Genomic DNA, 56333 nt, shown 5'->3' with positions numbered 1-56333 from the left:
CTCCGGCACTACCTCGACTGGTCGGAGGCGCAGATCGCGGACGCGCTCGGGATCTCGCCCGGTGCGGTCAAGACGCACGCGCACCGGGGTGGTCAGGCCCTGCGTGAGCTCCTCGGTGACTGGTGGGACCGGGAATGACGAGCGACGACACCCGCATGGCGCGCCTCTTCAGCCAGGTGGCGCAGGGCGTGGACCCCGGAGATCGCCTCGAGGAGCTCCTGGCCGAGGCCCGGGACAGGAGCGGGCGGTCGTCGCGGCGACGCCTGGCGGCCGTCGGAGTCGTCCTGGTCGTTGCCTCGGTGCTGGCGGCGTTCGCCGTCGCCCGGGGGGACTCGACGCGTACGTCGCCGCAACCAGCCGCACCCGCGCTGCCGGTGCCCTCGACCGCCTCGGACCCCGACGCGACCGGGCCGGGAACCGCGGTGACCGTCTACTACCTCAGCGACACCCCCGACGGGCCCCGCCTCTTCCGCGAGGTCCGCGTCGTCGACGGCAGTCCGCTCGACGGCGCGGTCCGGGCGGCCGCGGGCCGCGACGAGCGCGGGCGCAAGCAGTACCCGGTGGACACCGACTACCGCTCCGTCTGGCCGCCCCTGACCACGGCCTCGGCGCGCCTCGCGGCGGACGGAGTGATCGAGGTGAGCCTCGGAGGTGACCCGCAGCGCGACCTCCGCAGCCGGGGCTACCTGCCCGCGCAGGAGGCCGGGCTCGCGGTGGAGGCACTCGTCCGGACCGCGCAGGACGCGGCGGGCCAGCGGCTCCCGGTGCGGCTGCTGCTGTTCGACCGGCCCACCGACCAGATCCTCGGCGTGTCGACGGCCGAGCCCCTCGACGCCGCCCCCGATCGCGGCGTGCTGGCCGACGTGTCGCTGACCGACCCCGCGGAGAACCTCCTCGTCGACCAGGACGAGGCCCTTGTCGTCCGTGGACTCGGCCGGACGGCCGGCGGCGCCGTCACAGTGGGGCTCGTGCCCGTCACCGGCGACGAACCCGTGGTCGAGCGAACCGCCAGGTCCGAAGAAGGCGGCGACGGCCTTCGTCCCTTCGTGGTCACCTTCGACCTCACCGGCATCGCTCCGGGCGATTACGACGTCGTCGCCCGCGCCCCGGACCCGTCCGGCAGCGGACTGCCCCACACCGACACCCGCACGATCACCGTCGTCGACTGAGGGATCAGGCCCAGCGGTCGGTGCGCGACAGCAGGGCCGCGACGGCGACCACGCCGGCGGTCGAGGTGCGCAGCACCTCGGCACCCAGCCGTACGGCCTGCGCCCCCGCGGCGGCGAGGGCGTCGAGCTCCTCGGGCGAGATCCCGCCCTCCGGACCGACGACGACCACGATCCGCCCCGTGGTGGGGACGACGACGGCGCTGAGCGGGTCGGTCCCGTCCTCATGGAGCACGACGGCAAGGTCGGCCTCGGCGACGATGGCTGCGAGGTCGGCGGTCGACGCCAGAGGCATGACGGTCGGCAGCCACGAGCGGCGCGACTGCTTGGCGGCCTCGCGGGCGGTGGCCTGCCACTTGGCGTGGGACTTCGCGGCGCGCTCGCCCTTCCAGACCGCGACGGAGCGCGAGGCGGCCCACGGCACGACGCGGTCGACGCCGACCTCGGTCAGCACCTCGACGGCGAGCTCGCCGCGGTCGCCCTTGGGCAGCGCCTGGACGACGGTGATCGCAGGCTCGGGGCGGTCGTCGTGAGTCACCGACCCGACCGAGACGGCGAACACCCGCTTGCCGGTCGACGCGACCGACCCCGTGACCGAGGTGCCCCGGCCGTCGGTCAGGACGACCTGCTCGCCCTCACGCAGGCGGCGTACGGCGACCGCGTGGTGCGCCTCGTCGCCCGTGACCTCCACGAGCGAGCCGGGCGTCGCGCCGGCCAGTGACTCGACGAGGTGGACCGGCAGGGACACGCGTCAGCCCTGGAAGGCGTCGCGGAGCCGACCGAACATGCCGCGGGTCGGCGCCTCGTTCTGGCCGTCCGGCGACTCCTCGCCGCGGATCGCGGCCAGCTCGCGCAGCAGCTCCTCCTGGCGCGGGTCGAGCCGCGTCGGGGTGTCGACCTTGATGCTGACCACCAGGTCGCCGCGACCACCACGCAGGCTCGGCACGCCGAAGCCGCGGATCACCTGCTCGCTGCCCGACTGGGTGCCGGGGCGGACGTCGAGGTCGTACGTCGTGACCGGCTTCTCGTCGTCCTTGCCGTCGGACTCGGACGGCTTCAGGTCCGCCTCGAGGAGCGGCAGCGTGAGGTGGGTGCCGAGAGCGGCGGCCGTCATCGGCAGGGAGACCGTCGTGTGGAGGTCGTTGCCGTGGCGGGTGAAGGTCGGGTGCGGCTCGACGTGGATCTCGACGTAGAGGTCACCGGCGGGGCCGCCGCCCGGGCCGACCTCACCCTGGCCGGACAGCTGCACGCGGGTGCCGTGGTCGACGCCCGCGGGGATCTTCACGGTCAGGGTGCGGCGCGAGCGGACGCGGCCGTCGCCCGAGCACTCGCGGCAGGGGTCGGGGATGATCGAGCCGTAGCCGCGGCAGGCCGCGCACGGGCGCAGCGTGCGGATCTCGCCGAGGAACGAGCGCTGCACGACGGCGACCTCGCCTTGTCCGTGGCAGGTCTCGCAGGCGATCGGCGACGTCCCGGGGGCCGTGCCCTCGCCGTGGCAGGCCTCGCAGGTCAGCGCGGTGTCGACCTTGAGGTCGCGGGTGACCCCGAAGGCCGCGTCGGCCAGCGCCACGTCGAGGCGGATGAGGGCGTCCTGGCCGCGCCGGGCCCGCGAGCGAGGACCGCGGGAGCCGGTGCCGGCAGCAGCGCCGCCGCCGAAGAACGCGTCCATGATGTCGGTGAACGAGAAGCCCTGGCCGGCGCCGCCGAAGCCCTGGCTGAAGGCGTCGCCGCCCCGGTCGTAGGCCGCCCGCTTCTGCGGGTCGCTGAGCACCTCGTAGGCGCGCGAGACGTCCTTGAAGCGCTCCTGCGTCTCGGGATCCGGGTTGACGTCGGGGTGCAGCTGGCGGGCCAGCTTGCGGTAGGCCTTCTTGACGTCGTCGGCGCTCGCGTCGCGGGAGACGCCGAGGATCTCGTAGGGGTCCTGGGTCACTGGTTTCCTTCATCGAGGATCCGGGACACGTAGCGCGCGACGGCACGCACGGCGGCCATGGATCCGGGGTAGTCCATGCGGGTCGGTCCGACCACGCCGAGGGAGCCGAGGTGGGCGTCCATCGGTCCGTAGCCGGTGGCCACGACGCTGGTCGCGGCGAGCTCGGAGTAGGGGCCTTCGTGGCCGATGCGGACGGTGACGGCGTCGGCGCCCGACTCCCCCAGCAGCTTGAGCAGCACGACGTGCTCCTCCAAGGCCTCGAGGAGCGGGCGGACGGCGGTGTCGAAGTCGCCGTAGCGGGCGAGGTTGGCGGTGCCGCTCACGGCGACGCGCTCATCGCTGCGGTGGTCGGACATCGCCTCGGCCAGCACGGTCACGATCGAGCGGGTGCTGTCGGCCTGCTCGGGGCGTACGGCGTCGGGCAGGTCGCCCAGCGCAGCCGCGGCCGCCGCGATCTGCACCCCGGCCGTGGCGCGGTTGACCGCGACCCGGAGCTCGGCGAGCTCGGCGTCGGCAAGCGCCGTCTCCAGCTCGACGAGGCGCTGCTCGACCCGGCCGGTGCTGAGGATCAGGATCAGCATCAGCCGCGTCGGCGTGAGCGCGACGAGCTCCACGTGGCGGACGGTCGAGCGGGAGAGCGTGGGGTACTGCACGATCGCGACCTGGCGCGTCAGCTGGCTCAGCAGCCGCACCGACTTCTGCACGACGTCGTCGAGGTCGACGGCACCGTCGAGGAGCGTGGAGATCGCACGACGCTCGGCCGTGCTCATCGGCTTGAGGGTGGCGAGCTTGTCGACGAAGAGCCGGTAGCCCTTGTCGGTCGGCACCCGGCCGGCGCTGGTGTGGGGCTGGTGGATGTAGCCCTCCTCCTCCAGCGCCGCCATGTCGTTGCGGACCGTCGCCGGCGAGACGCCGAGGCCGTGCCGCTCGACGAGGGCCTTGGAGCCGACCGGCTCCTCGGTCGCGACGTAGTCCTCGACGATCGCGCGCAGCACGTCGAGCTTGCGGTCGTCGACCACGGGACCTCCTCGCCGGCACTCGTGTCTGGCACTCGTCTGATGGGAGTGCCAACTCTACTAGCAGCCCGTAGGGTCCGACGCATGCCCGACACCACGTCCTGGTTCACCGAGGTCGCGCCACGGGTCTGGGTGGCGCACTACGACTGGATGCACGTCAACATCACCCTGGTCGGCGGCTCCGACGGGCTGCTGATGGTCGACACGCACGGCTCGGCGGAGGCCGCGCGGGTCGTCGCCGACGACGTGCGCCGCCTGGGCGCGGGCCCGCTCACCGGGATCGTCAACACCCACGAGCACTGGGACCACCACTTCGGCAACGCGACCATGGTCGAGCAGTTCGGCGAGATGCCGATCCACGCCACCGAGTGGGCGCGCGACCACATCGAGGTGTCGGCCGGCCACACGTTCGCGCACTACGAGCAGGCCACCGACCACCCGCGCCGCGAGGAGGTCCTCGCGACCACCCTGCACCTGCCGACCCACACCTTCTCCTCCGCCGTCCAGCTCGACCTCGGCGACCGCGCGGTCGAGCTGATCCACCCCGGGCGCGGCCACACCGCGGGCGACCTCGTCGTCCGGGTGCCCGACGCCGACGTCCTGCTCGGCGGCGACCTCATCGAGGAGTCCGACCCGCCGTTCATCGGCGACGACTCCTGGCCACTGGAGTGGCCGACGACCCTGGACCTCGTGATCAGCCTGATGTCGGACGCGACGGTCGTGGTGCCGGGTCACGGCACGGTCGTCGACAAGGACTTCGTGCAGGACCAGCGGGCCGAGATGGGCGTGATCGCCGAGACCATCCGCGACCTCGCCTCCCGCGGCGTACCGCAGTCGCAGGCACTCGCCGAGGGCGAGTGGCCGTGGGACCCCGCCCTGCTGGAGAGCGCTGTGCGGCTGGGCTACGAGCACCTCCCCCGCAGCCAGAAGCGGCTCCCGCTGGTCTGACCCCCACCCCTCCGGGGCTGGCCCGCCTGCTGGGCGCCCGGTAGGACTGGTTCATGAGCGAGAACGCCCCGGATTCCGACAACGACCAGTCGACCGACACCCCGAAGTCCTCGAGCGGCACCAGCGAGGCAGACGCCGACCACACCGGCGGTACGGCCTCGCCCGACGGGGCCACGCTCGGCGGGATCTCCGACGACCAGCTCCCCGACGACCTCCAGCCCGGCGAGGACAATCCGCTGGCGGAGCCGCTCGATCCCGACGCGGAGGAGACCAAGGACCGCGACGAGCTCGAGATGGACGCCACCCAGGAGGACCTGGGGAACCCGCCGGTCGAGTCGTCGAGCGATTCGGACTCGGACTCGGACCCGGACCCGGGTGAGGAAGTGGACGACGAGTCCGACCAGTCCGACGGCCCCGCCGCGGGCTGAGTCACCGAGCACTGGCCCGTGAGTCTCCCAGGGACTCACGGGCCAGAACGGCCGTCCCGGGCCGGCGACACGCCCGGGATGCACCGTGAGTCTCCCCGCGACTCAGGGGCCAGTGCGCAGCACTGGCGCAGGTCAGCGGGCTAGCGCGTCAGCGCGAGGAACGCGATGAACACCGCGTAGCCACCGACGAAGACGAGTGCGATGCCGATGGCGATCACCAGCTCGTAGGACGGGAGCAGGCGGCCGAAGCGGAACCGGTTGTCGTCGGCGTACTCCTCGTAGTGGTTGTGCGAGTCCCGCCAGTTGAGCCAGGCGGCGCTGCGCTCCCACCGGCTCATCTGCTCGCCCGGCTGGTCCCGGCTGGTGAGCTCCTCGGAGACGAAGCCGCTGCGACCGCCGAACGACCTGGCGATCGCGGACTGCTGCGTGGGCCGGTTGCGCGCCATCAGCGGCCCTGGGTCCGGGCGAGCCACACGATGAAGCCGACGAAGCTGGCGGCCACGACCAGGATGATCGCGGCCGAGATGCCGAGGTCGATCCACATCGGCAGCCGCACCGGGCGGAAGACGCCGTCCTCCTCGCCCTGCTCCCGCGTCAGGAGGGCCCGGACCCGCCCCCAGCGGGTCGGGCGCCGCGCGGGTCGGACCGCGGTGACGTGCTGGATGTGCTGGACGTGCTGGTGTGACGTGGTCGCGCGCGTGGTCACGGCGTGGCCTCCCCCGAGATCGTGTGTGGGTGCCTACCGTAGTGCGGTGCCTCTCGATCGCTACGGAACCGACGTCCTTTCGGGTGATTGGAAAGCCCCGCGCAAAGGTCGCGCCGTGGAGGTGCCGACGGAGATCGGCATGGTCGTCGAGGAGGTCACCACCGACTGGTGCGGCGAGGTCGTCGCCGTCGACCGCGACATCGACACGCTCACGCTCGAGGACCGCCGCGGCAAGCGGCGTACGTTCCCGCTCGGCCCCGGCTTCCTGATCGAGGGCAAGCCGGTCATCCTCACCCGCCCGGTCCGGTCGGGCGCGCCCGCGGCCCCCACGCGTACGGCGTCCGGGTCGGTCGCCGTGCAGGGCGCCAAGGCCCGGGTCGCCCGGGCCAGCCGGATCTTCGTCGAGGGCCGTCACGACGCCGAGCTGGTCGAGAAGGTGTGGGGCGACGACCTGCGGATCGAGGGCGTCGTCGTGGAGTACCTCGGCGGTGTCGACGACCTCGCCGACCACCTGCGCGACTTCCGTCCCGGCCCCGACCGCCGTGTCGGCGTCCTCGTCGATCACCTCGTCCCGGGGTCGAAGGAGGCGCGGATCGCGCAGGGCATCGCCCGCTCCCCCGTCGGCAAGCACGTGCTGGTCGTCGGTCACCCGTTCATCGACGTCTGGCAGGCCGTGAAGCCCGACCGGCTCGGCATCGCGACGTGGCCCTCGGTCCCGCGCGGCATCGACTGGAAGACCGGCACCTGCCAGCAGCTCGGCTGGCCGCACCGCGACCAGGCCGACATCGCCCGCGCCTGGAAGCACATCCTCGGCCGCGTCACGTCCTACGCCGACCTCGAGCCCGCCCTCCTCGGCCGGGTGGAAGAGCTCATCGACTTCACGACCCAGCCGTAGCACCAGCAGCTGTCGGCGCATCCCCGGCCGCGGGCAGGATCACCGTCATCGTCGTCCCGGAGTCGAGCTCGCTCTCCACCTCGAGGCGGCCACCGCAGCGGCTGAGGATGCGCCGGACGATGGCCAGGCCCAGGCCCGTGCCGGCACGCCGGACCGCGTCCGGGTTGGTCGAGCGGAAGAACTCCTCGCTCAGGCGCAGCTGGTCCTCGGCGGAGATCCCAATGCCGTCGTCGGCGCAGGAGAAGACCACGTGACCGTCGTGCGCCGCCAGTGACACTCGCACGGTTCCTCCGGCCCGGGCGTACTTCACCGCGTTGCTGATCAGGTTCGCCATCAGGCGACGCAGCTCCTCCCGGTCACCGGCAACCGTCATCCCGCTCCCCCGCGTGGTGCGGTGGAGCGTGACCCCGCCGAGCGCGGCGAGCGCGGCCTCGTCGAGCATGACCTCGTCGAGCAGGCCGCCGAGCTCGACCACCTCGTCGACCGGCGGTGTGTCCGCGCTCTCCAGGCGGCTGAGCATGAGCAGGTTGTCCACGAGCGAGACGAGGCGCGAGGTGCTGCGGTCGAGCACGTCGAGGGACGTGTTCGCGTCGGGACCGAGCGTGCCGTCGTCGTGCAGCAGGTCCACGTGCCCGAGGATGGCGGCCAAGGGCGTCTTCAGCTCGTGCGAGATCGTCGCCACCAGCTGGCGACGGTGGTCGTCGACGCGCCGCAGCTGCTCGACCAGCTGCACCTCGCGCTCGTACGCGCGGGCGCTGAGCAGCGCCCGGCCCAGGTCGTGACCCACGGCGACGGCCCCGTGGCCCTCGCCGATGGTCCAGCGGTCCGCCGCCGAGTCACGGACCACGACCAGGACGCCGATCGGCTCGCCTCCCGATCCCACGGGCACCAGCAACAGCTCGTGCGCCGCGTGGTCCACGAGGTGACCGGCCAGGTCTCGATGATGGGCCCGGTCCAGCTCGTCGTCCCCCCAGACCCGGTCCCGGTCCACGACGACCAACGTCTCCCGGTCCCACGCTCGTCGGCTGGCCTCCTCCACGGCGGTACGCACCTCGTCGGCCCACTCGGCGACGATCCCCGGCCCCGGCGCGAACACGTCGCCGTCGAGAAGGAGGACCTCGACGGACAGGGCGCGGAACCCGACCACCAGGTCGGGATGGACCAGGGTGATCAGGTCGGTGCTGCCCGCGTGTCCGGACGAGGCACGCACCACGGCGCGGGAGAGCTCGTCGAGCCGGGAGCGCCTCGTGAGCTCCTCGCGGTCGACGATCGCGAGGATGGCCAGCAACGACACCTCCAGGCTCTCGGCGATCTCCTGCAGCTCCCCGGCCGGGGGCCGTCGACCGGTGACCGGATCGTCGAGGTGCAGGAGCGCACGCGTGCTGCCCGTCTGATCGACCACGTGCCCCACCAGCATGTCCAGCGGACGCCAGGCATCGGGGTCGGACGACTCGGGTATCTCCGGCACGTAGCCGTAGCCACCCACCGCCACCTGGAGGTCGGGGTCCATGTCCTCCTCCGGCAGGAACACGAACCTGCCGTAGCGGGTCCCGAGCTCCAGGACCTGCTCCACGTGGACGCGCGAGAAGCTGGTGCCCGTACCGACGGCCTCGTAGTCCGACCGGCCGGTGAAGGCGACGAGCTCGAGGAGTCCGTCACCCCGCAGCACCTCGACCCCAGCGACCCGGAACCCGTGGCGACGCCGCGCGTCCACGGCGATGCGGCGCAGCAGGTTCCACGCCTCAGCGCCGCCCCAGCTGCTCGGACGTCCGTGCTCGTCCGGCGTCGTCATGCCGTCGTCACTGACCATGCTGCTCCCCGTTGTTGCCCGGGGAAAGCGTGCCATCCGCTTCGCAGATTGGCACGGCTTCACCCAGATCCCGTGGAGCCTCTCGGGAACCTGGGGGCGGCGACCGCGACCGCTCAGTCGACGAGGTCGCGCACGATCGCGTCGGCGAGCAGCCGGCCGCGCAGCGTGAGGACCAGTCGCTCGGCGACGAGGTCGACGAGCCCGTCGGCGACCAGGCGCGCGATCTGCGAGCGGCCGTGGGCGTCGAGCGCGGTGACCGGCAGCCCCTCGACGAGCCGGATCTCGAGCAGGATCCGCTCGACCTTCTGGTCGCGGTAGCCGAGGACCTCGCGGGCCAGCGCGGGTGAGACGCCGCGCGCCAGCCTCTCGGCGTACGCCGCCGGGTGCTTGACGTTCCACCACCGCGTCCCGCCGACGTGCGAGTGGGCGCCGGGCCCGACGCCCCACCAGTGGCCACCGGTCCAGTAGAGCTGGTTGTGCCGGCACCAGTGGTCGGGCGAGCTCGCCCAGTTGGAGACCTCGTACCACCCGAGGCCCGCGGCCGAGAACCGCTCGTCGGCCAGCAGGTACTTGTCGGCGAGGTCGTCCTCGTCGGGCATCGGCAGCTCGCCGCGCGCGACCTGGCGCCCCATCGCGGTGCCCTCCTCGACGATGAGGGAGTACGCCGAGACGTGGTCGGGCTCGCAGGCCAGCGCCGTGTCCACCGACGTCTCCCAGTCGGCGATCGACTCGCCGGGCGTGCCGTAGATGAGGTCGAGGCTGACGTCGTCGAAGCCGGCCTGCCGCGCCCAGTCGACGACCGCTGGCACGCGCATCGGGTCGTGGGTGCGGTCGAGCGTGCGCAGCACGTGGTCGACGGCCGACTGCATGCCGAAGCTGATCCGGTTGAAGCCGGCCGTGCGCAGCTCCTCGAGGTCCCACGCGGCGACGCTGTCGGGGTTGGCCTCGGTGGTGATCTCGACGTCGTCGGCCAGTCCGAACTCGGCCGCCGCGCTGGCCAGGACCGCCCCGAGGTCGGCCGGCTTCAGCAGGGTCGGCGTCCCTCCGCCGAAGAAGATCGTGTCGATGGTGACGTCGCGGTGGCCCAGCACGTGGCGGGCGAAGCGGATCTCACCGATCGCCGCCTCTGCGTACGACGACCGGCTGGCGCCGACCTCGTCGCCGAGCTCGTGAGCGGTGTAGGTGTTGAAGTCGCAGTAGCCGCAGCGCACGCTGCAGAACGGCACGTGCACGTAGAGGCCGAACGGCTTGCGGCCGAACTCCGCCCACGACTCGTCGGGGAGCAGGCCGTCCTCGGGCGCGACGTCGCCGTCGGGTTGAGCGGGGGGCACGGTCGTCATCCAACCACGCAGACGCGCCGCGGGGGCCAGTGGTCACCCACCGGCCCCCGCGCGTGTCCTACGTGGTGCGTCAGGCGTACATCTCGTCGATCAGCGCCTTGTGGTTCTCCTCCACGACGTTGCGCTTGACCTTCATCGAGGGGGTGAGCTCACCGGACTCGATGGTGAGGTCGTGGTCGAGGAGCTTCCACTTCTTGATGGTCTCCCAGCGGTTGAGCTTGGCGTTGAGCTCGTCGACGTAGTTGCTGACCATCGTGTGCACCGCGTCGCTCTGGACGACCTCGGTGTAGGACTTGCCCTCCATGCCGTTCTCGGCGGCCCAGCCGGCCATCGCGTCGGGGTCGAGGGTGATCAGCGCGACGACGTAGTTGCGCTCGTTGCCGAAGACCATGAACTGGCCGGCGTAGGGGCAGATCGCCTTGAACTTCGACTCGATCGCCGGCGGGGCGATGTACTTGCCGCCGGAGGTCTTGAAGAGCTCCTTGATGCGACCGGTGATGGTCAGGTAGCCGTCGGCGTCGAGCGAGCCCTTGTCGCCGGTGTGCAGCCAGCCGTCGGAGGTCAGCGTCTTGGCCGTCTCCTCCGGGAGGTTGTGGTAGCCCTCCATGACGTGCGGGCCGCGCAGCATGACCTCGTCGCCCTCACCGATCTTGACCTCGCTGCCGGGCAGCGCGGGGCCGACGGTGCCGATGCGGTTGCGGTCGGGGTGGTTGACCGTGCCGCCGGCGGAGTTCTCCGTCATGCCGTAGCCCTCGAGGATCACGATGCCGGCGGCGTTGAACCACTCGGCGATCTCCCGGTTGAGGGCGGCGGAGCCGGAGATGAAGAAGCGCACGCGTCCGCCGAAGCGCTCGCGCACCTTGCTGAAGACGAGCTTGTCGAAGAGGCCGTGCTGGACCTTGAGCGGCAGCGGGACCGACTTGCCCTCGCGCTTGAGCCGGTCGACCTCGAGGCCGACCGCGAACGCCTTGTGGAAGATCTTCTCCTTGGCGCCGCCCTCGGCCGCCTGCATCGTCTGGATCCGGCCGTAGGCCTTCTCGAAGATGCGCGGTGCGGCGCCCATGAACGTCGGCTTCACCGCGGCGCAGTTGTCGACGATCTTCTCCACGCGACCGTCGACCGCGGACGCGAAGCCGCAGGCGAGCTGGGTGGAGAGGAGCACCTTGCCGAACGAGTGGGCCATCGGCAGCCAGAGGAACTGGAGGTCGGACTCGTCGAGGATCTTCTGCGCCTTGATGGCCTCGCCCTCGTAGACCCAGGACTTGTGGCGCAGGCGGACGCCCTTGGGGCGGCCGGTCGTGCCGGAGGTGTAGATCAGGGTCGCGAGCTGGTCGGGGCTGACCGCCTCGGACGCCGTCTTGACGACCTCGGGGTCGTCCGCGAGCTTGGCGGCACCCAGCTCGGCGAGGTCGTCGAGCGTGATGACCCAGTCGCCGTCGGCCTTGCCGTCGAAGGTGACGACCTTGGTGATGTGCGGGAGCTCGGCGCGGTGGTCGGTGAGCTTCTTGATCTGGTCGTCGTCCTCGGCGAAGACCACACGGCTCTCCGAGTCGCCGAGGATGTAGGCCACGTCCTCCGCGTTGGTGCTCGGGTAGACGGTGGTGGTGGCGCCGGCGGCGCACATCACCGCGAGGTCGGCCAGGATCCACTCGTAGCGGGTGCCGGAGGCGATGCCGACGCGCTGCTCGGGCTCGATGCCCAGCGCGATCAGGCCGGCGGCGAGGGCCTCGACCTTGTCGCCGACCTGCTTCCAGGTGACGGACTCCCAGGCCTCCCCACGCGGGAACCGGAAGGCCTCGGCGTCCGGCGTCTTGGCGACGCGGCCGAAGAACTGGACGGCCACGTTGGCCGGCATGGTGTCGAGGAAGGCCGTGTCGATGGTGGTCGGCATCTGTTACCTACTCATTCGTCGGAGCGTGGCGCGACAGCGCCACACAGCGGGGGGATGCGGCTGACTTGGGCTGTAACCTAGATCACTTGCGTTACCGGGTGGTAGCAATCTCGGCGTTTTGTCCCGAATCCGCCCGCAGGATGCGACTTTCGGAGCAACGGGGCGGCCGGTTCAGTCCTGCACGGCCTTCACGATCGCGATGCAGCGGGTGATCCAGTCCCGCTCGTCGGCGTCGAGGTCCCGACCGGCGCGCCGGGCGTCCTGCACCGACCAGCCGGCATTCACCACCATGCGTACGACGACCCAGTCCCGCGCCCGGTCCTCGTCGAGCCCGGCCGTGTCGACGAGCGCGTGGAACCTCCGCCGCAGGCCGTCGCGCACCGACCCGACCGCGCCCGGACCGCTGAGCTCGTCCATCCGGTTCCACAGCATCGGCGCAGGCTCGTAGTGCGCGTCGCCCGCCATCGGCTTGGGGTCGATGGCCACCCACTCCCCTGCGGCGTCGGCCATCACGTTGGCGTAGTGCAGGTCGCCGTGGACCACCACCATCGGGCGCTCGTCGGCGAGCAGGTCGGGCCCGAGGCTCAGCGCCTGCTCGACGTAGCGCCGCGGGACCGGGATGTCGCGGCCGAGCTCGTCGAGCTCGCGGAGCGATCGCTCCACGTACGACGACACGGAGGCGAGCTGCGGGAGTGCGGGGATGTGGAGGCGACCGTAGAGACCGCCCACGACCTCGCAGGCCTCGACGTCCCAGATGTCGGCGAGGTCGGGGCCGGGCAGCCAGTCGAGGAGCATCGCGCGGCGGCGCGGGTCGGCGCGGCGCAGCCTGACGGCGCCACGAGCCGACCAGTGCTGGAGCGCCAGCGCCTCGTGCAGCGACTCGTCGTCGCCGTCGAAGGTCACCTTCAGGGCACCGGGTACGCCGTCGGCGTCGACGACCGGGACGACGAGCGAGCAGTAGCCGTGGAGCGAGGGTCCCGTCTGCTGGAGGTGCCACTCGTCGACGAGGTCGGCACTCTTGCGCGGCAGCCGATCGAGCCAGGCCGCCCAGTCGGCGCCCAGGTCGGCCCGGGACAGGAGTCCCTTAGGGATGGTGACAGGCACTCCTTGACCCTAGGGTGAGGGTCGTGAGCGAGCGGCAGCAGTCGTGGATCCCGGAGCCGGTGCAGCGGGGGCGGGTGGTGGTCCTCAGTGACAACCCCATCGCCCGGTGCATCGCGGCGATCGCGTCGACGGTCGGGCGCACCGTGCTGGTCGAGTCCGCGGACGACGGCGGACCGGGGCTCCACCTGCAGCCGGGCGACGCGGTGGTGCTGTGCGACCACGACGCCCCGGACGCTCCGGCGGTGCTGCGGGCCGCCCTCGCGTCGGAGGCGGCCTACGTCGCGATGATGGCGAGCCGGAGCCGGGCTGCCGGGCTCGTCGAGGAGCTGGTCGCGGAGGGCGTCGACGTCAGCAAGCTGCACGTCCCCGCCGGTCACGACCTCGGGGGCAAGGCGCCCGGCGAGATCGCGTTGTCAGTGGTCGCCGAGATCGTCGCCGAGTCCTACGGCCGCTCGGGCGGAGCGATGCGCGGCTGAGTCACCGCGCCAGCAGTGCCTGCTCGACCTCTTCCAGCGCCTGGCGTGCGTAGCCCTGCCACATCCGCCCGAACGCGGGCATGACCAGCGCGCCCACGCGCGTCGGCGTGACGATCCACTGCCACGACACCTCGACGCCGTTGCCCGCCGGGGCGAAGGACCACGTGCCCTGCGCGCTGCCCACGAGCGGCTTCAGCGGCCCGGAGCCCGGTGCGATGTCGTAGCCGAAGCCGACACCCGGCGTGAGGCTGGTGAGCGTCTCGCGCATCGTGCCGCCGTCGGCCAGGACGATCGTGCGGGTCTGGCCCACCGTCCCCCACGCGCCGTCCTGGTCGCGGACCTCCTTGATCGGCGGGAGGGCGAGGTAGCGGCGGCTGAAGATCCGGGGCAGCGGCATCGGGAGCACGGCGGCGTACGCCACGTCGACGGCGACCGGGATGCTGCGGCTCGCGCGCAGGGTGAGGGGCATGCCTCCAGTCAACCCCGGTCAGGGGTGTCCCGGCCATCCCGGTGGCACTAGCGTGCAGAGGGTGGCGCTCTCGTGGGACGACCTGGCCGGTCTGGCGCTGGCGAGGCAGTTCCCGTCCGCGGCCCTCGACGTGCCGTCCGCCGTCGCCGCGATCGGTGCGATGCAGACCCAGACCGCGCGCTCGGCGTTCCTCGGCCTCGCCTCCCGATTCCCCGGCACCACCCGCGACGAGGTCACTGCCGCCTACGAGACCGGAGCCATCGTGCGCGGCAGCACGATCCGCGGGACCGTGCACACGACCACGCCCCGCTCGTTCGCCGACCTCGGCTCCGCCACGGCCGTCGGCCAACGGACGCTCTGGGACCGGATGCTGCGCCTCGAGAGGTCGAGCGTCGACGACCTGTGGTCGGCGACCGAGGCGTACGCCTCGACGTGGCGCACGACCGACGAGCTCCAGGACCACCTCCAGCGGTGGCTCGTGGAGCACGAGGGCGCGGACGAGGTCACCGGACGGCTGGGGCAGGCCGGTCGCTACCTCGCCTTCGGCCACGGCGGCCTGGTGCGGCGTCCGGTCAACGGGGACTGGGCGGGACAGGGCGCGCCGGAGTACGCCCACCTGCCCGGGGTGGGCACGATCGAGGCCGCGATCGAGCTGCACCTGCGCTGCCACGGACCGGCGTCCCGTCACGACCTGGCGTGGTGGTCGGGGATGGGCTTGCGCGTCGTCGACGAGGTGCTCGCGGCGATCGACACCCGGGTCGGGCTCATGACAGCCGACGGACCGGACGACCGGACCTACGTCGACCTGCCGGACGCGGCCGCCCCTCGTGCCATCGACGGTGTGCGGCTACTGCCCGAGTTCGACGCGCTGATGTGCGCCTACGACCCGGCGGGGCGGCTGCGCTTCGCCGAGGCGGCCCACCTCGTGCGGCTCTGGAGCGGGGCCAACGGCCTCGTGCTGCCGCCCCTGCTGGTGGACGGCCGGATCACCGGCTACTGGCGGGCCGCCGGCAGCTCACGCCGGCGGCCGCTCGAGGTCACCTGGTTCGCCCGCACCCGACGGCCCCGCAAGGACGAGCTCGACGAGCCGGTCGCCGCGCTCGAGGCCGGGCTGGGGATCACCGTCTCGTCGGTGACGATCACGCGCGAGCTGGTGTAGCTGCCCGGATCTCGTCGGCGACCATCGCCATCGTCGTCCGCGCGCGCACCGGGTCCTCGGTGAGGAAGTAGTGATCGACGCCCGGCGTGACGTCGTGGACCACACGCACGCCGGCGGCACGCAAGCGGTCGGCGTACGCATCTCCTTCCCCCCGGAGCACGTCGCGCTCCGCCGTGAGGACGACCGCCGGCGGCAGTCCGGCGAGGTCCGGCGCGAGCAGCGGCGAGGCGTAGGGCTCGAGGCGGGTCGCCGGATCGGGGAGGTAGACGCGCCGCACGAGGCGGCGCAGCGCCGGCGAGATCATGCCGGGGTCACCGTCACGCGGCTCTGCCGACAGGTCGAGGGCCGGGATGCCGAGCACCTGGAGCGTCGGCGTGAACGACCCGGAGTCGCGCGCCTGCAGCGCCACGGAGGCGGCCAGCCCGCCGCCGGAGCTGAACCCACCGACCGAGACCGGAGTCCCGTCGGCGGCGAGCGCAGCGGCGACGTCGTGCGCCTGGTGCTGGGCGACCGGGTAGGTCACCCGAGGCGCGACCTCGAAGTCGACGTTGGCCACGACCACCCCGGCGGTCGCCGCGACGTAGCGGCACCACCAGTCGTCCATCGCGGGGTACCTCATCAGGAACGCGCCGCCGTGGAGATGGACGTGGACGGGGAGCGGGCCCGGCGCGGGGCGGTAGAGGTGGACTGCCACCCTGCCGTGCCGCGTCGGCATCCGGACCCGCTCCGGCCTCGGCAGGTCGCCACCCGCGAACCTGAGGTCGTCGCCGTACGACACCGTGAAGCGCGCCGTGGCGCGCATCAGCTCCACCCGCAGGCGGTCGTCGAGTCGCATACCGGTGCTTCGCCGCGAGGGCGCAGCCGGATGGGTCAGGCGCGCTCGAGCGTGATGACCGTGACCGTGCCGCGACCGGCGACCTCGCCGGGGCCGAGGACCAGCGAGCCCGACTGCTCGCCCTTCAGGACGTAGGCCGCCTGGTCGGCGGCGAGCGGGAGGGCCGAGCCGCGGCCGAGCTCGAGGACCGTGACGAACGGCTGCACGACGGCCGGGTCGACGATCACGTTGATGGCCGTCACCGGCCCCTCGGGGACCGATGCGACGACGGGCGCATCACCGGAGAAGGCGAAGGGTCGCTGCGGCTCGACGACGTGGGGCCGGCCGTCGACGTCGAGGTCGAGGACCGGTCCGTCGACCACGGTGAGCAGCCGGTGCTGGCCGGCGAAGGTCGAGAACGGCCCGTCGCGGTCGATCTCGGCCAGGCTGATCCGCCAGGACCCGTCGTCGGCGCGCGCCAGCTCCCGCGTCGTACCGCCGCCGTTGGCCCAGGGCTCGGCCCTGACCGCGTCGCTGCGGACGACGCGGCTCACTTCTTGCCGGACTTCTCCGTCGGCTGCGTGGTCGCGAGCGCGGCGACGAACGCCTCCGGCGGGACCTCGACCGAGCCGATGTTCTTCATCCGCTTCTTGCCGGCCTTCTGCTTCTCGAGCAGCTTGCGCTTGCGGCTGATGTCACCGCCGTAGCACTTGGCGAGGACGTCCTTGCGGATCGCGCGGATCGTCTCGCGGGCGATCACCCGCGCGCCGATGGCCGCCTGGATCGGCACCTCGAACTGCTGGCGCGGGATGAGGTCCTTGAGCTTGCCGGCCATCATCACGCCGTAGGAGTAGGCCGCGTCCTTGTGCACGATCGCGCTGAACGCGTCGACCGGCTCGCCCTGGAGCAGGATGTCGACCTTGACGAGGTCGGCCGCCTGCTCGCCCGAGCGCTCGTAGTCGAGCGAGGCGTAGCCCTTGGTGCGCGACTTGAGCTGGTCGAAGAAGTCGAAGACGATCTCGCCCATCGGCAGCGTGTAGCGCATCTCGACGCGGTCCTCGGAGAGGTAGTCCATCCCCTGCAGGTTGCCGCGCTTGAGCTGGCAGAGCTCCATGATCGTGCCGATGTAGTCGGCCGGCGCGAGGATCGTCGCCTTCACGACGGGCTCCCGCACCTCGGCGACCTTGCCGTCGGGGTACTCGCTCGGGTTGGTCACCACGTGCTCGGTGCCGTCGTCCATGACGACGCCGTAGACCACGTTGGGCGCGGTCGAGATCAGGTCGAGGTCGAACTCGCGCTCGAGGCGGTCGCGGGTGATCTCCATGTGGAGCAGGCCGAGGAAGCCGCAGCGGAAGCCGAAGCCCAGCGCGCCGGAGGTCTCGGGCTCGTAGGTCAGCGCGGCGTCGTTGAGCTGGAGCTTCTCCAGCGCGTCACGCAGCGTCGGGTAGTCGTCGCCGTCGATCGGGTAGAGGCCCGCGTAGACCATCGGGTTGGGGTGCTTGTAGCCGCCGAGCGACTCGGTCGCGCCGTGGTGCTGGGAGGTGACGGTGTCACCGACGCGCGACTGGCGGACGTCCTTCACGCCCGTGATCAGGTAGCCCACCTCGCCCACGCCGAGGTCCGCGGCCTTGACCGGCTCGGGGCTGATGACGCCGACCTCGAGCATCTCGTGCACGGCGTTGGTCGACATCATCTTGATCCGGTCGCGGTGGCTGAGCTTGCCGTCGACGACGCGGACGTAGGTCACCACGCCGCGGTAGGTGTCGTAGACCGAGTCGAAGATCAGCGCGCGGGCCGGGGCGTCGGCGTCGCCCACGGGCGCCGGGGTCTGCTTGACGATCTCGTTGAGCAGGGTCTCCACGCCGACGCCGGTCTTGGCGCTGGTGAGCAGCACCTCCTCGGGCTCGCAGCCGACCAGGCCGGCGAGCTCGGCGGCGTACTTCTCCACGTTGGCGCTCGGCAGGTCGATCTTGTTGAGCACCGGGATGATGTGGAGGTCGGCGCCCATCGCGAGGTAGAGGTTCGCGAGCGTCTGCGCCTCGATCCCCTGCGCGGCGTCGACCAGCAGCACGGCGGCCTCGCACGCCTCGAGGCTGCGCGACACCTCGTAGGTGAAGTCGACGTGGCCGGGGGTGTCGATCATGTTGAGGACGTACTGCCCGGGCTCGGCGCCCTCGGCGTTGTCGGCCGGCACCGTCCACGGCATCCGCACGGCCTGGCTCTTGATCGTGATCCCGCGCTCGCGCTCGATGTCCATCCGGTCGAGGTACTGCGCGCGCGACGACCGCTCGTCCACGACGCCGGTGAGCTGGAGCATGCGGTCGGCGAGGGTCGACTTGCCGTGGTCGATGTGCGCGATGATGCAGAAGTTGCGGATGATCGACGGGTCGGTCGAGCCAGGCTTCGGCGCGTTCTTGAGGCTCACGGACTGCTTTCAGCTGTACGGCGGCGGGGTGGGGTCATTCTTCCACGCGGGCTGGGCCTCACCGAACCGGCGACGGCGCAGGCGGAGCCTGACGCTAGCGTGCAGCGGTGGCCCCTCGGACCGGAACGACCCTTCCCCTGGTCCCGGCGGCAGCCTTCGTCCTCGTGTGGTCCTCGGGCTACATCTCGGGACCGGCCGCCGTCCGTGCGGCCGCCCCGTTCTCGGTGCTGGGCTGGCGCTTCGTGATCGCGGCGGTGCTCGCCGCCGGACTGGCCCTCGCGCTGCGCCGGCCGACGCGGATGGACCGCGCGACGCTCGGCCGGGTCGCGGCCGTCGGCCTGGTCATGAACGCGCTGCAGTTCGGCTTGATGTACGTCGCGTTCGACCTCGGCCTCGGCGCGACCCTCGCCTCGCTGTTCCACGCGCTCAGCCCGGTGCTCACCGCGCTGCTCGCGGCCGCGCTGCTCGGCGAGCGGGTGTCGCTGCTGCAGGTCGGCGGCTTCGTGGTCGGCGTCGCCGGCGTGCTGATCGTCCTCGGCTCCGACCTCGGCCACGCGGGCGGCCCGTGGGCGGTGCTCATCGGCGTGCTGAGCATGCTCACCCTCAGCCTCGGCACGCTCGGCCAGCGCTGGATCGGTGCAACGCCCGACCTGCTGTGGTCGGCGGCCGTCCAGTTCGCGGTCTCCGCTCCCCCGCTGCTGGTCCTCGGATGGACGACGGAGGGGGCGTGGCCGGTGACCGACACCGGCCGGGCGGTCGTCTCGGTGCTCTTCCTGGCGATCCTCAACTCGATCGTCGGGCTCGTCCTGCTGGCGCTCCTGGTCCTGCGCGGCGGCTCGGGAGCCGCGGCGAGCCTGTTCTTCCTGAGCCCGCCCGTCACGGCCGTGCTCGCCTGGCTCGTGCTCGACGAGACGCTCAGCGTGACCCAGCTGGTCGGTCTCGTGGTCGCGGTGGTCGGCGTCGGTGCGGCGACCCGCACCCGTCGTACGCCCGTGCCTCAGGAACCGGTCGGGACCCAGTAGCGGCGCTTGATCCCGCGGACGTCCTCGAGCGACCCACCGCAGGCCTCGATCACCCGGATCGAGCCGGCGTTGTCGTCGTCACAGGTGACGAGGGCGGGGTCGATCCCGAGGTCGTGCGCCCACGGCAGCGCGGCCCGCAGCATCGCCGTGGCGTGGCCCTCGCGCCGCCGCGTGGGGCGTACGTCGTACCCGATGTGGCCACCGACGTCGAGGAGGAAGTCGTTGAGGGTGTGGCGGATCGCGATCCGGCCGAGGTAGTCGTCGCCGTCGACCCACCACAGCGTCGTGCACGGCACGTGCCAGTCGGGGCGCGGGTTGTCGGGCTGCGCGTCGGCCTTCACGGCCTCGACGAAGGTCCCGAACGCGGCCGGGTCCTCCCACCCGGGGGCGTTGGTCACGATCCACGCGGCGGTCTGGCTGTTGTCCGCACCCTCGGCGACGAACTCGTCCATCGCCTCCAGGAAGGACTCGTGGACGGACGTGGTCGGCAGGACGAGCTCGGGCATGGGCGAATCCTGCCAACCGTCGGAGGCCGTCCTCAATCGAGATACCCGAGGACGCCATGCACGTGATCCGGCAGGGATCCCGTTCACCACGTCCTCAGATATCGGCTCGTGACCAGCACGAGGCGTGGTGGAGGATGCCGCCATGTCACCGAGCTCGCGCCTCGCGCCCTACCCCGCCCCGCACGGGAAGACCGCGCGACGGCTCGAGTGGACCTTCCTCCCGCCGCACCTGCGGGCATGGATCGAGCGCCGGTGCGGCTCCCCCGTGGTGTCCGCGATCTCGCAGAACAGCGGATTCACGCCCGGCTTCGCGTCCGTGCTGGTGTGCGAGGACGGCTCGCGCCACTTCGTGAAGGCTGCCTCCGTGAAGGCGCAGCGGTTGTTCGCCGACTCCTACCGCGAGGAGGCCCGCAAGCTCGCCGCCCTCCCGCCGTCCGTGCCCGCGCCGCGCCTGAAGTGGCACCTCGACGACGACTGGGTGGTCCTCGGGATCGAGTACGTCGCCGCCCACACGCCGCAGCGGCCGTGGCGGGCCGACGAGCTGGACGGCCTCCTCGACGCACTGGAGCAGGTGGCCGACGCCGTCACTCCCCCGCCCGCTGGACTGGCGCTGGACACGGCCGAGGCCGACTTCGCGCCGCTGCTCGACGGGTGGCCGACGATCCGCGAACGGCGTACGGACCTCGACGCCGGCCACCTCGCCGAGGCCGAGGCCCTGGCCGGCCGCTTCGCCGACGTCGTCGGCGGCGACACGCTCGTCCACACCGACATCCGCTCCGACAACGTGCTCATCGACTCCGACGGCCGTGCCCTGATCTGCGACTGGAACTGGCCGGTGCGCGGCGCGGCGTGGTTCGACTCCTTCGCGGCCCTGCTGGCCCCGCGCGCCGAGGGCATCGACGTCGACGCGGTGATCGCGTCCCGACGACTGCTCAAGGACGTCGACCCCGAGGCGTTCGACGTCAACCTCGCGCTCTACGTCGGCTACTTCCTCACCCAGTGCGAGCTGCCCGCACCGGCGACCTCGCCGCACATCCGCGACCACCAGCGCTGGCAGGGCGAGGTGTGCTGGGACTGGCTGGCCGAGCGACGGGGCTGGTCGTGACCGCTCCCCGAGCCGTCGGCGTCCGGATCGGGTACGACGCCGTCCCGGCGGCCGTGCGCGACTGGGTCGACGAGACGCTGGGCTCGCCCGTCGTCGCGACCGCCGAGCAGGTGGGCGGAATGTCACCGGGCTGCGCCACGCGGCTGACCTGCGCCGACGGCACCCGCGCCTTCGTCAAGGCCGTCGGCGCCGAGCTCAACGCGGAGACCATGCGCCTCTTCCGGCGCGAGGTCGCGGTCCTCGACCACCTCGGCGAGCACGAGCTGTGGGCCAGCCTGCTGGCGTCGTACGACGACGGGGCGTGGGTGGCGCTCCTGATCGAGGACGTGGAGGGGCGCCACCCCGACTTCACCGACGAGGCGGAGCTCGAGTCGGTGCTCACGGGGGTCGACGGTCTCTCGACGGTGCTGCGCGAGCGTGGCGTGCCGGCCTCGGTCGACCTGATCGACGTGTCGGACGTCTTCGGCAAGTGGGCCACCTCGCTCGACGCGCTCGTCGACGCCGCGCCCGGGACGCCCGTCCCCGACTGGCTGCGCGGCGATCCCCACGGCTGGGCCGACGTGCTGCGCGAGCATGCCGTACGACCGATGCCGGACCCGGTCCACTGGGACATCCGCATCGACAACCTGCTGCGACGCCCGGGCGGGGAGATCGTCTTCCTCGACTGGGGCACCGCGGCGCGCGGGCCCGCCTGGGTCGACGCGCTGCTCGCGCGCCTCGAGCGGGTCGACGAGCCGTGGTTCGACATCGCTGTCAGGTCCTGCCCGGCGTTGGCGGAGGCAGGCGACGAGGTGGTCACCGCCTTCCTCGCCGGCTTCGGGGCCCACATGGCGGTGCGCTCCGTCATCGCCGTCGACGTCAACCTGCCCACGCTCAACGATTTCCGGATCAGCGAGTCGCGGCGCATCCTTGCAGGAGTGACCCGTCGCGCCGATCGATGAGCAGGTGTGCGATTTGGGCGGTCACGCCGCCTGCCGGTAGTGTTTCTCCCTGCGTGTCCGGCACCCGACCCTCTTCCATCACGTTGGGGGGTTGCCAGGCAGCCGACAGCACCAGACTTCCTTTTCCAGACCAGTTCGAGCATCCGAGGATCCACACGTGGCGAACATCAAGTCCCAGATCAAGCGCAACAAGCAGAACGAGAAGGCGCGTCAGCGCAACGCGTCGGTCAAGTCGCGCCTGAAGACGGCCGTCCGCAAGTTCCGCGAGGCCGCTGAGGCCGGCGACAAGGACACCGCCGTGACCGCTGGTCGCGACGCGATGAAGGCGCTCGACAAGGCCGCCTCGAAGGGCGTCATCCACGCCAACCAGGCCGCCAACCGCAAGTCGTCGATCGCCAAGAAGGCCGCGTCGCTCTGACCCGGATCCTTCCCGCTGACACCCGCCCATCGTGGCGGGTGTCTCGCATTTCAGGGGTCGCTCAGCGGCTCTCGCGCAGTCCGGCCACGGTGAGCACGAGCCGCTCGAGCGTGTAGGACGCGTCGTGCGCCTGGCCCTTGATGTCGGCGTCCGCGTGGGCGACGGCCCGCACGGCCGCGGCGATGCCGTCGGGGCTCCACGAGCGTGACTGGTCGCGCACGGTGCGCACCTTCCAGGGAGGTACGCCGAGGTCGCGGGCGAGGTCGGAGTCGCGCGCACCACGCGGCGACCCGAGGTAGCGGGCCAGGCTGCGGGCCGAGGCCGCCATCGCCGAGGTCACCAGCACCGGGGACGTACCGGCGTCGAGTGCCCAGCGGAGCTCCTCCAGGGCGACGGCGCGCTTGCCGGCGAAGGCGGCGTCGGCGACGGTGAACGACTTGGCCTCGGCGCGGCCTCCGAAGTAGCGCTGGACTTTGTCGACGGTGAGCTGCTCGCCGTGGAAGTCGTTGGTGAGCTGGTCGGCGGCCGCCGCGAGCGAGCGGAGGTCGTTGCCGACCGCCTGCACGAGGAAGACCGCGGCATCGGAGTCGATCCGGGCGCCGTGCGAAGCGACCTCGGAGCTGACGAACCCGGCCATCTCGCTGGCCCGCACCTCCTCGGACTTCACCTCGGTGACGGCGGGGAGCTTGCGCAGCTTGGTCAGCACCCCGCTCCCCTTCTGTCCCCCGCCGTGCACCAGGACGAGGGCGACGTCGTCGGCCGGGGCGCCGCAGTAGGCAAGGAGCCCGTCGACCGACTCGTCGGGCAGGTCCTCCAGCCCGCGCACGACCACGCACCGGATCGAGGAGAACAGCGACGGCGCGGACATCTCGCCGAGCGAGGCGAGGGTGAGGTCTCCCGCCGCCGACTCGGCCATCTCGGCCTCCGCGTCGTGCGCTCGTACGGCGTCGCGCACCGACGAGACCGTGCGCGCGGACAGGAACTCCTCCTTGCCCGTCACGAGGACGACGTGGCCGAGGACCTGAGCGGCGGAGGGGGTGCGTGCCATGGTGCGGCAACACTATCCGTGAAGGACGACAGCGGACGGTCCGCGTTGGCTACGGTCTACCCGTGAGGTATGTCCAGGTCGCACTGCTGTGGGGGGTCGCGGCGGCGACCACCCTGCTCTCGCTGTTCGCCGCCTGGCTGGGCCGGGCCGACTGGGGCGACGGAGGCGCGTCGCAGATGCCGGTGGCGGAGGCAGTCGCGTTGGTGGTGCTGGCCGCGGTCGCGCCCGTCGCCGCGTGGTGGCTCGCCCGGAAGGTCCTGTGCTGAGCATCAGTCGCGGGTGACGACACCCAGCCCGCCCTCTCGCGCCACCACGACCACGTCGCCCGAGGTGTCGGTGCGCCACGTACGCAGGCCGGCCGCGTCGAGGGCGGCGAGCAGGTCGGGCGCCGGGTGGCCGTAGTCGTTGTCGGCGCCCACCGACACCAGCGCGACCCGCGCGCCGAGGGACGTCAACCAGTCGAGGTCCTGGTGGCGGCTGCCGTGGTGGGGCACCTTGAGCACGTCGACCCGGAGGCCCGGGAGGTCGCGCGCGAGCGCGGCCTGCGCGGACGGTTCGACGTCGCCGGTCAGGAGGATCCGTACGCCGTCCACCTCGGCGACGAGGACCACGCTCGCGTCGTTGGGCGCGCTCTCCCCCGGGTCGGCGCGCACACCGGGGCGCGGCCAGACGACCTGGAGCGTCACGTCACCCACGGTCCGCGTGCTGCCGTACGACGCCGGGCCGGGGTCGCGGCCGAGCGCGGCCCCGACGTCCCGCACGCCGTCGGCCGGCTCCAGGAGCCCGGTGGCCTCGACCTCTCCCACCTCGCGTCCCGCGAGCACGCCGGCCACACCGTCGACGTGGTCGGCGTGGAAGTGGGTGAGCACCAGCAGCGGCACCTCAGCGATCTCGAGCCGGTCGAGACAGGCGTCCATCGCGGCCGGGTCGGGCCCGGCATCGACGATCACCGCCGCGTGCGGGCCGGCGCGCAGCACCAGCCCGTCCCCCTGTCCGACGTCGCACGCCACGAGCACCCACCCCTCGGGCGGCCAGCCGGGCGACGGTGGCCGCACGAGCATCACCACGACCAGCAACCCCGTGCAGGCGAGCGCCGAGCCGGGATGGCGCAGCACCCGTGGTGCCAGCGGCACGGAGGCGAGGCACCCCAGGGTCAGCAGGACCAGCGCGAGCGGCCCGGTCCCCCACGCCACGGCAGCGCCCGGCACGTCGGCGCCCCACCGGGCGACCGCGATGATCCACTGTGCCGACCACGCCGCGGGCGCGGCGACCACGACTCCGATCGGCGTCCAGGCGAGGCCGAGCAGCCCGCCGCCGAGGCCCAGCACTGTTGCGGGCGCGACCGCCGGCGCGGTCAGCAGGTTGGCGGCGACAGCCACCAGGCTCACCTGTCCCGAGAGGGCGGCGACGACCGGGGTGCACGCCACCTGCGCCGCCAGCGGGATCGACACCGCCTCGGCCACCCATCGCGGCGTCCACCGCATCAGGGCGTCGCGCCAGACGGGCGCGAGGAGCAGGATGCCGGCCGTTGCCAGCACGGACAGCGCGAACCCCGCCGTCACCGCAAGTCGCGGCCACACGAGCAGGAGGGCGAGCACGGCCACGCCGAGCCCGCGGGTGCCGCGCGAGCGACCGTTGCTGCCCATCCCGAGCAGCGCGACGGTGCCCATCGCCGCGGCTCGGACGACGCTGGGCTCGGCGCGCGCGGTGACGACGAACCCCACGATCCCCGCCGCGGCCAGCACCCGCAGCCAGCGACCCCGGACGCCGGCCCACCGGCCGAGGACCAGCACGGCGCCGACCACGAGGGTCAGGTTGGTTCCGCTCACGGCGAGGAGGTGGGTGAGCCCGGTGGTCCGGAAGTCGTCCGAGAGGGCGGGATCCAGTCCGCCGTCGTCACCCACCACGAGCGCCGGCACGAGCTCGCGCGCATCGGCGTCGCGGCCGGCGACGACGGCTCGCACCGAACGGCGTACGGCAGCGGCGGCGTCCCACCACACGCCCGGCTCCGCGACCACCCGCGGCTCGCCGGTCGGTCGGACCAGGGCGGCGACCTCGTCGTCGCCGGGCACCAGCCGGGCCGTCGTCTCGACCGTCGTGCCGAGCGGGACGCGTGGCCAGTCGGCGTCCGCCATCAGCACGACGGGGGCGTCGAGCGACCACGCGCTCCCCCGTCCCTCCAGCCGCGACACGTCGGCCTGCGCCACCTGGAGGTCGCCGTACTGCCCCGCGACGGTGCGTACGTCGCTGGTGACCTCGAGCCGCAGGTCGACGACCGCGCCGTCCTCCGCCAGCGCGGCGAGCGGAGAGGTCGCGACCAGCGTCTGCTGGAGGGCGGCCACGCCCGCCACCGCGACGAGGGCGGCGAGCGGACCCAGCCATCCCGGGGCCACATGCCGGCGCACGACCAGGGCAGTGCCGGCGGCGGCGACCAGCAGCACGAGCCCCAGCGCAGCCCGGCCCGGCAGCAGGAGCACGACGAGCGCGCCGACCCACGCGCCGGCACCGAGGGCGAGCGCGCGCAGGTCCGGCACGGTCAGAGGGTGACGAGCGGCGCGAGGTCCTCGAGCGTCGCCTCGCCGATGCCGTCCACCTCCAACAGCTCGTCGACGGAGGTGAAGCCGCCGTTGTCGGTGCGCCACGCGAGGATCGCCCCGGCGGTCACCGGACCCACTCCGGGGAGCGTCTCCAGGGTGCCCTGGTCCGCGGTGTTGAGGTTGACCAGCGACGTCCCCTCGGGCGGCGAGGTGCCGAGGCCGCCCGCGACGCCCGGGGCAGGAGCGATGCCGACCAGGATCTGCTCGCCGTCCACCACGAGCCGCGCGAGGTTGAGCCCGGTCAGGTCGGTCCCGTTGCGGGCTCCCCCGGCCGCCTCGAGCGCGTCGACCACCCGCGAGCCCGCCGGGAGCACGGCGATGCCGGGACGGCGTACCTTCCCTGCGACGTCGACGACGAGGTCACCGCCCGCGTCAGCGCCGGGTGATGCCTCGGTCGGCACCGGCGCGAGTGGCTCTGCGGCTCGTTCGGGGCTGACCGAGCTGATGGGGGTGGCCGGCACGAGCTCGGCCTGGTCGCGGACCGTCCACCACGCCGCCAGCCCGACCGCGGCAGCCGCGACGACCGCGACCACGGCCAGGTGCACCGGACCGAGCCGCAGCCCGCCGACCGTCAGCCGTCGCGACGCGTGCCGGCCCGGCACGGGCAGCACCACGGGCGCAGGCACGTCGTCGGGGCGGACGCGGACCCGCGTGTGCGTCGACACGCCCGCCTCGTCGTCCTCGGGCTCACCGCGTACGGCCGCCAGCTCCGCGCTCAGCGTCGCCAGCCGGCGCGACACCGCCTCCGCGTGCTCGGACGAGGACTGGGATCGGCGCATCCCTCCACGCTAGGAACGCGCGACCGCCTCCCGACAGGGGTCAGCGGCGATCTGTGGACAGCCGCGGGGACACGCAGACCGCGACCATGCCGGGCCCGACGTGGGCACCGAGCACCGCGCCGAGCTCGCCGCACATGACCTCGCGGCCCTCGAGCCCGTCGGCGAGCCGCTCGGTCAGGGCTGCGGCGAGCTCCTCGGCCCGGGCCGCGTTGGTGAGGTGGGAGACGCAGACGTCGACCGGCTGGTCGCCGGCGGCCTCGACGGCGAGGTCCGCGAGCCGGGCGAGGGCACGCGAGGCCGTACGGACGCGCTCGCGGGGCTGGACGCGGCCGTCGACGATCTCGAGCAGCGGCTTGACCGACAGCGCGCTGCCGAGGATCTTCGCGGCGGCGCCGATGCGGCCGCCGCGGCGGAGGTACTCGAGCGTGTCGACGTAGAACAGCGAGGTCGCGGCCTCGCCCCGCGCGACTGCGGCCTCGGCGGCCTCCTCGGCCGTCCCGCCCGTGTCGAGCACGTCGCAGGCGGTCAGCGCGGCGTAGCCCGTCGCGATGCCGACCTGGCCGGAGTCGACGACGTGCACCGGCATCTCGAGCTCGAGCGCGGCGAGCTGGGCGGACTCGAAGGTGCCGCTCATCTCGCCGGACAGGTGCACCGAGACGATCTCCTCGACGCCCTCGGCCTCGAGCGAGCGGTAGAGCTCGGCGAACAGCGCGGGCGCCGGCCGCGACGTGCTGACCGGTACGAAGTCGCGCAGCGCCTCGGCGACCACCTCGGGCGTCGCGCCGCCGGGACCCTCGTCCAGCACCCGGGCGCCGATCACCACCTGGAGCGGCACGACCCGGATGCCGCGAGCCTGCGCCACCTCGGCGGGCAGGCTCGCGGTCGAGTCCGTGACGACGACCACGCGCGGCATGCGGTGACCCTAGACGACGATGTTCACGAGCTTGGGGGCGCGGACGATCACCTTGCGCACGGGCGCTCCGTCGATCGCCCGCTGCACGCCCTCGTCGGCCAGCGCGGCGGCCTCCAGGTCGACGTCGGACACGTCCGGCGAGACCTCCAGGCGCGCGCGGACCTTGCCCTTGACCTGCACCACGGCGGTGACGGTCTCCTCGACCAGCAGCGCCTCGTCGACCTCTGGCCAGCCGACGCGGGACACGGTGGGCTCGTGGCCCAGTCGCTCCCACATCTCCTCGGCCGTGTAGGGCGCGACCAGCGACAGCAGGATCGTGACGGCCTCGGCCGCCTCGCGCACCGCCGGGTCGGCCGGGCCGACGCCCGAGTCGATGGCCTTGCGGGTCGCGTTGACCAGCTCCATCACCTTGGCGACCATCACGTTGAAGCGGTAGACCTCGACCAGCTCGGCGGCGTCGTGCACCGTGCGCGCAGTCGTACGCCGCAGCGCCTCGTCGCCCGTCGTCACGTCGACCCCCGGGGCGGAGGTGACGTCGCCCGACAGCCGCCAGGCCCGCTGCAGGAAGCGCAGCGACCCCTCGGGCGACATGTTGGCCCAGTCGATGTCGTCCTCCGGAGGACCGGCGAAGACCAGGGTCAGCCGCACGGCGTCCACGCCGAAGGCGGACAGCTGCTCGCCCAGGTTGACGCCGTTGCCCAGGGACTTGCTCATCTTCTTGCCCTGGTTGATCACGAAGCCCTGGTTGAGCTGGGCGGACCACGGCTCGCGGAAGTCGACCAGGCCCATGTCGTTGAGCACCTTGGTGAAGAACCGGCCGTAGAGCAGGTGCAGCACGGCGTGCTCGACGCCACCGACGTAGAGCTGCGACGGCATCCACGCGTTGACCAGGTCGGAGTCGAACGGCCGGTCGGTCTCGTGCGGCGAGCAGTAGCGGAACATGTACCAGGACGAGTCGACGAAGGTGTCCATCGTGTCGGTGTCGCGCGTCGCCGGGCCGCCGCACGTCGGGCAGGCCACCTCGACCCACTCGGTCGCGCCGCCCAGGGGCGAGGTGCCCTTGGGCTTCAGGTCGGTCCCCCGCAGCATCGGCAGCGTGACCGGCAGCTGGTCCTCGGGGACCGGCACCTCGCCGTCGACCGGGCAGTGGATGATCGGGATCGGCGCGCCCCAGTAGCGCTGGCGGCTCAACAGCCAGTCGCGCAGGCGGTAGTTGACCGTGCCGCGGCCCAGTCCCTGGCCCTCCAGGAACGCGATCGTCGTCGACTTGGCCTCGGCGACGCCCATCCCCGACAGGTCGATCTCGTCGTTGGCGGAGTTGATCGCCGGGCCGTCGCCGGTGAAGGCGTCGCCGTCGAAGTCCGCCGGCGGCTGCACCGTACGGATCACCGGCAGGTCGAAGACCTGGGCGAAGTCCCAGTCGCGCTGGTCCTGCCCGGGCACGGCCATGATCGCGCCGGTGCCGTAGTCGGCCAGCACGTAGTCGGCGGCGTAGACCGGGATCTGCGTGCCGGTCAGCGGGTTGGTGGCGTGCACGCCCAGGAAGACGCCCGTCTTGGGCCGGTCCGTGGCCTGCCGCTCGATCTCGCTGCTGCGGCGCACCTCCTCGCGGTAGGCCTCGAACGCCTCCCGCTGCTCGTCGACGACCAGCTCGTCGGCCAGCGCCGCGTCCGCCGCCACCACCATGAACGTCGCACCGAACAGCGTGTCCGGCCGGGTCGTGTAGACGGTCAGCGGCTCCTCACGGCCCTCGATGACGAAGTCGACGTGGGCGCCCTCGGAGCGTCCGATCCAGTTGCGCTGCGCGGTGACGACGCGGTCCGGCCACGTGCTCTCCAGCTCGTCCAGGCCGTCCAGCAGCTCCTGCGCGTAGTCGGTGATCTTGAAGTACCACTGCGTCAGGTTCTTCTTGGTCACCTCCGCCCCGCACCGCTCGCAGGCACCGTTGACGACCTGCTCGTTGGCCAGCACCGTCTGGTCCTGGGGGCACCAGTTGACCGGGCTGTTCTTGCGGTAGGCCAGGCCCCGCTCGTAGAACTTCAGGAACAGCCACTGCGTCCACCGGTAGTACTCCGGGTCGCTGGTGTTGAACGTGCGCGACCAGTCGAACGAGGCGGCGTACTTCCGGCACGACTCGATCGACTTGGCGATGTTGGCCCGGGTGTAGGTGTCGGGGTGCTCATCGTTGCGGATCGCCGCGTTCTCCGCGGGCAGGCCGAACGAGTCGAAGCCCATCGGGTTCAGCACCTCGTAGCCGCGCTGCCACCAGTAGCGCGCCACCACGTCGTGCAGCGCGAACACCTCGGCGTGCCCCATGTGCAGGTCACCGCTCGGGTAGGGGAACATCGTCAGCGCGTAGCGCTTCTCGCGCGGGCTCGCGTCGTCGGCGCGGAACTGGTCGAGCTCCTCCCAGACCCGCTGCCACTTGGTCTCGGTGGCCGCGATGTCGTACGTCGCGCGCTCTCCGTCGTGGGCTGCCTGGTCTCGCGTCTCTGGGCTGCTCATGATCTGTCCTCAGTGCTGGGTGTGCGGGTGCGGGCATGAAAAAACCCCTCGCATGGAGGGGTGGCCGCGTGTCGGTCCTCGTGGGTGGAGGACTCGATCAGCGCGGCTGACGAAGAAGGAGCTGCTTCTGCACGAGACCAGCATACCGCCATCCGTCGATACTGCTCTGCATGGCCGCTGACCTGAGCAGGTACGACGACGTCCTCGCCTTCCTCACCGCGCTCCCCCAGCGGGTGCCGTCGTTGCAGGTGGTGGTGGTGAACGGGTCCGCGGTCACCGGCGGGTGGGACGACCACTCCGACCTCGACGTCGAGGCCTGGTGCAGCGGCGACGCCGTGACGACGTACGACGCCGTGCTCGCGCTGGTCCGCGAAGAGCTCCCGGTCGACCACGTGTGGGAGCTGCCGGCCGCGACCTGGCCCGACGGGCGGCAGTGCTTCATCCACCTCCAGCCCGACGCCGCCGACCTCAGCCGGCCGACGCGGCTGCTCGACATCGTCATCCTGACGACGCCGGAGCGCCTGACGATGGACACCCGTCGGCACGGCACGCCGATCGTGCTGCACGACCCCGAGGGCGTGATGGTGATCGAGGACGACGACGAGGCCGAGATGGAGGCCGGGCGCCGGCTGGCGGTCGAGCAGACCGCCGCCCGTCGGCAGACCGCGGCCTGGCTGGTGGAGCGCGCGATCGAGCGCGACGACCTCGCCGAGGCGACCGCGCTCCACCTGCGCTTCGCGGTCGAGCCGCTCGTCAGGCTGCTGCGGATCCAGCACTGCCCGGCCCGCTGGGACTTCGGCCTGCGCTACCTGCGCACCGACCTGCCCGACGGGTTCGCCGAGCAGGTGGAAGCAGTGCTGCCCGGGCCGGACCTCGCGGTCCGGTCCCGGGCAGCGTTCGCGTGGCAGGACGAGGTGCTGGCTCAGCTCACGTCGCGCTGGGTCACTTCACGAAGCGAGGCGTGAACGGCGGGTTCCACCACTCGCCGTTGTAGGCCTTGACGGCGCCGACGACGTGCAGGATGCCCGCGACGACGAACGCGGCGACCAGCGCCGGCACCATCACGACCAGGCCGAGACCGAAGGTCAGCAGCGCGACGGGGATGGTCAGGATGCCGAGCACGACGAGCCAGATGAACATCGTGATCTGGATGTTGAGCGAGTTGGCCGCGTGGGAGCGGACGAACGGCCCGCGGTCCTTGTGGATCACGTAGACCGCCACCGAGGCGAGGAAGCCCAGGAAGCCGGCCGAGAAGATCATCGCGACCACGGCTCCCGCATGGCTGAGCGCACCCCAGGTGCGCTCGTCCTCGGGCGACATCGTGGACGGACGACCCTGGTGGGCGGGCTGCGGCTGGCCGTGGGCCTGCTGGTCGTAGGACGGGTAGGCCTGCGTCGGGTGCGCCTGCGTCGGGTCCTGCGGGTACTGGTCGGACATCTCACTCACTCCTCGTGGGCCGGGTGCCCTCTTGATGACACCCAGCAAAGCAGTCCCGAATGCCCTTTTCATCCCGTTCCGGGGTCGAGTCAGGGTCGGCTCAGGGGTCGTTCCGGGCGGCCACCTCCACGCCCGCACCCGGGTAGTTCAGGACGAGATGGCTGCCGTGACGACAGCTCGACGACCGTCCCACCCTGAACTACCGGGACCACGACTACCCAAGAAGTGTTTGACAGTACGTCCTCACTCGCTGGATGCTTGACTCCCCAACGATCCTTGGAGGGTCCCGAGTGGCCGACCACCTCACCGACCCCAGCGCTGTCTCCGCGCTGCGCTCGGTCGCGCACCCCGTCCGGCTCAGGATCCTGTCGCTGCTCACCGCCGAGGCGATGAGTGCGGCCGAAGTGGCGCGCTCGCTCGAGCTCACCCACGCCAACGCGTCGTACCACCTGCGGGTGCTGCACGACGCCGGGGAGCTGCTGGTGGAGAGCGAGGAGAAGATCCGCGGCGGGATGGCGAAGCGCTACCGCTACCGCGTCGGCGGCGATCCGGACCGTCCCCACTCCCCCGGTTCCTCGGTCGACGACCGGATCGCGTGGCAGTCGGCGACGCACAGCGAGATCGTCCGCCGCCTGGCCAGTGCAACCAGCGGCCCCGGCACCTCCTCGGACATCGAGACCTGGGTCGACGCGGAGACCTGGCGCGCGGCGATGGACGCCGTCGTCGGCGCGATGAACCTGCTCCACGACAACGCCCGCCCGCCCCGGACGGAGGGGACGATCCACGTCAGCGCCTCCAGCCAGGGGTTCGTGATGGAGGACGACGCCCGATGAGCCGCAGCGCCTCCCTCGCCCCGCTCGGCGAGCGCAACTTCGCGTGGTACTTCTCCTCGCGCCTGGTCAACACCCTCGGCGCGATGATGGCCAACATCGCCCTGACCTTCGCCGTGCTCGACATCGACGGGCGCGCGGTGGCGATCGGCTACGTGCTCGCCGCACACACGATCCCGATGATCCTGCTGCTGCTCTGGGGCGGCGTGCTCGCCGACCGCTTCCCGCGCGCCGTGGTGCTCCAGGTCTCCAACGTCCTGTCCGCGATCTCCCAGGGCGTCATCGCCTATCTCGTGCTCTCCGGGCGCGCCGAGCTCTGGATGATCATCGTGCTCACCGCGTTCCACGGCGCCGTCTCGGCGATGTCGATGCCCGCGATGTTCGGGATGGTCCCCCAGCTCGTGCCGCGCGAGTCGCTCCAGCAGGCGAACGCACTGCTGTCGCTGACCCGCAACGGCCTCACCGTCCTCGGCCCCTCCCTCGGCGCCTTCCTCGTCGTCACGGTCGGACCCGGCTGGGCGCTCGCCGTCGACGCCCTCACCTGGGCTCTCGCCGCTCTCCTCCTGCTGCCGATGCAGATCCCACCGCGCGCGCCCCGCGCGGAGGCGACCTCGACCATGCAGGACCTCCGCGAGGGCTGGACCTTCTTCCGCAGCGTCACGTGGCTGTGGGCCGTCGTGCTCGGCTTCGGCGCCCTCAACATGATCCACAACGGCGCGCTCTTCACCCTCGGACCCGTGGTCGCGGAGGACACGATCGGCCGCCAGGCGTGGGGGTTCGTGCTCTCGGCCGAGGCCGCGGGCCTGCTGGTGATGGCGGTGATCCTGCTGCGGTTCCGACTCGAGCGCCCGCTGCTGTGGGGCATGCTCGCCATCACCCTCAACGGGCTGCCGATGATCATGCTGGGCGTCGATCCCGTCGTCGTCGCGCTCGTCGTCGCCGCCTTCATCGGTGGAATGGGCATCGAGGTCTTCTCGATGGGCTGGAACCTCGCCATGCAGGAGAACATCGACGACGACATGCTCAGCCGTGCGTCGTCCTACGACATGCTCGGCTCGTTCATCGCGATGCCCATCGGCCAGCTCGCCTGGGGGCCGCTCGGCGTGGCCTTCGGCAACGAGCGCGTGCTGGTGGCGTCCGGAGTGGCGTACGCCGTCATCTGCGGGCTCGTGCTCTGCTCCCGGTCCGTGCGCACGCTCCCCCGCACGCCGGTGGTGCCGGCCGCGGTCAGCGCACCGACCCACTGACGGTCGCGGTGCCCTTCGCCCCGTCCGCCGGTCGGAGCGTGGTCTCCGCCCTCAACGTCGCCCCGGGCTCGACACCGTAGATCCGGAACGGGGCCTTCCAGGACGGGCGCAAGGTGAGGCCCGGCATCTCCACCCCGTCGGCGGAGATGGTCGACAATCGCAGGGACACGTCCGTGCCGCGCGAGCGCAGCCGATCGACCGGCGTGGTGCGGATGCAGAAGTCGACCCCGCCCTCCGACGCGGCGGCGTACATCCGGGCCGTGCCGAGCCTGACGCCGGCCCGGGTGCGGATGGCCGAGCGGTCGACGAGCGGCATCGTCGAGCACCGCGACGCGGGTGCCCGCGGGGCCACGTCCTCGTCGGGCGCAGCAGCGGCGGCGGGCACCGTGCCCAGCGGGGCGGCGAGGGCGATGAGCAGGGCCGGGACTCCGAGACGACGCAGCATGGCTGCACTCTAGGCTCAGGGCATGGCTCTCCTGGACCTCTTCCGACTGGACGACAAGGTCGTCATCGTCACCGGCGCCTCGAGCGGGCTGGGCGTGGCCTTCGCGCACGCCTTCGCGGAGGCAGGCGCCGACGTGGTGCTCGGCGCACGCCGGGTCGAGAAGCTGGAGTCGGTCGCCGAGTCGGTCCGCGTCATCGGCCGCCGGGTGCACACCGTCGCCACCGACGTGGCCGACCCCGAGCAGTGCCAGCGGCTCGTCGACGAGGCGATGGCGACCTTCGGTCGCGTCGACGTGCTCGTCAACAACGCCGGCGTCGGCACCGCCGTGCCGGCCACCCGCGAGACGCCCGAGCAGTTCCGCTCGGTCATCGACGTCAACCTCAACGGCTGCTACTGGATGGCGCAGGCGTGCGGCCGGGTGATGGAGCCCGGCTCGAGCATCGTCAACATCTCCTCGATCCTCGGCATCACCACCGGCGGCCTGCCGCAGGCGGCGTACAGCGCCTCCAAGGCAGGACTGGGCGGCCTGACCCGCGACCTCGCCCAGCAGTGGACGGGCCGCAAGGGCATCCGCGTCAACGCGCTCGCGCCGGGGTTCTTCGAGTCGGAGATGACCGACTCCTACCCCGACGGCTACCTCGACCTCGCGATGATGCGCGTCCCCGCCGGCCGCAAGGGCGACCCGCGCGAGCTCGCCGCGACCGCCGTGTGGCTGGCCTCGGACGCCGGCGGCTACGTCACCGGGCAGATGATCCCGGTGGACGGCGGCCTCACGATCGCCTGAGCGCTCAGGCGCCGGCGAGGATCTCCGTGACCGCGGTGACCAGCCCGGCGATGTCCTCGTCGCTGGCGACCAGCGGCGGGGCGAAGCGGACGGTGGAGCCGTGGGTGTCCTTGGCGAGGATGCCGCGGGCCATCAGCGCCTCGGACATCTGCCGGCCGGACATCAGGCTCGGGTCGATGTCGATGCCGGCCCAGGCGCCGCGGACGCGTACGTCGGAGAGGCCCTGGCCGATGAGCGGCGAGAACCCCGCCTCGAGCTGACGGCCGATCTCGGCCGAGCGGGCCTGGAAGGTGCCCTCCTCGAGCATCGCGACGACCTCGGTGCCGATGGCCGCGGCGAGCGGGTTGCCGCCGAAGGTCGAGCCGTGCGAGCCGGGCGTGATGACGTCCATGATCTCGTGGTTCGCCGCGATCGCGGAGACGGGGTAGATGCCGCCGCCGAGCGCCTTGCCCATGATGTAGATGTCGGGGACGACGTCCTCGTGGTCGCAGGCGAACGTCTTGCCGGACCGCGCGAGGCCGGACTGGATCTCGTCGGCCACCATCAGCACGTTGCGCTCGGTGCAGAGCCGGCGCAGGTCCGTGAGGAAGCCCTCGGGCGGCATGACCACGCCGCCCTCGCCCTGGATCGGCTCGAAGAGCACCGCGACGGTCGTCTCGTCGATGGCCGAGGCGATGGCTTCGATGTCGCCGTACTTGGCGCTCCTGAAGCCAGTCGTGAACGGCGCGTAGCCCGAGGTCGCGACGTCGTCGTCGGAGAAGCTGACGATGGTGGTGGTGCGGCCGTGGAAGTTGCCCTCCATGGTGATGATCGTGGCCTGGCCGGCCGGCACGCCCTTGACCTCGTAGCCCCACTTGCGGCTGACCTTGATCGCGGTCTCGACGGCCTCGGCGCCGGAGTTCATCGGCAGGATCATGTCCTTGCCGGTGAGCCGCGTGAGGGCCTGCGCGAAGCCGCTGAGCTGGTCGTTGAAGAACGCCCGGCTGGTCAGCGTGAGCCTGCCGAGCTGCTCGCGCGCGACCGCGACGAGGCGCTCGTTGGTGTGGCCGAAGTTGAGCGCCGAGTAGCCCGCGAGGCAGTCGAGGTAGCGCTTGCCGTCGACGTCGATGACCCAGGCGCCCTCGCCGCGCGCGAGCACCACCGGGAGCGGGTGGTAGTTGTGCGCGGCGTACTTCTCGGTGGCCTCGATGTGGGCCTCGGTGCCCTCGAGGACGGTACGGGGGGTGCTGTCGATCGCGGTCATGAGCACATGGTGCCACCGGCCCTCACCGAACGCCGATTCGCCCGTCGTGGGTGCTCTGGACCGGAGATCCTGCGGTGTCCGCACCCGCCGGTCGGGACACGTGTCCGAGAAATGGCCCTCGGCGCGGGCGGCCAGGGGCGACATCTCGGACACGTGTACGCAGCGGGGCCGCGCTCATCCGAAATGGCAGAAGGCCCGCGTCTCCGCGGGCCTTCTCGTTGGTGGAGGTGAGGGGACTCGAACCCCTGACCCTCTGCATGCCATTGCCCAGAATTGGCAGAGCCGCTACCAGCTGCGCCCGGCGCTCACCCGCAATGGCAGAAGGCCCGCGTCTCCGCGGGCCTTCTCGTTGGTGGAGGTGAGGGGACTCGAACCCCTGACCCTCTGCATGCCATGCAGATGCGCTACCAGCTGCGCCACACCCCCAACAGCCGAGAACAATATCGGACCGGGTCGCGCAGGTGAAATCGGGGTCAGGCGATGCGGTTCCAGGCAGTGAGTCGCCACTGCTCGACGCCGCCGGTCCAGGTCGAGGCGGAGTGCTCGAGCACGACCCAGCCGCAGTTGGCGAGCACGCCGAAGGACTCGCCGGGGTCGCCCTCCCAGCCGAGGAAGGCGGGTACGGCGACGCGCAGCGCGGCGCCGTGGGCGACGACCAGGCCGGTCTCGCCGTCGGCCAGCGTGTCGACGTACGACGTCAGGGCGGGGACGAAGCGGTCCAGCACCTCGTCGCGGGTCTCGCGGCCGGGGATGCCGGCGATGTCGCCGGCGAGGAGGGCGGCGTACTCCTCGGGGAACTGCTCGGCGTACTCGTCCGAGGTCAGCCCCGTGCGGTTCGGACCGATGTCGAATTCGCGCAGCCGCGGGTCGGTCACCGGGTCGAGGCCGCACTCGGCAGCGACCGCGTCGGCGGTCTGCGCGGCCCGGGCGAGGTCGGACGTCCAGATGGCCACCGGCTCCAGCGCGGCCATGAGAGGCCCGACCTCCTTGGCCTGGGCCAGCCCGACGTCGTCGAGCGGCACGTCGGCGTGGCCCTGGGCCCGTCCGGTGTCGTTCCAGGCGGTGCGCCCGTGGCGCAGGAGGACCAGGCGCCTCACGTGAGAGTGAGCGGGATGACCGGGCAGTCGCTCCAGAGCCGCTCGAGGGCGTAGAACATCCGCTCCTCCTCGTGCTGGACGTGCACGACGATCTCGCCGTAGTCGAGCAGCACCCAGCGACCCTCCTTGTGCCCCTCGCGGCGGATGGGCTTGGCGCCGGCCTCGCGGAGCTTGTCCTCGATCTCGTCGACGATGGCGCCGACGGCACGCTCGTTGCTGGCGCTGGCGAGCACGAACGCGTCGGTGATGGCGATCTGCTCGCTGACGTCGAAGGCCAGCACCTGGTCGGCCTTCTTGTCGTGGGCGGCCTGGGCCGCGACCTCGACGAGCTCGATGGCGTGGTCGGTGGCTGTCATTCAGTGTCCTTGTCGGTGCCGGTGGCGGGTGATGCGTAGAGGTCGTGCTTGGCGATGTACTGCACGACGCCGTCGGGCACGAGGTACCAGACGGGCTCGCCGCGACGCTTGCGGTCGCGGCAGTCGGTCGAGGAGATCGCGAGGGCCGGGATCTCGATCATGGTGACCCGGTCGGACGGGATCTTCGCGAGCGCCTCCGGGTCCATGGTGTAGCCGGGGCGCGTGCAGCCGACGAAGTTGGCGAGGTCGAAGAGCTCGTCGACGTCGCGCCACGTGAAGATGTCGGCGAGGGCGTCGGCACCGGTGATGAAGAAGAGCTCGGCGTCGGGCATCACGGCCTTGAGGTCGCGCAGCGTGTCGATGGTGTACGTCCTGCCCTCACGGTCGATGTCGACGCGGGAGACGTTGAAGCGCGGGTTGGCCGCGGTCGCCACCACGGTCATCAGGTAGCGGTGCTCGGCCTCGGTGACGTCGCGTTCGCTCTTCTGCCACGGGTCGCCGGTGGGGACGAAGACGACCTCGTCGAGGTCGAACCACGCCTGGACCTCGGAGGCGGCCACCAGGTGGCCGTGGTGGATGGGGTCGAACGTGCCGCCCATCACACCGACGCGACGCACCACGAGATCAGCTGTGCTCGCGTCCGCCACCGAAGGAGACGACTGCCGCCAGCACGACGAGCAGGAGGCCGAGCGCGATGACGCCGATCCAGTAGGGGTGGATGGCGGGCTCGCCGTGCTCGGAGGTCTCGGCGGCCAGCGTGATGGCAGTGCTCAGCATGTCGGCGATCCTATCGCCTGCGAGCGGCCGGGCTCACCGCACGTGCCCGTCACCGACCACGACGTACTTGCTCGACGTCATCTCCGGCAGGCCCATGGGGCCGCGGGCGTGCAGCTTCTGCGTCGAGATGCCGATCTCGGCACCGAAGCCGAACTCGCCACCGTCGGTGAACCGCGTCGAGGCGTTGACCACCACCGCGGCCGAGTCGACGGCTGCGACGAAGCGCCTGATGGTGGCCTGGTCGCGGGCGAGGATCGCCTCGGTGTGGCCCGACGAGAAGCGCCGGATGTGCTCGATCGCGCCCTCCACGTCGTCCACGACCGCCGCCGAGATCTCCATCGCGAGGAACTCGGCCGCGTGGTCCTCGTCGGTCACCGGCACCACGTCGTCGTACTCGGCGAACGCGGGGTCGCCGTGGACGACCACCCCGGCCGCCTGCAGCGCCTCGACCACCGTCGGCAGGAACTCGTCGGCGACGTCGCGGTGCACGAGCAGCGACTCCGCGGCGTTGCACACGCTCGTGCGCTGGGTCTTGGCGTTGAGCACGATCGCGAGCGCCTGCTCGAGGTCGGCGGAGGCGTCGACGTAGACGTGGCAGTTGCCCACGCCCGTCTCGATCACGGGGACCGTGGACTCCTCGACGACGCTGCGGATCAGTCCGGCACCACCGCGCGGGATGAGCACGTCGACCAGTCCGCGGGCCCGCATCAGCGCCTTGACGCTGTCGTGGGTGTCCCCCGGCACGAGCTGTACGACGTCCGCGGGCAGGCCGCTGCCGTCGAGGGCGCCCCGCATGGCCTCGACGATCGCGGTGTTGCTCGAGCGCGCGCTCGACGAGCCGCGCAGAAGCACCGCGTTGCCCGCCTTGAGGCAGATGCCGGCGGCGTCGGCGGTGACGTTGGGGCGGGCCTCGTAGATCATCCCGACCACGCCGAACGGCACCCGCACCTGCCGCAGCTCGAGGCCGTTGGCGAGCGTGCTGCCCCGGAGCACCTCCCCCACCGGGTCGGGCAGGCCGGCGACGTCGCGCAGTCCCTGCGCCATCGACGCGAGCCGGTCGTCGTCGAGACGCAGCCGGTCGACGATGTTGGCGGGCGTGCCGGCCGCCTCGGCCCGCGCGACGTCGTCGGCGTTCTCGGCCAGGATCGCCTCGGAGGAGGCGAGCAGGGCGTCGGCCATCGCGTGCAGCGCCGCGTCCTTGGTCGCGCGGGTCGCCGTGGCCAGCACGTGGCTGGCGGTCCGCGCTCGACCGGCCACCTCGCGCACGGACTCCTCGCTGCTCATGCGGCCAGCGTAGGACCGGTTGGCCCTATCCTCGGCCCATGTCTCGCATCACGGGGGTGATCGTCGCGCTCGCGACGGCAGCAGCGGTCCTGACGGGCCCGACGGTGGGCGCCCAGACCGCGCCGGCGGGGCAACCGTCCACGGAGCTGCCGCGCGAGATCGTCGGCGGCGTCGAGCTCGCGCTCGCGAACGGCGACCTGCTGCGGGTGTGGGCCACCGACGACTACCGCGCCGTCGTGTCGCGGCGACGTGACGCGGCGACCGGCACGTGGGGTCCGCGCCTCGACGTGCTGCGGCGCAAGAACCTCTTCTGCGGCGAGGTCGACGCCCGCACGGCCAACGGCGCCGTCGCCGTCCTCGCCCAGTGCGACCGCTACGGCTACTCCGAGGACCAGGCGCCGGTCGCGTCACGGGCGCTGTGGTCGCCCGACGGCGTGACGTGGTCGTCGTACACGCTCCCGGGCGAGGGCCACGAGGAGCCCGGCATCTCCCCCGACGGGGTCAACGCCGTGTGGCCGCTGCACCAGGCCTACGTCACCCGCACGGCCGCCGGATTCGCGACCCACGAGATCGCGAGCGAGGGCCAGGAGTACACCGTGACCGCCACCATCACGGACTCCGAGCAGGTGTCCTTCCTCTACGGCGGCAGCCTCGACGGCGAGCAGTGCGGGATCGTGGCGCTGACGCGCACCGGCGACGCGACCCCGACCCGGCAGCAGCTCGCGCTCGACGACGCCTGCCGGGACAGCTTCTTCGCCAACGCCGATGCCGACACCACGCTCTTCGGGTGGACCGGCGACCCGGGACAGGTGGCCGTGATCTCACGTCCCGACCCCACCTCGCCCTGGGCCGTCAGCAGGCGAACGCCACAGTCCGCTCCCGGGCTGGTGATCCCCGACCGGGGAGGCCTCGACGTGCAGTTCTTCACCGCGCCCGGTGCGCCCCTCGTGGCGCTCGGCTCACGGACCGGGCGGCGGGTGCAGGTGCAGGTCTACGACCCGGTCGCCCAGATGTGGGGACCGGCGACGACGGTGTTCACGTCGCCCACCAGGTGCCACTGGGGCGGCTCGTACGGCGAGACCCTCGGCGTGCTCGTGGCCGTGCTCGACTGCAAGGGCGGCAACGTGGCGCTCACGACCCGCGACGGCCACGACTGGCAGGCGCTCCGGATGGGCGATCGACCCCTGGGCCCGTCCCCGGACGGCCAGTACGTCGCCGTGCCCGGGCCGACCAGCACGCACGTCATCTCCCGCGAGCTCGGCGTCGTCACGTTGCCGACCGGCTCGACGGGTCGCTGCGACGTCGCACTCCCGGACGGCCCGCAGGCAGCCGTGCGTCTCGTCGCAGCGCCGGGCTCGCGGAGGTGGCCGACGCTGCTCCGCCGCATCACCGCCGACGGCACCACCGGGCTCGGCCGGTTCCGGACGCCGGCGCGGGGCCGGTGCTCCGCAGCCGAGGGGGAACGGCTCTACGACAAGCCGTTCTGGTTCAGCATGCGCAGCACCCGGATCGACATGGGTCAGATCGTGCGCCTCGTGCACCGCAGCGACGGGTGGCACGTGTGGGTCAAGGCCATCTGAGCGACCGACGCGTGCGAACGCCCCCGGCTGGTGCAGCCGGGGGCGTTCGTCGTGCGGTCGTCGGGGCTCAGCCCTTGCGCTCCTTGACCTTCTCGGTCGCGGCGGGCAGGACCGTGTGGAGGTCGCCCACCACACCGAAGTCGACGAGCTCGAAGATCGGCGCCTCGGGGTCCTTGTTGACCGCGACGATCGTCTTCGACGTCTGCATGCCGGCGCGGTGCTGGATCGCACCGGAGATGCCGTTGGCGACGTAGAGCTGCGGCGAGACGGTCTTGCCGGTCTGGCCGACCTGGAACGCGTGCGGCATCCAGCCCGAGTCGACCGCGGCACGCGAGGCGCCCACGGCAGCACCGAGGGAGTCGGCGAAGCCCTCGACGGGCTCGAAGTTGCCGCCGGTGCCGCGACCGCCGGAGACCACGATCGCGGCCTCGGTCAGCTCGGGACGACCGGTCGACTGGCGCGGCTGGGTGGCCACGATCTGCGCGCCCTTGGCGGCATCCGAGATCGTCGCGGCGAACGCCTCGACGGTCCCGGCACCCTCGGACTCCTCGGGAGCGGCCGAGTTGGGCTTGACGGTGATGATCGGCGTGCCGGTGGTGACCTTGGCCTGCACCGTGTAGTTGCCGGCGAACACGCTCTGCGTGGTCACACCCGCGTCGCTCACGTCGACCGCGTCCGTGATCAGGCCGGAGCCGATCTTGATCGCCAGTCGGGCGGCGACCTCCTTGTTCTCGAAGGTCGACGGCAGGAGGATCGCTGCGGGGCCGGCCTGCTCCGCCAGCTGCTGCAGCGCCTCGGCCTTCGGCGCGACGAGGAAGCCCTTGATCTGGGCGTCGTCGACGACGTAGACCTTCGCAGCGCCGTACTTCTTGACCTTCTCGGCCACCGCGTCACCCTGCTCGGGCGAGCCGAAGAACACCGCGGACGGCTCGCCGAGCCGCTTGGCGATCGTCAGCAGCTCGTAGGTGGGCTTCTTGACCTCGCCGTCGGCGTGGTCGACGACTACCAGGACTTCAGACATGTCTACGCAGCTCCTCAGATGAACTTCTTGGACGCGAGGAACTCGACCAGCGCGCCGGCGCCCGATCCGTCCTCGTCGGTGACGACCTCGCCGGCCGTGCGCGGCGGGCGGGCCTCGGTGTCCTCCACCTGCGTGTAGGCCACCGACAGGCCGACCTGCTCGGCGTCGAGGCCGAGGTCGGTGAGCGACCACGTCTCCAGCGGCTTCTTCTTCGCCGCCATGATGCCCTTGAACGACGGGTAGCGGGCCTCGCCCGACTGGTCGGTCACGCTCAGCACGATCGGCAGCGTCGCACCGATGACCTCGGTCGAGCCCTCGTTGTCGCGCTTGATGCGGACCTGGTCGCCCTGCGACTCCACCACGGAGGCCAGCGTGACCTGCGGCAGACCCAGGCGCTCGGCCAGCATCGCCGGCACGACCGAGCCCGAGGCATCCGTCGAGGCCATGCCGCACATGACGAGGTCGGCACCGGCGTCGGCCTTGATCTTCTCCACGGCCTTGGCCAGCACGAGGGACGTGCCGAGGTAGTCGGAGCCGGCGATCGCGTCGTCGACGACGTGGACGCCGGAGTCGGCGCCCATCTGGAGCGCCTTGCGCACCGCGTCGACGGCCTTCTCGGGGCCGACGGTCAGGGCGGTGACGGTGATCTCCTCACCCTCACGCTTCTCGCGGAACTGCAACGCCTGCTCGACGGCGTACTCGTCCAGCTCGGACAACAGGCCGTCGACACCGACGCGGTCGACGGTGTTGTCGTCCTCGAACTTGCGGTCGGCCGTGGCGTCCGGCACGTACTTCACACAGACAACAATGTTCATGGTGGTGTGGCCTCGCGGCCCCTCCTGTGGACTCGGATGTGCGCTCGAGGTTACTAGTGAGTCACCCCGGACCGGAATGCCGATCCGGGTGGAGTGGCTCACAGGCCGCACCCGGGCTCAGCGCTGGCGGACGGTGAACTTCTCGGTGTATCGGGCGAGGAGGTGCTGGGCGTCGCCGGCGTACGTCACCCGCAGCCGGTAGCGGCCGGTCCTGAGGATGCCGAGGCGGGCTGTGGCCGCCCCCGCCTGGTCGAGCGTCCGCTGGCGCCGGGTGACCTTGCCGGTGCCGAGGTGGCGCACGCTCACGCTCACCGCTCCCGTGGGCCGGGTGCCGAAGTCGCCGACCGCCCCGATCACGACGGCCGTCGGGGTGTGGGCGCCGCGGCCGGTGACGCGGACCTGCACGAACGTGCGCGCCTGGGCCACGACCCACGTCGCGGGTGCGGAGTCGCTCCCCTGCTGCTGGTCGGGGAACTGGACGAAGCGCGCGACCACCGAGTGGGTGCCGACGACGGCGCGCGGGAGGGTGATGCTCGCGGTGCCGTCGCCGCGGAGGTTGGCCTTGATGGGCGTGCCGTCGACGATGAAGAGCACGTCCCCGTCGGGCGTGCCGCCGGGCAGCGCGACCTGCGCCGAGGCGGTCACCGTCTGCCCGTAGGCGGATGTGGGGCTGCTCAGCGTGAGCGTCGTCGTCGACGGGGGCGCGCCGTGCGCGGGCGCCGCCCAGCCCCCGCCCGCGAGGGCGACGAGTGCGGCGGCCGTGGCAACGCAGGTGCGGTTCACGCCCTCACGATAGTTGAGCGACGTGGCTACCGCGGCTGCTTCTAGGGCTTGATGATGCGATCCAGCAGGCGACCGACGACGAGGTACGCGATCGCGCCGAGGCCCCAGTTGAAGAGGGCGTTCTTGACCTGGGCCCCGTCACCCTCGAACTGCTTGATGCCGTCCTTGCGCGAGAAGACGTCGAGGTCGATGAAGTCGGCCGCACGCAGGACGAAGTCCACCAGCGAGTTGCTCCGGTTGGCGTCCAGCGCGATCAGCAGGGCGCCGATGGCCAGGACGAGGGCTGCCAGCGCCGCCAGCAGCCAGACGAGCTGCGCCAGTCGTGCCCGGATCTTCGTCACCACGGTGGGTCTCCTAGTCGTTCGTCGCGTCGTTCGTCGAGGTCGTCGCCGGTCAGGCGGGGATCAACGTCCCACGAATGTTGCCTTGCCCGGTCCGTTCTCAACGAACGAGGACATGCCGCGGGTACGGTCCTCGGTCGCGAAGATCGCGGCGAACTGCTGCCGCTCGATCTGGAGGCCGGTCTCGAGGTCGGTCTCCGAGCCCAGGTCGATGCACTCCTTGGCCGCACGGATCGCGAGCGCAGCGGCGCCGCTGAACTGGGCGGCGTACGACACCGCCTCGTCGAGCACCTGCTCGGCGGCCACGACGCGGTCGACGAGGCCGATCCGCAGCGCCTCGTCGGCCTTGACGAAGCGACCGGTGAAGATCAGGTCCTTCGCGGTCGACGTACCGACCAGTCGGGACAGGCGCTGCGTGCCGCCGGCGCCGGGGATGATCCCGAGCAGCACCTCGGGCTGGCCGAAGACCGCGTCCTCCGCGGCGAAGCGCAGGTCCGCGGCGAGCGCGAGCTCGCAGCCCCCGCCCAGGGCGTAGCCGTTGACGGCCGCGATGACGGGCTTGGGGATCCGGGCAATCGCGGTGGTGGCGGAGCTCGCGGAGTCGGCGATCCGCACCATCTCGGCGTAGGAGACCTCCGCCATCTCCTTGACGTCGTTGCCGGCGGCGAAGACCCGCTCGCCGCCCCACACCACCACGGCGCGTACGTCGTCGCGCTCGGTCAGCTCGGCGGCGGCCTCGCGGAGGTCGGCCTGCACCTGCACGCTGATGGCGTTCATCTTGGGCCGGTCAAGCCGGAGCACGGCGACCCCGTCGGTCACGTCGATCGAGACGAACTCCATGGCTGCTCCTGAGAGTGGGTGGGAGATGCGTGATGCGATGCGGACGTCGCAGTGAGACGTCGCATTGTGCCGTGCAGTGGCGAGTCCACCACAATGACCCGGGTGACACCGCCCCCTGACATCGCATCGGTCTGGAACCACGACGGCGAGACGAGAGACGTCTGGCCCGGCCGTCACTTCCCGCTGGGCGCCACCTGGTCGCGCGAGTCGACGAACTTCGCGGTCTACGCACCCGCCGCCCGCCGCGTGTGGGTGTGCCTGTTCGACGACGACGGGGCCGAGGAGCGGCACCTGCTCACCGAGTCGACGCTCGGCGTCTGGCACGGCGCCATCCCGGGTGTCGCCCCCGGACGCTGCTACGGCTACCGCGCGGACGGTCCGTGGGACCTCGCGACCGGCATGCGGTTCAACGCGGCCAAGCTGCTGCTCGACCCCTACGGCAAGGCGGTCTCGGGCGACCTGGTCGTCGACGACGCCATCTTCGACCACGACCGCGACGACCCGACGGTGCGCAACGACGTCGACTCGGCGGACTACGTGCCGCGCAGCGTCGTCGTCCACGACGAGTTCCAGTGGGGCGCTGACACCCCGCCGCGTCGGCGCTGGCGCGACACCGTGATCTACGAGATGCACGTCAAGGGCATGACGGCACTGCACGACCGCGTGCCCGAGCACCTGCGGGGGACGTACGCCGGACTCGCCACGCCCGCGGTCACCGACTACCTCCGCGACCTCGGCGTCACCGCCGTCGAGCTCCTGCCGGTCCACCAGTTCTTCTCCGAGACCGCGCTGCTGGCCAACGGGATGACCAACTACTGGGGCTACAACTCGGTGGGGTTCTTCGCGCCCCACAACGCCTACAGCTCGTCCGGGGACCGCGGCCAGCAGGTCACCGAGTTCAAGGACATGGTGAAGGCCTTCCACAGGGCGGGGCTCGAGGTCATCCTCGACGTGGTCTACAACCACACCGCCGAGGCCGGTCCGCTCGGCCCGACCCTGAGCTTCCGCGGACTCGACGACCTCGGCTACTACCAGCGCGTCGTGCCGCCGCCCGGCGACGGGGACGACGACGCCGAGCCGATGGCCGACACCTACTGGGACGTGACGGGCTGCGGCAACACCGTCGACGCGACCCACACCCAGAGCCTGCGGCTGATCCTCGACTCGCTGCGCTACTGGGTCAACGAGATGCACGTCGACGGCTTCCGCTTCGACCTGATGAGCGCCCTGACGCGCACCAACCAGGTGGTCGACATGGGCAGCCACCTGATCACCGCCATCGGCCAGGACCCGGTGCTGCGGCACGTCAAGCTCGTCGCCGAGCCGTGGGACGCCTCGATGGACGGCTACCGGGTGGGTGAGTTCCCGCCGCCGTGGATCGAGTGGAACGACCAGTTCCGCGACACGATGCGCGACTTCTGGCGCGGGCACGCGGCCGGCGTACGCACGGTGGCGACGCGGCTCGCCGGGTCGAGCGACCTCTATGCCGACGACGGCCGCTCGCCCTACGCCTCGGTCAACTTCATCACCGCCCACGACGGCTTCACCCTGCGCGACCTGGTGTCCTACAACCACAAGCACAACGGCGCCAACGGCGAGGACAACCGCGACGGGACCGACAACAACCGGTCGTGGAACCACGGAGCCGAGGGCGAGACCGACGACGAGTCGATCGTCGCGCTGCGCCGTCGCCAGGCCGCCAACCTGATGGCGACGCTCTGCTTCTCCAGCGGCGTCCCGATGCTGACGGCGGGCGACGAGCGCGGCCGCACCCAGGGCGGCAACAACAACGCCTACGTCCAGGACAACGAGACCTCGTGGATCGACTGGCGTCCCGACGACGCGTGGCTCGACGTCTACGAGATCACCAAGACCGCGCTGCGGCTCCGGCGCGAGCACCCGGCCCTGCGCCAGCGGCACTGGTTCGAGGGCCGGCCGACCATCAAGGGCGGCATCAAGGACCTCGTCTGGGTGCACCCCGACGGCCGCGAGATGTCCACCGACGACTGGAACGACGACTCGTGCCGCACCGTCGGGATGTTCCTCAACGGCGCTCCCCTGCGCTACCCCGGGCCCCGCGGCGAGCAGGTGCGCGACAAGTCCTTCATGATCTGGCTCAACGCCGGTCACGACGACGTGAAGCTCACCCTGCCGGACAACCAGTGGGTGCACCACGGCGAGGTGGTGCTCTCGACCAACGCCGAGATCGCCGTGGGCACCCCCATCCTGGCCGGCAGCTCGCTGGAGCTGCAGGCGCAGTCGGTGCTGGTGCTGCGCCAGACCTGAGCTAGGCGGGCTGCGCCACCCAGTGCGCCGGGTCGCCCGCGTCGAGGTCGGTGATGCCGAGCGTCTCGTACGCACCCAGCACGACGAGTCGGCGCACGGCAGCGAACGTCAGGACGTGGGCGATCATCCCGCCGTAGGTGAACACCGTCGGCGGGTCGCAGGTGACGTCGACGAAGGTGTCGTCGAGCCGGCCCTCCTCGACCGTCGTGCGTACCTGCTCGAGGAACGCCGGGCCCTCCTCGGCCAGCTCGCGACGCAGGGTGCTGACGGACTTGCCCCGCTCCTGGTCCCAGTCGTAGGACCGCTGCGTGGCCGCGGCGTTCCACTGGGCGAGCTGGCCCACGAGCCGGCCCAGCACCGAGCGGAGGGACATGTCGTCGTCGATCGTGCCGATGGGCACCTCGATCGGGGCGTCGAGCTGCTCGTCGGTGAGGCGGGCAGCCCGCTCGAGGAGCTCACCGGTCAGCCAGACGTGGTGCTCGATCATGCGCGTCATCAGGTCCATCGGGGTCACCTTTCGGGTGGTCGGCAGCCGCAGGCTGCCGGGCGGGTGGAAGTGCACGCCGCTCGGACCGTCGATCTGGGTCCGGGTGGGGTGCTGACGCCAGTGGCTGGGGGCACTCCCGTACTCCCGCGCGAACGCCCGGGTGAACGCCTCGTGCGAGCCGTAGCCCGCCTCGAACGCGACGTCGACCACCGGGTGCTCGCTGGTCACGAGGCGGTACGCCGCCCGCTCCAGCAGGAGCCGTCGGCGCATCCGCTCCGGTGGCTCCCCGCCCGTCGCCGAGACCACCCGGTCGAGGTGGAAGCGGGACAGGTGGAGCCGCCGCGCCCGCTCGTCGGCACCGAGGTCGAGGGTCTCGCCCAGGGTGTCGAGGAACGCAGCGAAGGTGTCGGCCGCTGTCGTCATGTCCACCACCCTGGAGCGGCGCGGACCTCCCGGCTTGATCGCACTTGCGCAGTCTGCACCGAATCGACGTACGCAGGCGCGACTGGGAGGATGGGCGCATGGCCAGCAGCGTCCCCGCACGTCGTCAGGAGAAGGGCCGCGGCCACCTGCTCGACATGAACGCGCCGCGCCAGGTCATCAAGGACCCCGAGAAGGACGCCCGCGACCTCGCCCGCGTGCAGCGCTGGGTCATGTCGGTGCTCGCCGTGACGACGATCATCCACCTCGTGGTCGGCATCCTCGTCGCCTCCGTGATGCTCGACGGCCCGACCAGCTCACGCGTCGGCCTGGCCGTCATCTCCGGCATCTTCGGCGCGGGTGCCGTGGCTGCCGGGCTGGCCATCCACGGCAAGCGCGTGGCCTCCCCCTGGCTCCTGCTCGGGGTCGTCCCCACCGCGATCGGTCTCTGGCTGATCCTCGCCTGAGGCCACACTGAAGAGGCGCCGGATCAGGCGGGCTCGGCCACCAGCCCGAGCTCGGCGACCGAGGCGAGGGCGTCGTTGCGCGGGACCACGCGGACCGTGTAGCCGAAGGGTCCGGACGTCGCGAGCGGCACCGCGGCGTCGAAGCGGTGGCGGTTGCCGTCGTAGGACTCCCCCACCGACATCGGCGTGACCGTGGTGGCGGTCAGCACGTCGTCGGAGCCGATGCGGCCGTGGACGACCTGGACGTCGACGTCGTCGGCCGAGAGCGCGCCGAGGGCGACCCAGGCGCGCACGGAGAGCGTCGCGCCGACCTCGGCCTGGTCACCGACGCCCTCGGAGTCGATGTGCTCGACCCGGACGCCGGGCCACGCGGCGCGGACCTCCTGCTTCCACGCCGAGAGCTGGTGCGCGCCGGCGTAGTCGCTGTTGAGCGAGCGCGCGGTCTGCGCGGCCGGGGCATAGAGCTCGCGGACGTAGTCGCGGACCTGGCGGGTGGCGAGCACCTTCGGGCCGAGCGACTTCAGCGTGTGGCGCACCATCTCGAGCCAGCGCGGGGGCACGCCCTCGTCGTTGAGCTCGTAGAAGCGCGGCACGACGTCGTTCTCGATGAGGTCGTAGAGCGCGTTGGCCTCGAGGTCGTCGCGACGGTCGGGGTCGTCGATGCCGTCGGCCGACGGGATCGCCCAGCCGTTGTTGCCGTCGTACCACTCGTCCCACCAGCCGTCGAGGATCGACAGGTTGAGGCCGCCGTTGAGCGCGGCCTTCATGCCGGACGTGCCGCAGGCCTCGTAGGGGCGCAGCGGGTTGTTGAGCCACACGTCGCAGCCGGGGTAGAGCGGCTGCGCCATGGCGATGTCGTAGTTGGGCAGGAACGCGATGCGGTGCCGGACCTCGGGGTCGTCGGCGAAGCGCACCATCTCCTGGATCAGCCGCTTGCCGGTCTCGTCGGCCGGGTGCGCCTTGCCGGCGATCACCAGCTGCACCGGGCGCTCGGGGTCGAGCAGCAGCTTCTTGAGGCGGGCCGGGTCGCGCAGCATCAGCGTGAGCCGCTTGTACGTCGGCACGCGACGCGCGAAGCCGATGGTCAGCACGTCGGGATCGAGGGCGGTGTCCACCCAGGTGGTCTCGGCGGGAGCGAAGCCGCGCTTGGCCGCCGACCTCTTCATCCGGTCGCGGGCGTCCTCGATGAAGCGGGTGCGCAGGGTGCGCTTGAGGTCCCAGATCTCCTTGTCGCCGAACTGGTCGACCATCGGCCACAGGGCGTCGGTGTCGTCGCCGTCGATGTCGGCGCCGCGGCTCGCGGCGAGCTCGATGACCTCGCGGGCGATCCAGGTCGGGCCGTGGACGCCGTTGGTGATCGAGCTGATCGGCACCTCGGCCTCGTCGAAGGCCGGCCAGAGGCCGTTGAACATCCCGCGCGACACGTGGCCGTGGAGCTGCGAGACGCCGTTGGCGCGCTGGGCGAGGCGGAAACCCATCACCGCCATGTTGAACACGCCGGCGTCGCCGCCGTCGTAGTCCTCGGCGCCGAGGGCGAGGATCCGGTCGACCGGCACTCCGGGCGTCGGCGAGTTGCCGCCGAAGTACTGCGAGACGAGCTCGCGGGGGAACCGGTCGATGCCGGCGGGGACGGGCGTGTGGGTGGTGAAGACCGTGCCGGCACGCGAGACCTCGAGCGCGGTGTCGAAGTCGAGGCGCGGACCGCCGTCGTCGACGGTGAGCTCGCGGATCCGCTCGATGCCGAGGAAGCCGGCGTGGCCCTCGTTGGCGTGGAAGACCTCGGGGGCCGGGGCACCCGTGATGCGCGACCACACCCGCAGCGCGCGTACGCCGCCCACACCGAGGAGCAGCTCCTGGCGCAGCCGGTGCTCGGAGTTGCCGCCGTAGAGGCGGTCGGTGACGTCGCGGTAGTGGGCGCTGTTCTCCTCGATGTCGGTGTCGAGCAGCAGCAGCGGCACGCGGCCGACGTGGGCGACGAGGATGCGGGCCACCAGGTCGGGGCCGTCGGGCAGGGCCAGCGACACGGTCGCCCGGGAGCCGTCGGCCTCGCGGAGCACGCTCAGCGGCAGCTCGTCGGGGTCGAGGACGGGGTAGCTCTCCTGCTGCCAGCCGTCGCGGTCGAGCGCCTGCTTGAAGTAGCCGTGACGGTAGAACAGGCCGATGCCGACGAGCGGGATGCCGAGGTCGGACGACGCCTTGAGGTGGTCGCCGGCCAGGATGCCGAGGCCACCGGAGTACTGCGGCAGCACCGAGGTGATGCCGTACTCGGAGGAGAAGTACGCAACGGCGCGGGGCGCGTCCGCGCCGGCCTTGCGGGCGTACCAGCGGTCCTCGGTGAGGTAGCGCTGGAGGTCGTCGTGGGCCGCGTCGAGGCGGGCCCGGAAGTCGCCGTCGTCGACCAGCTCGTCGAGCCGCTCGCGACCGACCGCGCCGAGGAACCGGACGGGGTCACGCTTGACCTCGCGCCACAGCTCGGCGTCGATCGCCTCGAAGACGTCCTGCGTCGGCGGGTGCCACGACCAGCGGAGGTTGCCCGCAAGGACGGAGAGGGCACCGAGGGGCTCGGGCAGGACAGGACGGACGGTGAATCGTCGGAACGCGCGCACGATCGAGCACGCTAGGGCATTTCTTGGAACGATCCAAGCGATCGACCAACACCGACCAGTAACCTCCGCCACGTTCTGGCAGTTGTCGCGGTCATGACCTCTCGCCGCCGAATCGGCCGCACCTCCCTCGCGGTCGCGTCGCTCCTCGCGATCTCCAGCCTCACCACGATCGCCTCGCCGGCCACCGCCGAGCAGAGCGCGATCACGCCCGGTCCCGCCCCGAAGGACGTCCGCACGCCCGGCGACCCCGTGGCCGGCCCGCAGGACATCGACACCCGTGGAACGGCGCTCCCGACGCCGGCCCAGCGGCAGGCGGTCGCCGCCCTCGGCGACGTCACCGCGCGGTGGGGATCGCTGGGCACCCCCGCATCGATCCTCCCGGCCGACGGCAGCCTCGGCGCGGCAGCCGGCGACCCCGCGACTGCCGCGAGGAGCTGGCTGCGCGACCACGCCGCCGCCTTCGGCATGTCGGCGGGGCAGGTCGACGGCCTCGCCCTCGTCAGCTCGCAGAAGCTGGCCCAGTCGCCCGCCCGTGCGGTGCTGTTCCGCCAGGACTTCGACGGCATCGCCCCCGCCCTCGGGGGCCTGGTGACGGTCGGTGTGGCCGACGGCCAGATCGCCTACGTCTCGTCCTCGCTGGCCCGGACAGACGGCGCCGCGACGAACGCGATGCCGAAGCCGACGCTGACGCCCCTGCAGGGCTGGCTGGAGGCAGCGGACAACCTCTCCGTCGGGGTCGCCTCGTCGAGGCTCGCCGACATCACGAAGACCGTCAGCGGTGGCTGGACGCGGCTGACCGTGCCCGGCTTCGCCCAGGAGCAGCAGGTCCGCCTGCGCGCCCTGCCGATGGCCGACGGCACCGTCCGGCCGGTCCTCGAGGCCAACGTCGTCAACGTGACCGGCGGCGCCTCGCTCGCCTTCACGAGCCTCGTCGACGGCGTCACCGGGGAGGTCCTCGCGCGGCACAACAAGACCGAGAACTTCGCCTACAACAACCTGTTCCAGGGCGCGGTCGACCCGGCGACGGGCTGCGGACCGCAGCACCCGTTCGACCTCACCGACGACCTCACGCGGAGCATCATTGCGATCGCGACCGGTGCCCCGGTCGACGACTTCGTCCTCAAGCTCTTCCGGGGCTCGACCCTCGTCACCTCGACCGACACCGCCACCAACCCCGAGGCGCTGGCGTACACCGCGGCGAGCATCCCGGGCGGCACCTGGTCGGTGCAGGTCTGCGAGTTCGAGCCCGGTGCCGTGATCGTGGGCCAGTACGCCATCGCGGTCAGCACGAGCGACACCGCGGCCCCCGGCACCGGTGACCTCACCGGCAACCCGCGGTGGCGCTACTTCACGGCCAACCCGACGCTCGACTCCCCCGACCAGGTCCCCACCAACTCGGTCGTCGGGTGCTGGCGCCTGACCGACCCGTCGTGCACCACTCCCCCCGGCGAGCTGCGCAACGTCGCCGCCTTCGGCCCGTGGGACACGATCGGCCCGCTGTCGACCTTCACGACCGTCGGCAACAACGCCAACACGCACGAGGCGTGGCTGAGCCCGCTCACCCCGGGCGGCCTCGCCCAGGCGCCGGTCTCGCCGACCCGTGAGTACACCGAGGAGTTCACCGACGCCTGGAACAACAGCCGCTGCGACGCCACCCAGCTGGTGCCCGGCGGCAACGACATCAACGCCTCGGTCGGCAACCTGTTCGTCGCGCACAACCGGATGCACGACTTCTCCTACTACCTCGGATTCACCGAGGAGAACTACAACCTCCAGCTCGACAACGGCAGCCGCGGCGGCGTCGGCGGCGACCAGGAGGTCGGCAACGCGCAGGCCGGTGCGATCACCGGCGGCAGCCCGAGCTTCCTGGGTCGCGACAACGCCAACCAGATCGCGCTGCAGGACGGCATCCCCGGCATCACCAACCAGTACCTGTTCGAGCCGATCGCCGGCGCGTTCTACGCCCCCTGCACCGACGGCGGCCTCGACATGGGCATCGTCGGTCACGAGTACACCCACGCCATCAGCAACCGCATGGTCGCCGGTCCCGACGAGGGCCTGACGTCCGAGCAGGGTGGCGCGATGGGCGAGTCGTGGGGCGACCTGGTCGCCGGCGAGTACCAGTTCGCGCACGGCTACAGCAACGGCGGCAACGTCTGGGCGGTCGGCGCCTACGCCACCGGCAACACCGAGACCGCGATCCGCGACTACTCGATCGACCAGAACCCGCTCAACTACTCCGACTACGGCTTCGACACCACCGGGACCGAGGTCCACGCCGACGGCGAGATCTGGAACGGCACGATGTGGGAGGTCCGCCAGGCCCTCGTCGAGAAGTACGACGCCCAGTTCCCGTACGCCGACAAGGCACTGCAGCTCGCCTGCGCGGATGCGACCGCGACCACCACGCCGCGCCCGGCCGACCAGTGCCCGGGCAACCGGCGCTGGGTGCAGCTGATGTTCGACGCCTTCCTGCTCCAGCAGGGCGCGACGTCGATGCTCGACGCCCGCGACGCGATGATCGCGGCGGACCAGATGCGCTTCGGCGGGGCGGACACCGACGTCATGTGGGCGGCCTTCGCCCGCCGCGGCATGGGCGTGGACGCGACTGTCGCGGACGCCGACGACGACGAGCCCACCCCGAGCTTCGCGACCCCGACGGGCGCGAGCTCGACCATCACCTTCGCCACCACGGGCGAGGCGAAGATCTACGTCGGTGACTACGAGGCTCGGGTCACCCCGGTCGCGGACACCGACCCGGACACCGACCTGGGCGCGAGCGCGCGGTTCACCCCGGGCACCTACGACATCGTCGCCGTGTCGCCCGACCGGGGCTTCACCCGCTACTCGATGACCGTCCTCCCGGGCGGCCAGGCCCGTACGGAGACCCTGGGTGACGTGGTCAACCTCGCGTCGGCCGCCGCCGGCGGCTCGGTCATCGGGTCCACCGAGGGCTCGCTCAACCCCGAGGCGCTGATCGACGGCACCGAGGCGACCAACTGGGGCGGCGTGACCGAGACCCAGGTCGACGAGTCGAACCCCTCGGTCGCGGTGGACCTGGCGGGCGAGGTGAGCACGGTGCGCCGGGTGCAGGTGAGTGCCTACCTCACGCCGGCACCGGCCTCGCCGACCGACGTCCCGCTCGCGCAGGACGACCCGGACTCCGGCTCCCGCTTCACCGCGCTGCGCCAGTTCGCGCTCGAGGCCTGCACCGCGGCCTGCGGGTCGCCCGACGCCACGTGGACGCGGTTCTACACCTCGCCTGCCGACGCGTTCCCGAGCACGCTCCCCCGCCCGGTCGCGCCGACGCTGAACATGCGTGAGTTCGACGTGCCCGACACGCAGGCCGCCGCCGTACGCCTGGTGACGCTGGAGAACCAGTGCACCGGTCAGGCGGCCTACGCCGGCCAGCAGACGGCCAGCACCACCGTGCTGACCGACTGCAAGGAGGGCTCCGACCGCGGCACGATCGTGCACGCCGCCGAGCTCCAGGTGTTCGGCGAGGACGCGACGACGCCGACGCAGCCGACCACCGGCGGCGGCAGCGGCGCGGGCACCGGGGCCGGAAGCGGCACGGGCGCGGGCAGCGGCACCGGGAGCGGCGCGGGCACTGGCACCGGCACCGCGGCGGCCAGGACCAGGATCCGGATGATCGTCAAGCGCGCCTTCCAGACGCGGAAGAAGCCCGCTCCGGTGCTGTTCCTCACCCTCCGCTCCGCGGTGGAGAAGGAGGCCGGGCGCTTCGTCGTGCGGATCAACAAGTCGACGTACAAGGTCGTGACGACCGCCGACGGCACGGCGCGCATCAAGGTGAGGAAGTCCCGGCTGCGCCCGGGCCGCAACACCGTCCGGGTGCGGTTCGTCCCGGCGGACCCGGCGGCCCTCACCGCCTCGAAGACGCGGCTGCGCCGCATCACCGTCGAGAAGCGCGGCTGACCGGGAGGCACCGCACGCTCGACACCGTCCGACCGACCGCGGCCGGGGCCGTCCCAAGGGGTGGCACCGGGCGCGGTCGGCTTGCGTAGGGACACCGGGTTCGCAAGTGTGGGGTCATGGTCGGACGCATACCCGTGATGGATGTTTCACCAGTCGTCGACCTCGGTCGACTGTCGGCGAAGGCCACCGTGGGAGAACCCATGCCGGTGCGCGCCACGGTCTTCCGGGAGGGCCACGACCAGCTCGCGGCCGAAGTGGTGGCGATCGACCCGAAGGGCGTACGACGCGACCCGGTGCGCATGGTGGCCGACGGCGACCAGCCCAACCGCTACATCGCCCACGTGACGCCCGACGTCGAGGGCGAGTGGACCTTCGAGATCCACTCCTGGTCCGACCCGATCGCCACCTGGCAGCACGACGGCGGCATCAAGATCCCCGCCGGCGTCGACGTCGAGCTGATGTTCACCGAGGCCCGGCTCCTGCTGGAGCGGGTGGCCGCGGGAGAGCCGCCGCTCGACAAGGCATCCGCCGCCCTCGTCCAGGGCGGCATCGCCGCCGCGTCCGACACCGAGCGCCCCGCCGCCGCGCGGCTGGCGGCGCTCCAGGACCCCGAGCTCGGTGCGGTCCTGCTCGCCCACCCGCTGCGCGAGCTCACCTCGATCAGCGGACCCCACCGCTTCCGCGCCGACCGCACGCGTGCGCTCTTCGGCAGCTGGTACGAGTTCTTCCCGCGCTCCGAGGGCGCGGCCCGCGACGAGAAGACCGGCAAGATCACCTCGGGCACCTTCCTCACCGCGATGGAGCGGCTGGACCGGGTCGCGGAGATGGGCTTCGACGTCC

Annotated in this window: 55 protein-coding genes and 1 tRNA gene (2 of these 56 running past the window's edge); 21 read left to right on the top strand and 35 right to left on the bottom strand. The window is 71.9% G+C overall.

Annotation, left to right across the window (positions count from 1 at the left end; all coding sequences use genetic code 11):
- A protein-coding gene (locus tag JI751_RS18585; RefSeq protein WP_201940001.1) for a SigE family RNA polymerase sigma factor crosses the window boundary here: on the top strand, positions 1 to 138 show its end. The gene continues 390 nt to the left of window position 1, outside the view; only the last 138 of its 528 coding nucleotides appear in the window; its start codon lies off the left edge, out of view; the stop codon is at positions 136 to 138.
- Positions 135 to 1169 carry a hypothetical protein gene (locus JI751_RS18580; protein WP_201939999.1) on the top strand — a complete coding sequence of 345 codons (1035 nt, stop codon included), beginning with the start codon at positions 135 to 137 and terminating at the stop codon, positions 1167 to 1169. The genes JI751_RS18585 and JI751_RS18580 overlap by 4 nt, the downstream gene beginning before the upstream one ends.
- A 4-nt stretch (positions 1170 to 1173) precedes the next feature.
- Here the strand turns inward: JI751_RS18580 and JI751_RS18575 are convergent, their stop codons facing one another.
- Genes JI751_RS18575 through hrcA form a run of 3 tightly spaced genes read right to left on the bottom strand, consistent with a single transcriptional unit; the run spans position 1174 to position 4115 of the window.
- Positions 1174 to 1914, bottom strand: a complete 741-nt coding sequence (locus JI751_RS18575; RefSeq protein ID WP_201939997.1) for a 16S rRNA (uracil(1498)-N(3))-methyltransferase — start codon at positions 1912 to 1914, stop codon at positions 1174 to 1176.
- Between the two features lie 3 nt (positions 1915 to 1917).
- Complete coding sequence (dnaJ, locus tag JI751_RS18570; RefSeq protein WP_201939996.1) at positions 1918 to 3096, bottom strand: molecular chaperone DnaJ; 1179 nt, start codon at positions 3094 to 3096, stop codon at positions 1918 to 1920.
- Entirely contained in the window at positions 3093 to 4115 is a 1023-nt protein-coding gene (gene hrcA / locus JI751_RS18565; protein WP_201939994.1) for a heat-inducible transcriptional repressor HrcA, read from the bottom strand. The genes dnaJ and hrcA overlap by 4 nt, the downstream gene beginning before the upstream one ends.
- An 81-nt stretch (positions 4116 to 4196) precedes the next feature.
- Here hrcA and JI751_RS18560 point away from each other — a divergent pair, with 81 nt between their 5' ends.
- Both JI751_RS18560 and JI751_RS18555 read left to right on the top strand, forming a co-directional pair.
- Positions 4197 to 5060 carry an MBL fold metallo-hydrolase gene (locus tag JI751_RS18560; RefSeq protein WP_201939992.1) on the top strand — a complete coding sequence of 288 codons (864 nt, stop codon included), beginning with the start codon at positions 4197 to 4199 and terminating at the stop codon, positions 5058 to 5060.
- Between the two features lie 53 nt (positions 5061 to 5113).
- Positions 5114 to 5488 (top strand): hypothetical protein, encoded by a 375-nt coding sequence (locus JI751_RS18555; RefSeq protein WP_201939990.1) that lies wholly within the window; start codon positions 5114 to 5116, stop codon positions 5486 to 5488.
- Between the two features lie 140 nt (positions 5489 to 5628).
- On the opposite strand, the gene JI751_RS18550 is transcribed toward JI751_RS18555, so the two are convergent.
- Positions 5629 to 5934: a hypothetical protein gene (locus tag JI751_RS18550; RefSeq protein WP_201939988.1), complete on the bottom strand. Its 306-nt coding sequence runs from the start codon at positions 5932 to 5934 to the stop codon at positions 5629 to 5631.
- Positions 5934 to 6194 carry a hypothetical protein gene (locus tag JI751_RS18545; RefSeq protein WP_201939986.1) on the bottom strand — a complete coding sequence of 87 codons (261 nt, stop codon included), beginning with the start codon at positions 6192 to 6194 and terminating at the stop codon, positions 5934 to 5936. Before JI751_RS18545 ends, JI751_RS18550 begins: the two co-directional genes overlap by 1 nt.
- A gap of 46 nt (positions 6195 to 6240) precedes the next feature.
- On the opposite strand from JI751_RS18545, the gene JI751_RS18540 reads away from it, so the two are divergent.
- Positions 6241 to 7089, top strand: a complete 849-nt coding sequence (locus JI751_RS18540; RefSeq protein ID WP_307814371.1) for a DUF3097 domain-containing protein — start codon at positions 6241 to 6243, stop codon at positions 7087 to 7089.
- Here the strand turns inward: JI751_RS18540 and JI751_RS18535 are convergent.
- The 4 genes from JI751_RS18535 to JI751_RS18520 form a co-directional block, all read right to left on the bottom strand.
- Positions 7073 to 8899: a sensor histidine kinase gene (locus JI751_RS18535; RefSeq protein WP_201939983.1), complete on the bottom strand. Its 1827-nt coding sequence runs from the start codon at positions 8897 to 8899 to the stop codon at positions 7073 to 7075. The genes JI751_RS18540 and JI751_RS18535 overlap by 17 nt on opposite strands.
- A gap of 113 nt (positions 8900 to 9012) precedes the next feature.
- Positions 9013 to 10230 carry a radical SAM family heme chaperone HemW gene (gene hemW, locus JI751_RS18530; RefSeq protein ID WP_201939981.1) on the bottom strand — a complete coding sequence of 406 codons (1218 nt, stop codon included), beginning with the start codon at positions 10228 to 10230 and terminating at the stop codon, positions 9013 to 9015.
- Between the two features lie 79 nt (positions 10231 to 10309).
- Entirely contained in the window at positions 10310 to 12130 is a 1821-nt protein-coding gene (locus JI751_RS18525; protein ID WP_201939979.1) for an AMP-dependent synthetase/ligase, read from the bottom strand.
- Positions 12131 to 12301: 171 nt separating this feature from the next.
- On the bottom strand, positions 12302 to 13234 hold the full coding sequence (locus JI751_RS18520) for an aminoglycoside phosphotransferase family protein (protein ID WP_201939977.1): 933 nt from the start codon (positions 13232 to 13234) through the stop codon (positions 12302 to 12304).
- A 23-nt stretch (positions 13235 to 13257) separates the two neighbouring features.
- On the opposite strand from JI751_RS18520, the gene JI751_RS18515 reads away from it, so the two are divergent.
- Positions 13258 to 13710, top strand: a complete 453-nt coding sequence (locus JI751_RS18515; RefSeq protein WP_201939975.1) for an XdhC family protein — start codon at positions 13258 to 13260, stop codon at positions 13708 to 13710.
- Between the two features lies 1 nt (position 13711).
- On the opposite strand, the gene JI751_RS18510 is transcribed toward JI751_RS18515, so the two are convergent.
- Complete coding sequence (locus JI751_RS18510) at positions 13712 to 14179, bottom strand: SRPBCC family protein (RefSeq protein WP_201939974.1); 468 nt, start codon at positions 14177 to 14179, stop codon at positions 13712 to 13714.
- A 61-nt stretch (positions 14180 to 14240) separates the two neighbouring features.
- Here JI751_RS18510 and JI751_RS18505 point away from each other — a divergent pair, with 61 nt between their 5' ends.
- A complete protein-coding gene (locus JI751_RS18505) occupies positions 14241 to 15338 on the top strand; it encodes a DNA glycosylase AlkZ-like family protein (protein WP_201939972.1) in 1098 nt (365 codons plus the stop codon).
- Here JI751_RS18505 and JI751_RS18500 read toward each other — a convergent pair.
- The 3 genes from JI751_RS18500 to lepA are packed head-to-tail and all read right to left on the bottom strand — an operon-like array spanning position 15319 to position 18577.
- On the bottom strand, positions 15319 to 16173 hold the full coding sequence (locus tag JI751_RS18500; protein ID WP_201939969.1) for an alpha/beta hydrolase fold domain-containing protein: 855 nt from the start codon (positions 16171 to 16173) through the stop codon (positions 15319 to 15321). The genes JI751_RS18505 and JI751_RS18500 overlap by 20 nt on opposite strands.
- Before the next feature lie 35 nt (positions 16174 to 16208).
- The gene (locus tag JI751_RS18495) at positions 16209 to 16706 is read right to left on the bottom strand and encodes a HutD/Ves family protein (protein ID WP_201939968.1); all 498 of its coding nucleotides are present in this window, start codon (positions 16704 to 16706) and stop codon (positions 16209 to 16211) included.
- A complete protein-coding gene (gene lepA, locus JI751_RS18490) occupies positions 16703 to 18577 on the bottom strand; it encodes a translation elongation factor 4 (protein WP_201939965.1) in 1875 nt (624 codons plus the stop codon). Before lepA ends, JI751_RS18495 begins: the two co-directional genes overlap by 4 nt.
- A gap of 107 nt (positions 18578 to 18684) precedes the next feature.
- Here lepA and JI751_RS18485 point away from each other — a divergent pair, with 107 nt between their 5' ends.
- Positions 18685 to 19599, top strand: a complete 915-nt coding sequence (locus tag JI751_RS18485; protein ID WP_201939963.1) for a DMT family transporter — start codon at positions 18685 to 18687, stop codon at positions 19597 to 19599.
- Here the strand turns inward: JI751_RS18485 and JI751_RS18480 are convergent.
- A complete protein-coding gene (locus JI751_RS18480; RefSeq protein WP_201939961.1) occupies positions 19575 to 20105 on the bottom strand; it encodes a GNAT family N-acetyltransferase in 531 nt (176 codons plus the stop codon). The genes JI751_RS18485 and JI751_RS18480 overlap by 25 nt on opposite strands.
- Before the next feature lie 142 nt (positions 20106 to 20247).
- Here JI751_RS18480 and JI751_RS18475 point away from each other — a divergent pair, with 142 nt between their 5' ends.
- The 3 genes from JI751_RS18475 to rpsT all read left to right on the top strand — a co-directional run bounded on the left by JI751_RS18475 (position 20248) and on the right by rpsT (position 22569).
- Entirely contained in the window at positions 20248 to 21210 is a 963-nt protein-coding gene (locus JI751_RS18475; RefSeq protein WP_201939959.1) for a phosphotransferase family protein, read from the top strand.
- Positions 21207 to 22151: an aminoglycoside phosphotransferase family protein gene (locus JI751_RS18470; protein ID WP_201939955.1), complete on the top strand. Its 945-nt coding sequence runs from the start codon at positions 21207 to 21209 to the stop codon at positions 22149 to 22151. The genes JI751_RS18475 and JI751_RS18470 overlap by 4 nt, the downstream gene beginning before the upstream one ends.
- A 157-nt stretch (positions 22152 to 22308) precedes the next feature.
- Entirely contained in the window at positions 22309 to 22569 is a 261-nt protein-coding gene (gene rpsT, locus JI751_RS18465) for a 30S ribosomal protein S20 (RefSeq protein WP_129476814.1), read from the top strand.
- A 61-nt stretch (positions 22570 to 22630) separates the two neighbouring features.
- Here rpsT and holA read toward each other — a convergent pair whose 3' ends face one another.
- Positions 22631 to 23617: a DNA polymerase III subunit delta gene (holA, locus tag JI751_RS18460; RefSeq protein ID WP_201939954.1), complete on the bottom strand. Its 987-nt coding sequence runs from the start codon at positions 23615 to 23617 to the stop codon at positions 22631 to 22633.
- Positions 23618 to 23679: 62 nt separating this feature from the next.
- Here holA and JI751_RS18455 point away from each other — a divergent pair, with 62 nt between their 5' ends.
- Complete coding sequence (locus tag JI751_RS18455; protein ID WP_201939953.1) at positions 23680 to 23883, top strand: hypothetical protein; 204 nt, start codon at positions 23680 to 23682, stop codon at positions 23881 to 23883.
- A 3-nt stretch (positions 23884 to 23886) separates the two neighbouring features.
- Here JI751_RS18455 and JI751_RS18450 read toward each other — a convergent pair whose 3' ends face one another.
- From JI751_RS18450 to leuS, 4 genes are read right to left on the bottom strand one after another with little or no spacing between them, the layout of a single operon-like run.
- Entirely contained in the window at positions 23887 to 26151 is a 2265-nt protein-coding gene (locus tag JI751_RS18450) for a ComEC/Rec2 family competence protein (RefSeq protein ID WP_307814369.1), read from the bottom strand.
- A 2-nt stretch (positions 26152 to 26153) separates the two neighbouring features.
- Positions 26154 to 26993 carry a ComEA family DNA-binding protein gene (locus JI751_RS18445; RefSeq protein WP_201939952.1) on the bottom strand — a complete coding sequence of 280 codons (840 nt, stop codon included), beginning with the start codon at positions 26991 to 26993 and terminating at the stop codon, positions 26154 to 26156.
- Positions 26994 to 27033: 40 nt separating this feature from the next.
- Complete coding sequence (locus JI751_RS18440; RefSeq protein ID WP_201939950.1) at positions 27034 to 27906, bottom strand: DegV family protein; 873 nt, start codon at positions 27904 to 27906, stop codon at positions 27034 to 27036.
- 9 nt (positions 27907 to 27915) lie between these two features.
- The gene (gene leuS / locus JI751_RS18435; RefSeq protein ID WP_201939948.1) at positions 27916 to 30411 is read right to left on the bottom strand and encodes a leucine--tRNA ligase; all 2496 of its coding nucleotides are present in this window, start codon (positions 30409 to 30411) and stop codon (positions 27916 to 27918) included.
- A 170-nt stretch (positions 30412 to 30581) separates the two neighbouring features.
- Here leuS and JI751_RS18430 point away from each other — a divergent pair, with 170 nt between their 5' ends.
- Positions 30582 to 31376 (top strand): hypothetical protein, encoded by a 795-nt coding sequence (locus JI751_RS18430; RefSeq protein WP_201939945.1) that lies wholly within the window; start codon positions 30582 to 30584, stop codon positions 31374 to 31376.
- Here the strand turns inward: JI751_RS18430 and JI751_RS18425 are convergent.
- Positions 31354 to 31848, bottom strand: a complete 495-nt coding sequence (locus JI751_RS18425) for a DUF4870 domain-containing protein (RefSeq protein ID WP_201939943.1) — start codon at positions 31846 to 31848, stop codon at positions 31354 to 31356. The two genes, JI751_RS18430 and JI751_RS18425, sit on opposite strands and share 23 nt — an antisense overlap.
- A 290-nt stretch (positions 31849 to 32138) precedes the next feature.
- On the opposite strand from JI751_RS18425, the gene JI751_RS18420 reads away from it, so the two are divergent.
- Complete coding sequence (locus JI751_RS18420; protein ID WP_201939941.1) at positions 32139 to 32681, top strand: ArsR/SmtB family transcription factor; 543 nt, start codon at positions 32139 to 32141, stop codon at positions 32679 to 32681.
- Positions 32678 to 33925: an MFS transporter gene (locus JI751_RS18415; protein ID WP_201939939.1), complete on the top strand. Its 1248-nt coding sequence runs from the start codon at positions 32678 to 32680 to the stop codon at positions 33923 to 33925. Before JI751_RS18420 ends, JI751_RS18415 begins: the two co-directional genes overlap by 4 nt.
- Here JI751_RS18415 and JI751_RS18410 read toward each other — a convergent pair.
- Positions 33906 to 34370: a hypothetical protein gene (locus tag JI751_RS18410; protein ID WP_201939937.1), complete on the bottom strand. Its 465-nt coding sequence runs from the start codon at positions 34368 to 34370 to the stop codon at positions 33906 to 33908. The genes JI751_RS18415 and JI751_RS18410 overlap by 20 nt on opposite strands.
- Before the next feature lie 22 nt (positions 34371 to 34392).
- Between JI751_RS18410 and JI751_RS18405 the strand changes: the two genes are divergently transcribed.
- The gene (locus JI751_RS18405) at positions 34393 to 35154 is read left to right on the top strand and encodes an SDR family NAD(P)-dependent oxidoreductase (RefSeq protein ID WP_201939936.1); all 762 of its coding nucleotides are present in this window, start codon (positions 34393 to 34395) and stop codon (positions 35152 to 35154) included.
- 4 nt (positions 35155 to 35158) lie between these two features.
- On the opposite strand, the gene rocD is transcribed toward JI751_RS18405, so the two are convergent.
- The 7 genes from rocD to JI751_RS18370 all read right to left on the bottom strand — a co-directional run bounded on the left by rocD (position 35159) and on the right by JI751_RS18370 (position 39911).
- Positions 35159 to 36397, bottom strand: a complete 1239-nt coding sequence (gene rocD / locus JI751_RS18400; RefSeq protein WP_201939934.1) for an ornithine--oxo-acid transaminase — start codon at positions 36395 to 36397, stop codon at positions 35159 to 35161.
- A 350-nt stretch (positions 36398 to 36747) separates the two neighbouring features.
- Positions 36748 to 36823 (bottom strand) — tRNA-Ala (locus tag JI751_RS18395).
- A gap of 47 nt (positions 36824 to 36870) precedes the next feature.
- Positions 36871 to 37494: a histidine phosphatase family protein gene (locus JI751_RS18390; protein ID WP_201939932.1), complete on the bottom strand. Its 624-nt coding sequence runs from the start codon at positions 37492 to 37494 to the stop codon at positions 36871 to 36873.
- Complete coding sequence (rsfS, locus tag JI751_RS18385) at positions 37491 to 37850, bottom strand: ribosome silencing factor (protein ID WP_201939930.1); 360 nt, start codon at positions 37848 to 37850, stop codon at positions 37491 to 37493. Before rsfS ends, JI751_RS18390 begins: the two co-directional genes overlap by 4 nt.
- Positions 37847 to 38470 carry a nicotinate-nucleotide adenylyltransferase gene (gene nadD / locus JI751_RS18380; RefSeq protein WP_307814367.1) on the bottom strand — a complete coding sequence of 208 codons (624 nt, stop codon included), beginning with the start codon at positions 38468 to 38470 and terminating at the stop codon, positions 37847 to 37849. The genes rsfS and nadD overlap by 4 nt, the downstream gene beginning before the upstream one ends.
- A gap of 4 nt (positions 38471 to 38474) precedes the next feature.
- Positions 38475 to 38627 carry a hypothetical protein gene (locus JI751_RS18375; RefSeq protein WP_201939922.1) on the bottom strand — a complete coding sequence of 51 codons (153 nt, stop codon included), beginning with the start codon at positions 38625 to 38627 and terminating at the stop codon, positions 38475 to 38477.
- Positions 38628 to 38660: 33 nt separating this feature from the next.
- The gene (locus tag JI751_RS18370; protein ID WP_201939920.1) at positions 38661 to 39911 is read right to left on the bottom strand and encodes a glutamate-5-semialdehyde dehydrogenase; all 1251 of its coding nucleotides are present in this window, start codon (positions 39909 to 39911) and stop codon (positions 38661 to 38663) included.
- Between the two features lie 38 nt (positions 39912 to 39949).
- Between JI751_RS18370 and JI751_RS18365 the strand changes: the two genes are divergently transcribed.
- Positions 39950 to 41491 carry a hypothetical protein gene (locus JI751_RS18365; RefSeq protein ID WP_201939918.1) on the top strand — a complete coding sequence of 514 codons (1542 nt, stop codon included), beginning with the start codon at positions 39950 to 39952 and terminating at the stop codon, positions 41489 to 41491.
- Positions 41492 to 41558: 67 nt separating this feature from the next.
- On the opposite strand, the gene JI751_RS18360 is transcribed toward JI751_RS18365, so the two are convergent.
- From JI751_RS18360 to JI751_RS18340, 5 genes are all read right to left on the bottom strand, one after another.
- Positions 41559 to 42512, bottom strand: coding sequence for an electron transfer flavoprotein subunit alpha/FixB family protein (locus tag JI751_RS18360; protein WP_201939917.1), 954 nt, complete (start codon positions 42510 to 42512; stop codon positions 41559 to 41561).
- 14 nt (positions 42513 to 42526) lie between these two features.
- A complete protein-coding gene (locus JI751_RS18355) occupies positions 42527 to 43309 on the bottom strand; it encodes an electron transfer flavoprotein subunit beta/FixA family protein (protein ID WP_307814366.1) in 783 nt (260 codons plus the stop codon).
- Positions 43310 to 43444: 135 nt separating this feature from the next.
- Positions 43445 to 44110: an Ig-like domain-containing protein gene (locus JI751_RS18350; protein WP_201939915.1), complete on the bottom strand. Its 666-nt coding sequence runs from the start codon at positions 44108 to 44110 to the stop codon at positions 43445 to 43447.
- A 41-nt stretch (positions 44111 to 44151) separates the two neighbouring features.
- Positions 44152 to 44454 (bottom strand): hypothetical protein, encoded by a 303-nt coding sequence (locus tag JI751_RS18345; protein ID WP_201939914.1) that lies wholly within the window; start codon positions 44452 to 44454, stop codon positions 44152 to 44154.
- A gap of 60 nt (positions 44455 to 44514) precedes the next feature.
- Complete coding sequence (locus tag JI751_RS18340) at positions 44515 to 45291, bottom strand: enoyl-CoA hydratase/isomerase family protein (protein ID WP_201939913.1); 777 nt, start codon at positions 45289 to 45291, stop codon at positions 44515 to 44517.
- A 102-nt stretch (positions 45292 to 45393) separates the two neighbouring features.
- Between JI751_RS18340 and glgX the strand changes: the two genes are divergently transcribed.
- Positions 45394 to 47577: a glycogen debranching protein GlgX gene (gene glgX / locus JI751_RS18335; RefSeq protein ID WP_307814364.1), complete on the top strand. Its 2184-nt coding sequence runs from the start codon at positions 45394 to 45396 to the stop codon at positions 47575 to 47577.
- Position 47578: 1 nt separating this feature from the next.
- On the opposite strand, the gene JI751_RS18330 is transcribed toward glgX, so the two are convergent.
- Entirely contained in the window at positions 47579 to 48487 is a 909-nt protein-coding gene (locus tag JI751_RS18330) for a helix-turn-helix domain-containing protein (RefSeq protein ID WP_201939909.1), read from the bottom strand.
- A gap of 98 nt (positions 48488 to 48585) precedes the next feature.
- Between JI751_RS18330 and JI751_RS18325 the strand changes: the two genes are divergently transcribed.
- The gene (locus tag JI751_RS18325) at positions 48586 to 48951 is read left to right on the top strand and encodes a hypothetical protein (protein ID WP_201939907.1); all 366 of its coding nucleotides are present in this window, start codon (positions 48586 to 48588) and stop codon (positions 48949 to 48951) included.
- A 23-nt stretch (positions 48952 to 48974) separates the two neighbouring features.
- On the opposite strand, the gene glgP is transcribed toward JI751_RS18325, so the two are convergent.
- On the bottom strand, positions 48975 to 51557 hold the full coding sequence (glgP, locus tag JI751_RS18320; protein ID WP_201939906.1) for an alpha-glucan family phosphorylase: 2583 nt from the start codon (positions 51555 to 51557) through the stop codon (positions 48975 to 48977).
- A 93-nt stretch (positions 51558 to 51650) separates the two neighbouring features.
- Here glgP and JI751_RS18315 point away from each other — a divergent pair, with 93 nt between their 5' ends.
- On the top strand, positions 51651 to 55493 hold the full coding sequence (locus tag JI751_RS18315) for a M36 family metallopeptidase (protein WP_201939905.1): 3843 nt from the start codon (positions 51651 to 51653) through the stop codon (positions 55491 to 55493).
- Positions 55494 to 55609: 116 nt separating this feature from the next.
- Positions 55610 to 56333, top strand: partial view of an alpha-1,4-glucan--maltose-1-phosphate maltosyltransferase gene (locus JI751_RS18310; protein WP_201939904.1) — the 5' end (the start) only. Its footprint extends 1250 nt past the window's final position; the window shows 724 of its 1974 coding nt (coding positions 1–724); the start codon lies at positions 55610 to 55612; its stop codon lies beyond the right edge, outside the window.

The sequence above is a fragment of the Nocardioides baculatus genome (assembly GCF_016735675.1).
Taxonomy (GTDB): domain Bacteria; phylum Actinomycetota; class Actinomycetes; order Propionibacteriales; family Nocardioidaceae; genus Nocardioides; species Nocardioides baculatus.
The sequence above is the reverse complement of the archived record's forward strand: the minus strand, read 5'-3'. Positions and strand labels throughout refer to the sequence as shown.

Excerpts from the sequence above, each read along its gene's own strand:
- JI751_RS18425 (WP_201939943.1), bottom strand. The coding sequence starts at position 31,848 with ATGTCCGACCAGTACCCGCAGGACCCGACGCAGGCGCACCCGACGCAG.
- JI751_RS18525 (WP_201939979.1), bottom strand. The coding sequence starts at position 12,130 with ATGCCGACCACCATCGACACGGCCTTCCTCGACACCATGCCGGCCAAC.
- JI751_RS18550 (WP_201939988.1), bottom strand. The coding sequence starts at position 5,934 with ATGGCGCGCAACCGGCCCACGCAGCAGTCCGCGATCGCCAGGTCGTTC.
- JI751_RS18560 (WP_201939992.1), top strand. The coding sequence starts at position 4,197 with ATGCCCGACACCACGTCCTGGTTCACCGAGGTCGCGCCACGGGTCTGG.
- JI751_RS18475 (WP_201939959.1), top strand. The coding sequence starts at position 20,248 with ATGTCACCGAGCTCGCGCCTCGCGCCCTACCCCGCCCCGCACGGGAAG.
- JI751_RS18555 (WP_201939990.1), top strand. The coding sequence starts at position 5,114 with ATGAGCGAGAACGCCCCGGATTCCGACAACGACCAGTCGACCGACACC.
- JI751_RS18440 (WP_201939950.1), bottom strand. The coding sequence starts at position 27,906 with ATGCCGCGCGTGGTCGTCGTCACGGACTCGACCGCGAGCCTGCCCGCC.
- JI751_RS18360 (WP_201939917.1), bottom strand. The coding sequence starts at position 42,512 with ATGTCTGAAGTCCTGGTAGTCGTCGACCACGCCGACGGCGAGGTCAAG.
- JI751_RS18365 (WP_201939918.1), top strand. The coding sequence starts at position 39,950 with ATGTCTCGCATCACGGGGGTGATCGTCGCGCTCGCGACGGCAGCAGCG.
- JI751_RS18430 (WP_201939945.1), top strand. The coding sequence starts at position 30,582 with ATGGCCGCTGACCTGAGCAGGTACGACGACGTCCTCGCCTTCCTCACC.
- JI751_RS18375 (WP_201939922.1), bottom strand. The coding sequence starts at position 38,627 with ATGCTGAGCACTGCCATCACGCTGGCCGCCGAGACCTCCGAGCACGGC.
- JI751_RS18480 (WP_201939961.1), bottom strand. The coding sequence starts at position 20,105 with ATGCCCGAGCTCGTCCTGCCGACCACGTCCGTCCACGAGTCCTTCCTG.
- holA (WP_201939954.1), bottom strand. The coding sequence starts at position 23,617 with ATGGCACGCACCCCCTCCGCCGCTCAGGTCCTCGGCCACGTCGTCCTC.
- JI751_RS18315 (WP_201939905.1), top strand. The coding sequence starts at position 51,651 with ATGACCTCTCGCCGCCGAATCGGCCGCACCTCCCTCGCGGTCGCGTCG.
- JI751_RS18410 (WP_201939937.1), bottom strand. The coding sequence starts at position 34,370 with ATGCTGCGTCGTCTCGGAGTCCCGGCCCTGCTCATCGCCCTCGCCGCC.
- JI751_RS18370 (WP_201939920.1), bottom strand. The coding sequence starts at position 39,911 with ATGAGCAGCGAGGAGTCCGTGCGCGAGGTGGCCGGTCGAGCGCGGACC.
- JI751_RS18330 (WP_201939909.1), bottom strand. The coding sequence starts at position 48,487 with ATGACGACAGCGGCCGACACCTTCGCTGCGTTCCTCGACACCCTGGGC.
- rocD (WP_201939934.1), bottom strand. The coding sequence starts at position 36,397 with ATGACCGCGATCGACAGCACCCCCCGTACCGTCCTCGAGGGCACCGAG.
- JI751_RS18340 (WP_201939913.1), bottom strand. The coding sequence starts at position 45,291 with ATGGAGTTCGTCTCGATCGACGTGACCGACGGGGTCGCCGTGCTCCGG.
- leuS (WP_201939948.1), bottom strand. The coding sequence starts at position 30,411 with ATGAGCAGCCCAGAGACGCGAGACCAGGCAGCCCACGACGGAGAGCGC.
- JI751_RS18415 (WP_201939939.1), top strand. The coding sequence starts at position 32,678 with ATGAGCCGCAGCGCCTCCCTCGCCCCGCTCGGCGAGCGCAACTTCGCG.
- rsfS (WP_201939930.1), bottom strand. The coding sequence starts at position 37,850 with ATGACAGCCACCGACCACGCCATCGAGCTCGTCGAGGTCGCGGCCCAG.
- JI751_RS18535 (WP_201939983.1), bottom strand. The coding sequence starts at position 8,899 with ATGGTCAGTGACGACGGCATGACGACGCCGGACGAGCACGGACGTCCG.
- JI751_RS18405 (WP_201939936.1), top strand. The coding sequence starts at position 34,393 with ATGGCTCTCCTGGACCTCTTCCGACTGGACGACAAGGTCGTCATCGTC.
- JI751_RS18325 (WP_201939907.1), top strand. The coding sequence starts at position 48,586 with ATGGCCAGCAGCGTCCCCGCACGTCGTCAGGAGAAGGGCCGCGGCCAC.
- JI751_RS18510 (WP_201939974.1), bottom strand. The coding sequence starts at position 14,179 with ATGCCCCTCACCCTGCGCGCGAGCCGCAGCATCCCGGTCGCCGTCGAC.
- JI751_RS18445 (WP_201939952.1), bottom strand. The coding sequence starts at position 26,993 with ATGCGCCGATCCCAGTCCTCGTCCGAGCACGCGGAGGCGGTGTCGCGC.
- JI751_RS18580 (WP_201939999.1), top strand. The coding sequence starts at position 135 with ATGACGAGCGACGACACCCGCATGGCGCGCCTCTTCAGCCAGGTGGCG.
- JI751_RS18500 (WP_201939969.1), bottom strand. The coding sequence starts at position 16,173 with ATGCGACTCGACGACCGCCTGCGGGTGGAGCTGATGCGCGCCACGGCG.